Below are 43,892 nucleotides of genomic sequence, written 5' to 3'. Positions count from 1 at the left end.
GAGGCAATGCTGCGCGAGCTCGGCATCGTGCACCGTTACACTCGGCCTTACCGCCCCCAGACCAACGGCAAGATCGAGCGCTTCTGGCGGACCCTGGACGACGACGTGATCGACGGAGCCACCTTCGACAACCTCGACCACTTCGCCAACGAGTTGTTCGAATACATGGTCTATTACAACAACTTCAGGCCCCACCAGGCCCTCGGCGGCAAAACCCCGAAGGACTTCGCCGCCGACAAAAAAATCCGATCACCGAATTAGTGAACTCGCACAATTGCGAGCCGAAGGCGAAGCAATCCAAGACCCGATGCCAGGGCTCTGAATTGCTTCGTCGGCTCCGCTTCCGGTCATGACCGCCGACACAATTTTGTCCTGGCGGTTGTCATCTCCGCATCCCACTGACAACATATCCCCCAAACAGATCATAGCCCGGCGCAGTCGACGCCGGCCGCAGGGGGAAGACGCGTGGTGGGTGAGGGAATGAACGGCGCACAGTCGGTGGTGCGGACGCTGGTAAATTCCGGCGTCGAGGTGTGTTTCGCCAATCCAGGCACCTCGGAAATGCACTTCGTCGCGGCGCTGGATTCGGTCAGCGGAATGCGGCCGGTGCTGTGCCTGTTCGAGGGCGTGGTCACAGGCGCCGCCGACGGCTACGGCCGGATCGCCGCCAAGCCGGCGGTGAACCTGCTGCATCTCGGCCCCGGCCTCGCCAACGGTCTTGCCAATCTGCACAACGCCCGCCGCGCCGGGACGCCGATCGTCAACATCGTCGGCGACCACGCCGCCTATCATCTGCAATACGACGCGCCGCTGACGTCGGACATCGCCGGCTTTGCCCGGCCGGTGTCGAGCTGGATCCATGAATCCAAGAGCGCCGGCGCGGTGGCGAGCGATACGGCGCGCGCGGTGCAGGCGGCCTGCGCGGCGCCGGGCGGCATCGCCACGCTGATCATGCCGGCGGACGTCGCCTGGAATCAGGCCGCGCGCGCGGCGCACAAGCTGCCGGAAATCGGTCCGGCGCAGGTTGCGGCGGAGACGGTCGAGGCGATCGCCAAGCGGCTGTCGAACGGCAAGAAGTCGGCGCTGCTGCTGCGCGGCCAGGCACTGCTCGGCGATGCGCTGGAGGCGGCCGGGCGCGTCGCGGCGAAGACCGGCGTCCGGCTGCTGTGCGATACCTTCGCGCCGCAGACCGAACTCGGCGCCGGCCGCGTCCCGCTCGAGCGCATTCCGTATTTCTCGGAGCAGATCACCGCCTTCCTCAAAGATGTCGAGCAACTGATCCTGGTCGGATCCAAGCCGCCGGTGTCGTTCTTCGCCTATCCGGGCAAGCCGAGCTGGGGCGCGCCGGAAGGTTGCCTGATCGAGTATCTGGCACAGCCGCACGAGAACGGCGCCCAGGCGGTGAAGGATCTCGCCGCCGCGGTCGACGCGCCGGCCGAGCCCGCCGCACGGACTCAGCTCGTGTTGCCGGAGCTGCCGAAGGGCAAGCTCAATTCGCTCGGCGTCGCGCAGGCGATCGCGCATCTGACGCCCGATCACGCGATCTACGCCGAGGAGGCCAACACCTCCGGGTTGCCGTTCCAGATGATGCTGCCCAAGGCCCGGCCGCACACCCATCTGCCGCTGACCGGCGGCTCGATCGGGCAGGGGCTGCCGCTGGCGATCGGCGCGGCGATCGCGGCGCCGGATCGCAAAGTGGTGTGTCCGCACGGCGACGGCGGCGCCGCCTACACCATGCAGGCGCTGTGGACGATGGCGCGCGAGAAGCTCGACGTCACCGTGGTGATCTACGCCAACCGCTCCTACGCGATCCTCAACATCGAGCTGCAGCGGGTCGGCGCCTCCGGCGCCGGCGCCAATGCGCTGTCGATGCTCGATCTGCACAATCCGGAGATGAACTGGATGAAGATCGCCGAAGGTCTCGGCGTCGAAGCCAGCCGCGCCACCACCGCCGAAGAATTCTCCGCGCAATACGCTTCAGCGATGAGCCAGCGCGGGCCGCGGCTGATCGAAGCCTTGATCTGAGGGAACGGCCGATGACCCTGGATATCGTCGGCACACTCCGGACCATCGTCGGCGACGGCGGCGTGCTCGAGGCCGCCGAACTGTCGAAGCGCTCCGCCGGCGCCTATCGGTTCGATACATTGAAGGCCGCGGCGCTGGTGCGCCCGACTTCGACGCAGCAGGTCTCGGAGACCCTGCGCTGGTGCCATGCCAATGGCGTTCACGTCGTCACCCATGGCGGCCTGACCGGTCTCGTCCACGGTGCCGATGCCGAGCCGAGCGACGTGATCCTGTCGCTGGAGCGGATGCGCACGATCGAAGAGATCGATCCGAAGCAGCGCACCGCCGTGGTCCAAGCCGGCGTGCCGCTGCAGGCGCTGCAGGACGAGGTCGACAAGCACGATCTGGCGTTTCCGCTCGATCTCGGCTCGCGCGGCACCGCCACGCTCGGCGGCAATGCCGCCACCAACGCCGGCGGCAACCGCGTGATCCGCTACGGCATGACGCGCGAGATGATCCTCGGTCTTGAAGTCGTGCTCGCCGACGGCACCGTGCTGTCGTCGCTCAACCATCTGATCAAGAACAACGCCGGCTACGACCTCAAGCAGCTGTTCATCGGCTCGGAAGGCACGCTCGGCGTCATTACGCGGCTGGTGCTGCGGCTGCGCGAAAAGCCGCTCGCCACCAACATGGCGTTCGTCGGCCTCGACAGTTTCGACGCGGTGGCGAAGTTCCTGAAGCATTGCGACCGCGCGCTCGGCGGCACGCTGTCGGCTTATGAGGTGATGTGGCAGTCGTTCTACCGGCTGATCACCAGCCCGCCCGCGAAGGGCCGGCCGCCGATCGGTCAGGATCATGCTTACTACGTGCTGGTCGAGAGCCAGGGCTCGGACCTCGACCTCGACGGCCAGCGCTTCACCGCGGCGATGGAGACGGCGCTGGAATCCGGGCTGATCGCCGATGCGGCGATCGCGCAGTCGGAGGAGGATTGCCGCGCGTTCTGGGCGCTGCGCGACGATGTCGGCCAGGTGCTGCAGGGCGGCTTGCCGATCGTGTTCGACGTCTCGCTGCCGATCACCGCGATGGAAGGCTATGCCGAGACGTTGCGGGAGACGCTGGAAAGCGAAATCGGCGAGCACCGGCTGTGGATCTTCGGCCATCTCGGCGACGGCAATCTGCATGTCGTCGTGCAGGTCAAGCCGATGGAGTATCTGGCGCTGCGGCCCAAGGTCGAGGCGCTGGTGTACCGGCCGCTCGCCGCCTGCAACGGCTCGGTCTCGGCCGAGCACGGCATCGGCCTGGAGAAGAAGCCGTATCTCTACGTCAGCCGCAGCGCCAACGAGATCGCGTTGATGCGCACGCTGAAGCAGGCGCTCGACCCGAAGGGCATTCTCAATCCCGGCAAGATCTTCGACCCCGGCCCGGTGGTCGGGGGACGTTGATGTGAGGTCGTTGCGCCGCTGCGATCAGTAGCGCGCGTCCTTCGGCTTTGGGTCTTTCGGCCAGTCCTTCACCTTGCCGGGGAAGTCCGGCCGCTCCATGTGGCTGAAATAGGCGGCGACGTCGACCGCTTCCTGATCGGTCAGTTCGCCCTGGCCGAGCGGGAATTTGTTGTGGCTCGCGATCGGCATGTTGCGCTTGACGAAGGCGGCGGCGGTGTAGGTCCGGGCCATGCCGGCGCCGATGTTGAACGAGCGCGGCCCCCACAGTGGCGGATACACCACGCGGCCGGCCGCGTCCTTCAGACCTTCTCCGTCGTTGCCGTGACACACTGCGCAGCGCGCCGTGTAGATCTCCTTGCCGTTGTCGAGATTGGGCACCAGCGACTGATCGACCTTGCCGACGCCGCGGCCCGGCACCTTGTCTTGCGGCTTGGTCGAGCCCTGCATCCAGTCGAAATACGCCACCATTGCCTTCATGTCGGGGCCGTCGACCGGCAGCGGCTTGCCGTTCATCGAGCGCAGGAAGCAGCCGTTGATGCGGTCTTCCAGCGAGATGATACGGCCGGCACGCGGCGCGTAGCTCGGGAAGAACGCCGCGACGCCGACATAGGGGCTGCCATCGGCGACGGTGCCGGCGTTGAGATGGCACGAGGCACAATTCAGGTCGTTGCCGACATTGTCCGGCAGCAGGGTGTGAGTCTCGGCGTTCAGCCGCATGCCGCGGACCAGCTGCTCGGCGTTCGGCTGCGACAGAATCTCGGCGATCCGCGGCGTTTCGAACCGCGAGCTGTCGATCTTCGGATCGAGCGCGGCGCGCGCCGAGGCGATCTGCTCGGCCGTGACGGCGCCGGCGTTGCCACCCCAGTTGGCGCGGACGAAGCTCAGGATGTCGGCGATCTCGCGATCGTTCAGGCGGGCGAACGACGGCATCGTCCACACCCGCGGATGCGCGGTGGTCGCTGTCGTCTCCCAGCCGGTGAGGGTGATATGCACCAGCGTCGCCGGATCCTTGGCGGCGATCGTCGGATTGCCGGCGAGCGGCGGAAATACGCCCGGCACGCCGGCACCGTTGCCGCGATGGCAGTCGGCGCAGAATTGGGTGTAACCGAGGCCGCCGGGCGTCGAGTAGGTCGACGCCGGCACTTCGGCCACAGCGACCGTCGGCGCCGGCCGGTCGGTCGGCAGCGCCTTCAGATAGGTGGCGATCGCGGTGAGGTCCTGATCGGTCATGTGCTGGGTCGAATGCCGGATCACGTCGGTCATGCCGCCGGCCGCAGTGGCGAAACGGTTCTGCCCGGTCTTCAGCATCTGCACGGTGTCAGGCACGGTCCACAGCCCGCGCAGATTGAGCGCGTTCCAGTGCTCGACCTTGGCGCCGGCGAGATAATCGCGCCCGTTCGGCCCGGCGTCGCTCATCGCCTTCTCCTGGAAGGCGATGCCGCGCGGGGTGTGGCAGGCGCCGCAATGGCCGAGGCCCTGCACCAGATAGGCGCCGCGATTCCACACCGCGTCCCGGTTCGGCTCGGGCTTGAACGGCGAGGCATCGAGGAAGGCGACGTTCCAGAACGCCAGACCGATCCGCATGTTGAACGGGAAGCTCATCTCCGGCGCGCGATTGGCCTGCGCCACCGGCGCGAGGCCCTGGGTCAGGTACGCCCACAGTGCCACCATGTCGTCGCCGCTGATCCTGGCGTAGGACGGATACGGCATCGCCGGATACAGATTGTGGCCATCCGCCGCGACGCCATTGCGCATCGCGCGGTCGAACTCGCCGAACGACCAGTTTCCGATGCCGGTGTCGCGATCGGGCGTGATGTTGGTCGACCACAGGCTGCCGAACGGCGTGTCGAGCTTGAGGCCGCCTGCCATCGGCGTGCCGCCCGGCGCGGTGTGACAGGCGACGCAGTCGCCGGCCCGCGCAATGTACTCGCCGCGCTTGATCAGCTCGGGGTCGGCCTTAGCGTCGACAGCCTCGAGCCTGGCGTCGACGGCGGGCGGCTGGATGATCCACAACGCCGCGCCTCCGATCACAGCCAGCGCGGACGCGGCGAGGAGCGCGAGGGTCTTGGCGGAGCGGCCGCGGGAATGAGACATGGCAAACTCGACTCGAGGTTTGTTGCGGTGCGACGCTAGGCGCGACCCTGCGCCGCCTCAACTCGGGCCTAACACTTAGATCGTGAAGGTTTGTCACGCGAAGCGAATGATCGCTTTGCGCGCACCGGCAGCCTGAGCGTCTGCAGGTATGGTTAGCAGTGGCTCAAAAAGCAGACGAGAAACTAAAGCCGTTCTGCAATTTCCGGCGGCATCGAACGCGTCGCCTGGAGCGCTGCCGCAGCCCGCAGCTTCGGCAGAATATCCTCGACCTTCTCGGCTTTCAGAACTTCGACCGAGAGATTGGGGCGAATGAAGGCGGTGCTGCGCATGTGCGCCAGCAATTCGAGCAGCGGCTGCCAGAATCCGTCGATGTCCGCGATCAGGATCGGCTTGGTGTGGCGGCCGAGCTGCTGCCAGGTCATCTGCTCGACGAGTTCTTCCAGCGTACCGATGCCGCCCGGGAGCGCCACGAAGGCGTCGGAGCGCTCGAACATCAGCCGTTTGCGCTCGTGCATGTCCTCGGTGACGATCAGTTCGGTGACGCGTCCGAGCGCGATCTCCTTGGCGCTGAGAAAGCCGGGAATGATCCCGGTGACCACGCCGCCGTGGTCGAGCACTGCATTGGCCACCGCACCCATCAGCCCGATCGCGCCGCCGCCATACACCAGCCCGACGCGGTGGTCGGCAAGTTCCTTGCCGAAAGCGGTGGCGGCCTCGAGAAAACGCGGATTGCTGCCCGCCCCGGAGCCGCAATAGACGCAGACGGTCTTGATCTCGCTCATGGTGGCGGATGTGGCACCGCGGGATGACAGCGTCAAGACGGGCGCCGCCATGCCCCTGCAACAGCCTGTTATGTCGCAAAGATTCGCCGCCTCAGGGTGCACGGCGGAGGTGAAACACTATATGAAGGCGAACTCGGCGAACGACTCTGGTCGCGAGGCCGGAATCTGCAATCGGACTGTTTCAGGCACCTGTTGATGGCTCACCCTCACTCGCATTCGAGCAGCGGCCCTCCTGTCGCGATCCCGGAAGACGCGACGGCGCAGAAGGCGACGCTCGGTGCCACGCTGGTGCATCTGTGGCCTTACATCTGGCCCGGCGATCGCGCCGACCTGAAGATGCGGGTGGTGTGGTCGATCGTGCTGCTGATCGCCGCCAAGGCGGCGACTTTGATCGTGCCGTTCACCTTCAAATGGGCGACCGATGCACTGACCGGCGCCGACACCGCGCCGATCGAGCCGTCGAACTGGACGCTGTGGCTGATCGCGTCGCCGTTGGCGCTGACCGCGAGCTACGGCCTCGTCCGTGTGCTGATGGCGGTGCTGACGCAGTGGCGCGACGGCGTGTTCGCCAAGGTGGCGATGCACGCGGTTCGCAAGCTGGCCTATCGCACCTTCGTGCACATGCACGATCTGTCGCTGCGGTTTCACCTCGAACGCAAGACCGGCGGGCTGACGCGCGTGCTGGAGCGCGGCCGGCTCGGCATCGAAGTGATCGTCAGGATGGTGATCCTGCAACTGGTGCCGACCATCATCGAGCTGTCGCTGGTGATGGCGGTGCTGCTGTGGCAGTTCGACTGGCGCTATGTCGCCGCGGTGATGGTCACCGTCGTGTTCTACATGCTGTACACCTACAAGGCGACCGAATGGCGGATTGGCATCCGCCGCCGCATGAACGATTCCGACAGCGACGCCAATCAGAAGGCGATCGATTCGCTGCTCAACTACGAGACCGTGAAGTATTTCGGCGCCGAGGAGCGCGAGGCGCGCCGCTACGACAAGTCGATGCAGCGCTACGAGGAGGCGAGCGTCTCGACCTACACCTCGCTGGCGGTTCTCAACGCCGGGCAGGCGGTGATCTTCACCTTCGGCCTGACCGCGACGATGCTGATGTGCGCCTCGGGCGTCCGCAACGGCACCAATACGGTCGGCGACTTCGTGATGGTCAACGCGATGATGATTCAGCTGTACCAGCCGCTGAACTTCATGGGCATGGTATATCGCGAGATCAAGCAGGCGATCATCGATATCGAGAAGATGTTCGCAGTGCTGTCGCGCAAGCCGGAGGTCGAGGATCGCGCCGGCGCCCAGCCGCTGGCGGTCGAAGCCGGTACCGTGCGGTTCGAGGACGTGCGGTTCGCCTACGATCCGTCGCGGCCGATCCTGAAAGGACTGAGCTTCGAGGTGCCGGCCGGCAAGACGGTGGCGATCGTCGGCCCTTCGGGCGCCGGCAAATCGACGATTTCCCGGCTGTTGTTCCGGCTGTACGACGTTTCCAGCGGCCGGATCACGATTGACGGCCAGGATATCCGCCACGTCACCCAGACCTCGCTACGCTCGGCGATCGGCATGGTGCCGCAGGATACCGTGCTGTTCAACGACACCATCCGCTACAACATCCGCTACGGCCGCTGGGACGCCAGCGATGCCGAGGTGGAGGAGGCCGCCAGGACCGCGCAGATCGACGCCTTCATCAAGGCGTCGCCGAAGGGCTACGACACCGAGGTCGGCGAGCGCGGGCTGAAGCTATCGGGCGGCGAGAAGCAGCGCGTGGCAATTGCGCGAACGGTTCTCAAGGCGCCGCCGATTCTGGTGCTCGACGAAGCGACCTCGGCGCTCGACAGCCACACCGAGCACGAAATCCAGGGCGCGCTGGAGCGTGTGGCACAAAACCGCACCTCGCTGGTGATCGCGCATCGGCTTTCGACCATCGTCGGTGCCGACGAAATCATCGTGCTCGATCAGGGCCGGATCGCCGAACGCGGCACCCATGCGCAATTGCTTGCCGAGGGCGGACTGTACGCCAGTATGTGGAACAGGCAGCGCGAGGCCGAGGAGGCGCGCGAGCGGTTGGCGCTGATCGGCGATGAGTCGCCGATCCGTCAACAGGAGACGCCGGATCTTCCGCCGGAGTCGTCAGGTCGGCAGGCCAAGCCCGACGATGATCTGGCAACTTCGGCGGCGGCGGAGTAATCGTGTTGCAGCACTCGCCGACAGGCTTTCGAAGTTAGGGGACCTCCCATGTCCATCGTCAATTCCGTTCGCGCCCAGATCCCGCCGATTCACCGGGAGGGCTACCCGTTCGTCGGCGGTTTCGCGCTGGCGACGCTGATTTTGTTCTGGATCTGGTCGCCGCTCGGCTGGATCGGCACCGTCCTGACGATCTGGTGCGCCTACTTCTTCCGCAATCCGGCGCGCACGACCCCGGTCCGAGACGGGCTGGTGGTATCACCGGCCGACGGCCGGGTATCGATGGTGGTCGACATCATCCCGCCGCCGGAGCTCGGGCTCGGCGCCAAGCCGCTGCCGCGGGTTTCGATCTTCATGAGCGTGTTCAACTGCCACGTGAACCGCAGCCCGGTGGCCGGCCGGATCGAGCGGATCGTGTATTCGCCCGGCAAGTTCGTGAACGCGGAGCTCGACAAGGCCAGCGAAGACAACGAACGCAATTCGATGGTGCTGTCGACCGAGGACGGCCAGATCGGCGTGATCCAGATCGCCGGCCTGATCGCCCGGCGGATCGTGTCGTTCGTCCGTGAGGGGCAGCCGCTGGTAGCCGGCGAGCGGTTCGGCCTGATCCGGTTCGGTTCGCGGCTCGACGTCTATCTGCCGGAGGGCACCAAGCCGCTGGTCGCCGAGGGACAGACCGCGATTGCGGGCGAAACCGTGCTGGCCGACCTTAAGGGCAACGACACTGGACGGATCTACCGGACCGACTAACATCGGTGCCGCCGGCCCGAAGGTTGCCATGATGGCCGAGCAGGGTGGTGGTTCCGAGACGAGAGCGAGACCGATGCCTTTCGATCTGAATTCCCCTGAGACGCCGCGTCGCCGGTTCGGGCCGATCCCGGTGCGGCTGCTGGTGCCGAACGTCATCACTCTGCTGGCGATCTGCGCCGGCCTGACCGCAATCCGGCTGTCGACCGAGGGCCGGATGGAGCTGGCGGTCGCCGCGATCGTGTTCGCGGCGGTGCTCGACGGCATCGACGGCCGGGTCGCCCGGATGATCAAAGGGCAGTCGAAATTCGGCGCCGAGCTGGACAGCCTGGCCGATTTCGTCAATTTCGGCGTCGCCCCCGGCCTGATCCTGTATTTCTGGCAGCTCCACGACCTCAACAATGTCGGCTGGATCGCCGCCATGGTGTTCGCGATCAGCGGCGGCCTGCGGCTGGCGCGGTTCAACGCCACCATGGACGACCCCAACAAGCCGGCGTTCGCCGCCAATTTCTTTACCGGGGTGCCGGCGCCGGCCGGCGCGATCACGGTCCTGCTGCCGGTCTATATGGGCTTCCTCGGTGCGCCGACGCCGCCGGCGGTGCTGACCGCGCTGTACACGCTGCTGATCGCGTTCCTGATGGTGTCGCGGCTGCCGGTGTTCTCGGGCAAGGCGGTGCGGCTGCGGGTCGCACCGGAGATGGTGCTTCCGGTGTTCGTCTCGGTGGTGCTGTTCGTGGCGCTGCTGATCGGCTACCCGTGGCACATCCTGTCGGCGTGCTCGGTGCTGTATCTGCTCAGCCTGCCGGTCGGCTGGCGGTCGTATCGCGATCACCAGCGCAACGCGGCCGCGGCGCAGAAGACCAAGGGCGGCGGCGGGCCGAGCCAGAAGCCGACGCTGGTGGTCAACGACCCGACACCGCACGACGACGACCGCCCGGCGCGGCTGAACTGAGGCCTTCGCCGCGGGCGCGAGCCGCCGGGCCTTGCGGCCGTGGTGACAAGCAGGTCGCCGTCCGCGCAGGAGTGGCCATCAGCGCCACCGGCCTCGGAGAATAACCAGGGCGCCGCCGAAGAAGTGAATAGTTCGTTGCCGCGCCCCATGGTTACCGCGGCGGCAATCACGCCAGCTCCCGGTTAACTTTACGCGTCTTTAATGGCGGCTGCTTACGGTGGGCCCGCGCAGCGCAGAATGGGTTGCGCCGCCGTCAGCGCGGGCTGGCGCGTGGCTGTGCGTGTCGGAGTACAAGATGGATCTCGCCACACTCCTGGGCCTGGTCGCGGGCGCCGCGGTTGTGTCTTCGCTCATCCTGATGGGCGGCAATTTTGGGATGTTCTACGACATCCATGCGGTCATCGTCATCTTCGGTGGTTCGTTCGCCGCGACGCTGATCCGGTTTCCGCTATCGGCGATGTTGCACGGCCTTCCGCTCGGCGCGAAATTCGCTTTCACGATGAGCAATCTGTCGGCGCGTGACCTGGTCGACGAACTCGCCAACATCGCCGAAATCGCCCGCAAGTCCGGCCCGGTCGGTCTTGAAAAAGTCGAGGCCGATGATCCGTTCCTGGCCAAGGGCATCCGCTACGTCGCCGACGGCTACGACATCGAATTCATCCGCGACAATCTCGAGCGCGATCGCGACAACTTCCTGCTGCACCTCAACGAGGGGTCCAAGATCTATCGGGCGATCGGCGACTGCGCCCCGGCGTTCGGCATGATCGGCACGCTGCTCGGCATGGTGCAGATGTTCTCCAACATGTCCGACCCGTCCAAGCTCGGACCGTTCATGGCGGTCGCGCTGCTGGCGACGCTGTACGGCGCAGTGGTGGCGAATCTGATCTGTCTGCCGATCGCCGACAAGCTGCACGGCAAGTTGGTCGACGAGGAGACCAATCGGACGCTGATCATCGACGGCATTCTGATGATCCGCGATTCCAAGAGCCCGACGCTGGTCAGAGAGATGCTGCTCGCCTATCTCCCTGAAAAGCATCGCCACGAAGAGAACGAGAGCGTCCCTGCCTGATCGGCTAGGGACATCTTGGAAAGCGAGCGATGGCCAAGAAGAAACGCGAGGAGGCGCACGGCGGTCACGGTTGGTTCGTGACGTTCGCCGACCTGATGGCGCTGCTTCTCGCGTTCTTCGTGATGCTGGTCGCGTTCTCCACTCAGGACACCCAGAAGCTGAAGATCGTCGCCGGCTCGATGCGCGAGGCGTTCGGCATGCAGACCGACGCGCGCTACTCCGGGATCATCGAGAGCGACGGCCTGCCGACCCGCGGCAAAGTCAAGAACACCGAACACGTCAATCCCGAGCTGTCGACCGCCAAACCGTCGCCCGGCGATGTGACCCGCGACGAAGGCATCAACACCAAAGAGGATCGCGAGTTTGCGCTGGCCTCGGCGTCGCTGCGGCAGGCGTTGCAGAACATGCCGGAAATCGCCGAACTGTCGAAGAACATCATGTTCGAGGAGACCAAGCAGGGGCTCAACCTCGAGATCATGGATCAGGACGGCCGCGCGATGTTCGCCGACGGCTCCCGCGTTCCGTTCGAGCGCACCCGGCTGCTGCTGCAGCGTCTCGCCGTGCCGCTGCGGGCCACGCCGCTGCGGATCAGCATCGTCGGCCATACCTCGTCCGGCCTGCTGCCGCAGCGCAGCGACTATAACGGCTGGGACCTGTCCTCCGACCGGGCCAATTCGGTGCGCCAGATCCTGGAGCGGGAAGGGCTGCCGAACTCGCACATTTTTGCCGTGACCGGCAAGTCCGACAGCCAGCCGCTGTTTCCCGAAGACCCGTCGATCGCCGCCAATCGCCGGGTGACGATCACGCTGATGCGTGAGAGCCCGGCGCTGCCGCCGGGGCTGAAGCCGTAACGCGGGAGTTCCATCGCCACGTGCCGACCACGACGGCGGGAGGCCGACGATGACGCTCGGGCCGCCATCTGGCGCGGTCGAGCCGCAGCAGGCGGACCGGCTTCGACCAAAGCGGCGGTGATTTTCCACGCGGGTTCGCTTATCCAGCAGAGATGGCCACAAACCCGCTGCAGAGCTTGATTTTCCTCGCGCTAGGCGCAACGCTGGCGCTGCAATTGCCGAGCATGGTTCTCGTCGTTGCGCTCATCGATCCGGGCCGTGCAATCGCGGGAGAATTGAGAGTGGTAGGTCAGGTTGAAGATTTGACGGCGGAGGAAGTGGTCCAGGGCATCACAGACGGGCGCTATCTGCTGGTCGATGTCCGGGAGCCGAACGAGGTGGCGATGGAGGCCTACCCGGACGCCGTGGTTGTTCCGCTCTCGACCTTCGATCCCAAGGCGATCCCCGATCCGAACGGCAAGCAGGTCGTGTTCGCCTGCCGCTCCGGCAAGCGCTCGGTGACGGCGTCGCTGGCCGCGCAGGCCGCCGGGCTCGCCTACACCCGGCACCTCGCCGGCGGCATTCTCGGCTGGAAGGCGGCCGGTCTGCCGATCAAGCCGGGCCGCTGATCCGCACGATGATCGCCATCCGATGAGCAACAAGGTCTTCGCCGATCTGCCGGTCACCGTGTTCGAGGCGATGTCGCAACTCGCGCGCGACAACGATGCGATCAATCTCGGGCAGGGGTTTCCCGACGATCCCGGGCCGGAAGACATCCGCCGCACCGCGGCGGACGCGGTGTTGAACGGCTACAACCAATACCCGTCGATGATGGGATTGCCGGAGCTGCGGCAGGCGATCTCGACCCACTACGCGCATTGGCACGGCGTCCAGCTCGATCCGCTGGCCGAGGTGATGGTGACCTCCGGCGCGACCGAGGCGTTGGCGAGCGCAATCCTGTCGGTGGTGGAACCCGGCGACGAAGTGATCGTGTTTCAGCCGGTGTACGACTCCTACCTGCCGATCGTCCGGCAGGCCGGCGGCATTCCGCGGCTGGTCCGGCTCGAACCGCCGCACTGGCGCATCACCGAAGAGGCGCTGCGGCGGGTGTTCAACGCCAAGACCAAGGCGATCGTCTTCAACAACCCGCTGAACCCGGCGGCGGTGGTGTATCCGCGCGAGGACCTCGAATTGCTGGCGCGGTTCTGCCAGGAGTTCGACGCGGTGGCGATCTGCGACGAGGTGTGGGAGCACGTCACCTTCGACGGCCTCAGCCATATCCCGCTGATCGCGATCCCGGGGATGCGCGATCGCACCATCAAGATCGGCTCGGCCGGCAAGATCTTCTCGCTGACCGGCTGGAAGGTCGGCTTCGTCTGCGCCGCGCCGAAGCTGCTGCGCGTCGCCGCCAAGGTGCACCAGTTCCTCGCCTTCACCACCGCGCCTAACCTGCAGGTCGCGGTCGCCTACGGACTCGGCAAAAGCGACGATTACTTCCTGCAGATGCGCAAGGAGCTCGCCCGCAGCCGCGACCGGCTGGCGAAGGGGCTGTCCGACATCGGCTTTCCGGTGATCCGCTCGCAGGGCACCTACTTCCTCACCGTAGATCTGTCGCCGCTTGGCCTCAACGAAACCGACGAGGCGTTCTGCAAGCGGATCGTCACCGACTACAAGGTCGCGGCGATTCCGGTTTCGGCGTTCTACGAGGAGGAGCCGGTCACCTCGGTGGTACGCTTCTGTTTCGCCAAGAACGATCGGACGCTCGACACCGCCCTCGAGCGTCTGTCGGATGCGGTTCACGGGCGCTAGGGATTCGATGATGCGGGACACGATGCGACGGCGACTGCTGATCTTGGGCGCGGGGATCGCTCTGTCGGCGTCGCTCGCGCTGCCGGTTCGGGCGCAGGATCGCACCGTCAATTTCTACAACTGGTCGAACTACGTCGCGCCGGGCGTGCTGGAGGACTTCACCCGCGAGACCGGCATCAAGGTGGTGTACGACACCTTCGACGCCAACGAGACGCTGGAGAGCAAGCTGCTCGCCGGCAAGTCCGGCTACGACGTCGTGGTGCCGACCGCCTACTTCCTGCAGCGCCAGATCGCTGCCGGCGTGTTCCAGAAGCTCGACAAATCGAAGCTGCCCAACCTGAAGAACGCCTGGGATTTCGTCACCGGCAAGCTGGCGCTGTACGACCCCGGCAATCAGTTCGCCGCCAACTACATGTGGGGCACCACCGGGATCGGCTACAACGTCGCCGCGGTGAAGCGGATTCTCGGCGAGGGTGCCGTGATCGACAGTTGGGAGACTATCTTCAAGCCGGAGAGCCTGGCGAAGTTCAAGGAGTGCGGCGTTCACATGCTGGATTCCGCCGAGGACATTCTGCCGGCGGCGCTGACCTATCTCGGCCGCGACCCGAATTCGACCAATAAGGACGACCTGGAGAAGGCGGCGGAGGTGGTCGGCAAGGTGCAGCCCTCGGTCCGCAAATTCCATTCTTCGGAATATCTGAACGCGCTCGCGACCGGCGAGATCTGCCTCGTGGTGGCGTGGTCCGGCGACATCAAACAGGCCCAGTCGCGCGCCGCGGAAGCCAACAACGGCGTCGAGATCGGCTACGCGATTCCGAAGGAGGGCGCACAGATGTTCTTCGACAATCTGGCGATCCCGGCCGATGCCAAGAACGTCGCCGAGGCGCACGAACTGATCAACTTCCTGTACCGTCCGGAGATCGCCGCGCGCAATTCCGACTTCCTGTCCTACGCCAACGGCAACGCGGCCAGCCGGGAGTTCATCAATCCGCGGGTGCTGAACGACAAGGCGGTGTACCCCGACGATGCGACGCTGGCGCGGCTGTTCGTGATCACCGCGCGGGACCCGGCAACCCAGCGCACCATCACGCGGCTGTGGACCAGGGTGAAGACGGGGCGCTGACGGCGCCCCCTTCGATCAACGGCCGGCCGCCACCTTCCGCACCGGCGCTTCGATTTCGCCGACGGGTTGGCGCGTCCTGAGATCGATCGTACCCGGCAGCGCGTGATCCGAACGCTTGTCGCCGACGCCGCGCATCGGGATCGGGCTGACCGGGGCGCGGTCGTGCCGCTCGATGTCGCTGCGGAGCAGCCGCCACGCCCATCCGGCGGTTCGCCGATAGGTGTGGGCCAGTCCGATCATGCCGTAGATTTGCGCGCCGGCGTCGACGATGTGGGCGCGGAATCGCAGCCACGCCCGCCGCCGCATCCGCTTGGCGGGCGAGAAATGCGCGACCTCGTGGGCGGGGCGGGTTTCGGCGCTGGAAAACACGTCGGCCGATTTCGAGAACACCAGCGCACTCAGGAAACGGACCGGGTTGAAGAAGTAGGTGTAGGCGAGCAGCAGATTGAGCTGCTTCATCCACGGCCGGGCGTGCTTCGACGCGACAACGTAGTTGCCGTCCATGATGTGCGGTTCGACCTTGATGTCGCCGGCGCGGCTGAACGCCATGCCGGATTCGAACACGTTTTCGTACCACTTCGACCCGGGGGCGGGGGTCAACATCATCACCTGGGTGGTGATCGAGCCGGCCTTGCGCAGCAGCCTGATCTGATTGATCAGGCCGTAGTTCGATCCCCACGTCACCAGCGGCTGGCTGTCGTGGTGCATCATCATCGGCATCGGCAGGATGTTGTTCTCGCGCAGCAGGCGGAAAGCGAGCTGGGTCTTGTCCTTGTCCTGTGCTTTCTTCACCAGTGTCGCGGTCATGTCCTCGACACCGAGCCATACTGCGGCGAACCCCGCGTCGCGGATCAGCGGTAGGTGATCGCGCATTCCGACGGTGTCGTGCACGGTGACCTCCGTGCCGAGCCGCACTTTGCAGAACGGCCGCTCCGACCGCTTGCGGGCGAGCGTGCCGGCGATGTCGAGTGTGCGCTTGGTGTCGTTGAAGAAGTTATCGTCGGCACCGAAGAAGTGATAGATCCCGAAGGTGCTGGCGATCTGTCCGATTTCCTCGGCGATGCGCTCGCCGCTCTTGGCGCGGAACTGCGACTGGTTGTAGGCTGGGATCGGACAGTACGAGCACCTGAACTTGCAGCCGGCGGTCATCACGATGCCGGCGATCGGGCTGTAGCGTTTCACCCGATTGGCCGGCAGCGCCTGGCTTGCGAGCGTGGCGCTGTTGCTCGGCGCCTCCAGCAGCTTGTAGCCGTGCACCGGGTCCGGAAGCTCATCGAGATCGCCGAGCAGCCGTTGAACCCCGGTGTCGACCAGTTCCTCGATCGGCCCGTTTCGGGAGGCGCGGCGCGGATAGACCAGCCCCGACACCTCGTCGAGCGCGCCGCTGTCCTGCGCGCGTTGGAACACCGAACGCATCGATTCGCCGGCGCTGCGCATCGACAGCAGAACGTCGAGCAGTTCGAGGAAGACGTATTCCTCGCCGGTGACCGCGACGTCGGCGGCCCAGGCTGCGTCACGTCCGCCGCCGAACACGTGCCACGGCTCGTAGCGAATGCGGGGCCCGCCGACCATGATCAGCGGCCGCTTGTCGGGGTCGATCAGGCACGCTTCCCGGATCAGCCGGTCGCATTCGGCCGAATGCAGATGCATGCTGGAGACCAGGAACAGATCCGGGATCCGGCCGTCGAGTCGCATCTGCAGCGGACTGAAGTTCCGGTTCCACTGCTGCAGTACGATCCGGGTTTTGTCGAAGCCGACGTCCGCGAGTGCCGATCCGATCGCTCGGACTCCGCCCGGAGCCATCCGGGTGTCCGCGAGCACGAACGGCAGAACGCGGGTGCGATGATCGAAAGCGCTGACGATGACGGTCGTCAGCTCATGCTGCCCGGAAAGCCGGCGCAGCCGCGCACGCAGCGCCGCCATCTTGCCGGGAGCCAGCAGTTCATCACCGCGGGCACGCCTTGGAAGTTCCATATATTGCCTCGATCCAGGTGGACGGCCGCAAAGTGATTTGCGTGTGCCACTGTGAGGTTAATACCCGGACGGGTCAAGCTGACCACCGGCCGCAGCCGGCGCGGGTTCCGCGTGCGCCGGCGCGCTTCAGCGCGTGAGCAGATGAGCTCAGCGAAGTGAGGCTTGGTTCGTCGTGTACCGAGACCAACCCGCGAAGAGTTCGGACAATGAGCGAACTAAGCGGATTTCGGGCGGTCGGAGAGCAGCGAAGGTCCTAAGCGCCGACTATGCGATTGCTACCGCCATCGTCGGTGCAGCCAGAGCCACTGTTCCGGCGTTTCGCGGATCCAGCCTTCAACCACCGAGGTGCACGCCTGCATGGTGCCCTGAACGTCGATCCGGCCGGCGGCGTCGCGCACCGGCTCGATCTCTTCGGTGAGTTCGGCACGGAACCGGCCATTGGGGAGGCGAATGACCCGGGCGCCGTGCAGCGGACACTCGATCTGCCGGAGCAGCTTGGCCAGCAGCGGATTGGCCTTGGCGGTGCGGCCGAAGAAGGTGACGTCGACGCCCTTGGTGAAGTGCTGATCGATCAGCATGCCGACGTGCTTGCCGTCTTGCAGCGCCTTGGCCAGCTTAAACGGCGCGCTCGATCCGGCGGCGACGAGTTGGCCCATCTTGACCGAGCGGATCTCCTCGACGATGCGGTCGGCCGCCTCGATGTTCGGGCGGCGATACAGCACGGCAGTATCGAGATCGTGCGCGACCGCGGCGACCGCAGCCAGCTCCCAATTGCCAAGATGGCTGGCGAAGATCAGCGCCGGCTTGCCGTCGTCGCGGAGCTTCTCGAACAGCTCCAGCGACCGCGGCGTCACTTCGATCCGGCTGCGCTCGGGATGCTCGACGTCGTAGTCCCACACCGAATCGAGATGCGCGAATTCGGCGGCGGCGCGGCCGAGATTGTCCCAGACGCCGGTGAGGATGGCTTCGATCTCTTCCGGCGACTTCTCCGGAAACGCCGCAGTCAGATTGTCGCGGCCGATGCGCTGCTCAGGCAGGCGAGGGCCGAACTTGCGGGCGATCGCGCCGAACAGCCTGGCGCTCTTTTCGGGATCGAACTTCCGCGCCAGATGCAGCGCGCCGATCGCGATCGGGCCGACGATCTTGCCGACCACGCCCTTGGCCGCGCGTTGGGCGCGCAGCTTGGCGCGATACAGGGCGACCTTCATCAGAACCGGACGATGATCTTGCCGAACACCTGCCGGCTTTCCATCCGCTTCAGCGCGGCGCCGACGTCGTCGAGCGGCACTTCGGTGTCGATCACCGGCCGCATGCCGGCCGCCATCTTGTCGAGGCTTTCGGCGATGTTCTTCATGGTCGCGCCGAACGAGCCGAAGATCTTGTACTGCTGCTGGAACAGCTGCATCAGGTTGATGGTGGTGGTCGGGCCCGAGGTCGAGCCGCAGGTCACCAGCCGGCCGCCGCGCTTCAGGCTGAGCAGCGAGCCGTTGAAGGTATCGGCACCGACGTGCTCGAACACGACGTCGACGCCCTTCTTCTTGGTGATCTTGCGGCACTCGTGCTCGAAGCGATCCTGGCGATAGTTGATCACATGATCGGCACCGAGCTTCTTGACGCCTTCGATCTTGCTGTCGTCGCCGACGGTGGTGATCACCGTGCAGCCGATTGCCTTCGCCATCATGATCGCGACGGTGCCGATGCCCGAACCGCCGGCTTGCACCAGCACGGTTTCGCCGGGGTGCAGCTTGGCGTTGTCGAACAGCATGTGCTGCACGGTCGAGAACGCGATAGGCGCGCAGGCGGCATCGCGCAGGTCGACGGCGTCCGGCACCGGGATCACCAGACGGTCGGCGATGTTCATCAGCTCGCGCGCGAAGCCGTCGACATGGAATCCGATCAGGCCGCCGACGTTTTCGCAGAGATTGTCGCGGCCTTCCTGGCAGGCTTTGCAGTGCCCGCAGGTCAGCGCGCCGTACATCACGACCTTCTGCCCCGGTTTGAAGGCCGTGACGCCGTCACCGACCGCCTCGATCGTGCCGGAGGCTTCGGCGCCGACCACGATCGGCAGCTTGCGCTTGACGAATGCCATGCCGCGATAGCCCCACACGTCGATGTGGTTGAGCGCCACCGCGGCGATGCGGACCTGCACTTCGCCGGCCGCCGGGGGCGGGGGAGACGGCAGGTCGGCGACCACGAGATTGCGGTCGGCAACGAGGGTGAGCGCGCGCATGGGTATCGTCCGAACGGTTGGAGGCTTGCGCCCTGCGTATCGCCGCTGGCGGCCGCGGCGTCAACCGCGGCGGCCGGAACTGCGACTCACAGGCGACTAGGCCGGTTCGCGGGTCAGGATCAGCGAGGCGTTCTGGCCGCCGAACCCGAACGAGTTCGACATCACTGCGGTGACGCGGGCATCGCGAGCCTGGTTCGGCACGACGTCGAGCGGGATCGCCGGATCCGGCACGTCGTAGTTGATGGTCGGCGGAATCCGCTGATGCTCCAGCGTCAGCAGCGAGAAGATCGCTTCGACCGCGCCGGCGGCCGACAGGGTGTGGCCGACCATCGATTTGTTCGAGGATACCGGGATCGATCCGGCGCGGTCGCCGAACACGCTGGAGATGCCGTGATACTCCATCTTGTCGTTCTCGGGCGTGCCGGTGCCGTGCGCATTGATGTAGTCGATCTGATCGACACTCATCCCGGCATCGGCCAGCGTCTTGTTGATGCAGCCGATGATCGGCTTGCCGTCCGGGCTCGAGCGGGTGCGGTGGAAATTGTCGGCGAGTTCGCCACAGCCTGCGATCACGCCGAGGATCGGGGCGCCGCGCGCCACCGCCGACTCGTAGCTCTCCAGCACCAGCGCGCCGGCGCCTTCGGCCATCACGAAGCCGTCGCGGTTCTTGGCGAACGGCTTGGATGCGGCCTGCGGCGGATCATTCTGGGTCGACAGCGCCGATAGCAGCGAGAACCGGATCAGCGCTTCGGCATTGACCGAGCCGTCGGTCGCGACGCACAGCGCGGCATCCGCTTCACCGCGCCGGATCGCTTCGACGCCGAGCTGGATCGCGCTCGCGCCGGACGCGCAGGCGGTCGACAGCGAGATCGGCGAGCCCTTGGTGCCGAAAGTGTCGGCGAGATGATCGGCCACCGAGCCGAACAGAAAGCGCCGGTGATATTGCGTGAACGCGCCGCCGCCGCTGACGCGGAGCAGGGCGTCGTAATCGATCGCGGTGTTGGTGCCGGTGGCACGCGCCAGATCCTGGCGCGGCAGCCATTCCAGCTCGACCGGCGCGACCGCGAGAAACAGCGGGCCGGGGAAGTCGCCTTTGCGGCCGATGCCGGACTGCGCGATCGCCTCTTCGGTGGCCAGATCCGCGAGCTTCTCGCCGAGCACGACCGAGGAAAACGGCTCGACCGGGACGAAGTCCACGGTGCCGGCCATCGTGCTTTTCAGCCCGTCGATCGGGAAGCGGGTGATGGTGCGGATGCCGGATTCGCCGGCGGTGAGCTTGGCCCAATTGTCGGTCTTGCCGGCGCCGAGCGAGGTCACCACGCCCATGCCGGTGACGACCACGATCGGCCTGCCGAATTTGTCCCGCGTCACGGTCATTGCGTCCCCCTTACCGAACGGCTTCGACCAGCGCCATGCCTTCGCCGCGCCAGTGGCCCGCCCCGATCACGACAATCTGGTCGGGGGTGTTGCTCATTTCAACTTCGAGCCCGGTCGGGTCGTTCGGCGGATACAGCGCGCCGCGCGACAGCGACAGCGCCGCCAGCGCGATGCCGAGCGGGAATTGCGCTTCCATCACGTGGCCGAACGCCGTCGCGGTGCCGCGCACCGGCGCATCGGCGTGATGGCGCAGGAACGCAGTTTCCTCGGCGGTCACCGGCTCGGCGCCGGTCGCGCCGGTGATGATCGCGGTGGCGCCGTCGCGCGGGCCGAGCTGAGCCCACAGCTTTTCCAGCGACGCGGTGACGTCACCGGCATTGCGGCGGCGCGACAGGTCGGCGACGACGTTCTTCAGCCGCGCATACGGCTTGGCGCCGCGCGCTTCGGCATGCGCCTTCGACTCGATCACCAGGAACGCGGCGCCGGAGCCGAGCGCGAAGCCGCCCTTGGGGCCGCGCGCGAACACCGGCGCGTAGTTGTTCTTGAGATTGAAATCGCCGAACTCGTACAGCATCAGCAGGTCTTTGCGCTCGCCGTTCTGGGCGGCGCCGATCAGCGCGATGTCGCTCTGGCCGGCCGCGATCCGCGCCAGCGCAATTCGCGCAGCATCGACGCCGGCTTCCTCTTCGCCCATGAAGGTGCGCGACGACCCGGTGACGCCGTGCACGATCGCGATGTTGCCGGCAAGCAGGTTGGAGAGCTGCGCCAGAAACAGGGTGGGGCGCAGGTCGTTCATCAGCCGCTCGTTGAGCGCGCCGGGCGGCACGGTGCCGTAGCCCTCGGCGTTGAGCACGGCGGAATCGACCGCAAGATCACGCTCGCCGCCGCCGGCAGCCACGATCATGTCCATCCGCGACAGGATATCGGTGTTGCCCTTGATGCCGGCGGAGTCGAGCGCGAGACCGGCCGCGTAGGTGCCGATCCGCTGCCAGGCTTCCATCTGGCGCTGATCGCCCTTCTTCGGGATCTGCTTGTCGAAGCTGAGCGGCGCCAGCGGATGCACTACGTAGGGCGCGAAGCCCGTGGTATCGACGTTGACCCTGCGCTCGGTCAGCGCATCCCAATGCGCGTCGAGCCCTTCGGCCAGCGACGTGGCGAGCCCGATGCCGGTGATCCAGGCTTCGATCGGTGCGGCGCGGGACGTGTCGGTGTCAGCCATGGATCATCTGCTCCGGAAATCCGATTTGCTTGGCCATCGCTTCCATATGCCCGCGCAGGTCGGGATGCGGAAACGGCACGTGGCGGAAGGTCAGCGTCGCATCGCACGCCAGCTTGCCGCCGCTCTTGATCTTGGCTTCGGTCATGGTGAAGCCGGAGCCTTCGTGCACCACCGAGACGTCGATCGACAGCGTCTCGCCAGGGGTGACGAAGTTGCGCATCTTGGCTTCCTTGACCGCGGCCAGGAACGGCATGCGCTGAAACTGCATCAGCGCGATCAAGAGCCAGCCCGAGCTCTGGGCCATGGTCTCGATCAGCAGCACGCCAGGCATCAGCGGATAGCCGGGGAAATGGCCTTCGAAGATCGCGCTGGTCTCGGGCACCCGCGCCTCGACCGTGATGCTGCGGTCGGCGAGGCGAAGCTCGGCGATGCGGTCGATCAGGTGGAAATATTCAAGGTTCATGGCGCGGGCGGCTTCCGAACCGCACCATTACGCGCCCTTGGCGGCAACCAGCTCGTCGATGCGGGCGGCAAGATTCTTGAGAACGAAATACTGCTCGGTGGTCGCCTTGCCGTCGTTGACCTCCTGGGTCCACTTCTCGAGCGGCAGCTTGATACCGAACGCTTTGTCGATCGCGAAGGCGATATCGAGGAAATCGAGGCTGTCGATCCCCAGGTCGTCGATCGCATGGCTCTCCGGGGTGATCGTCTCACGCGGAATGTCGCAGGTTTCCGCGATGATGGTGGCCACCCGATCGAATGTGGAAGTCATTTTAAGCCTTTGATATTTTGTCGGAAATGGCCGATTTACGGCGGCTTCAGCCGTCATCATGGTGACAGTCGATTGCCCGTATAACGGAGCGCTGCCCCGAGTTCAATGGCGGGCCAAACCGGGCATTGCGTGGGTTTTAGGCAATCCGTGGGGGGACGATTGAGCGAATCGCCTAGCGCGGCGCGGCGATGGTGGCGCAGTCGTTCCGCCCCATCAGCACGCAGTCCTGGGTCCGCCGCATCTCCGCAATACTGGTGGCGAGCCAGATTCCGACAAGCGCCAGCCCAACCGTGAGAACGAGCGCGGCGACATTGGTGAGCATGCGATGGCGAAAGTCGCCTTGCGCTTCGTCGCGGCTCGACTCCTCGGGATCGTGCGCGAGCTGCGGCGCCTCCCGGCGGAACGGCAGAATAGTTGCGGAAGGACGCGCGCCGTCCTCTGCGGACGGCAAATGCGCTACGTCGCGCGGCCGGAAGGGCAGCACGCGATGGTCGTCATCGGGGAGGGTGATGCGTTGATTCTTCATCGCTGCCAGTCCCAGCCGTCGCCCGGAACGGGTTCGACCCGATCATCCTAGTGATGATACGACGCCCGGAAAACTCCGCAATAGACCGGATGGAGCATGCCGGCCGGCACGGCCCCTCCTGGCTGGTGGTTCGCTGCGTTGCGAGCCTCCGGGCCCGTGCCATACTCGGTCGGAAACCGGCAGGGAGGCCGAGCGATGACCAATCCGCGCGAACCGGTGCTGCATACGATTCCGATCCTGTCACTGCGGCCGACTCAAATGACGGTCGGGATGCGTGAGGTGAAGGAGAAGCGGCTGCGCTGGCGCCAGCACAAGGCGAAGAAGCAGGCCGAACTGCTCGGCAATCACATGATTCCGGTGGTGCTCGGCCCCGGCAAGACGCACTACGTGATCGATCATCACCATCTGGCCCGGGCGCTGCACGACGAGGGCGTCGAGGAGGTGCTGGTGACCGTGATCGCCGATCTCACGATGGTCGATCGCGACGCCTTCTGGGTGGTGCTCGACAGCCGGCGCTGGGTGTATCCGTATGACGCCAAAGGCGAGCGGCATCACTACAGCGAAATCCCCAAGACCGTCGTCGGCCTGAAGGACGATCCGTTCCGCAGCCTTGCCGGCGAACTCCGCCGCGTCGGAGGTTATGCCAAGGACACCACGCCTTTCAGCGAGTTCCTGTGGGCCGACTTCCTGCGCCGGCGGCTGTCGCGCAAGAGCGTCACCGCCGATTTCCAGGTTGCCGCCGAAAAGGCGCTGGCGCTCGCCAAGAGCAATGACGCGATCTATCTGCCCGGCTGGTGCGGCCCGGCCGCCGACGACTGACAAACGTCTCAGTCCTCGGGCGCGGCGCCGTCTCCGCGCTCGTCCTCTCGACCGCCAAACAGGCGATGCAACACGCGTTCGGCCGGATGTCCGCCGATCAGCACGGCGAAGGTGATCACCAGCGCCACTGCGACGATCAGCCATTGCCCGGCGCCGCAGACGATGCCGATGCCCGCCGCCAGCCAGGTGCAGGCCGCCGTGGTGAGGCCGTGGATCTCGAGCCGGTTGCCGGTGCGCACGATCACGCCGGCCCCGAGAAAGCCGATCCCGGTGAGGATGCCCTGGATGACGCGGCTGGTGGGATCGGTGAGCTGGTCACTCGATGCCGAATGATCGGCGTGTGCCACGAGCAACGCCGAGGCCAGCGCCACCAGCGCCAGCGTCCGCATCCCGATCGGCTTGTTCTTGAGGTCGCGATTGAGCCCGATCAGCCCACCGGCGACCGCCGCAACGCCGAGACGTAGCAGGATCTCCCACCAAGGCAGCAAAGCGAGGTCCCTCCCGTCCCGACATGGAGCGGCGCGCTACGGCTTCGGCAGCCGTCCCATTAGATAGAATTCATCGTTCGGCCGCATCGCGGTGACGTTGGCCATCCGGTTCGACAGCGCGAAGAACGCGGCGATCGCGGCGATGTCCCAGACATCGTCGTCGCTGAAGCCGTGGCGTTTCAGCACGTCGAAATCGGCGTCGCCGACGGTTTCGGCGGAGCGGCTGACTTTCATGGCGAAATCCAGCATCGCCTTCTGCCGCTCGGTGATGTCGGACTTGCGGTAGTTGACTGCGATCTGGTCGGCGATCTGCGGATTTTTGGCGCGGATACGCAGGATCGCGCCGTGCGCGATCACGCAATACTGGCACTGATTGGCCGCCGAGGTCGCGACCACGATCATCTCCCGCTCGGCCTTGCTGAGCCCGCCGTCCTTCTCCATCAGCGCGTCGTGATACGCGAAAAAGGCGCGGAACTCGTCGGGGCGCGCGGCCAGCGCCAGAAATACGTTCGGTACGAAGCCGGACTTCTCCTGCACGCCGACGATGCGGGTGCGGATATCCTCGGGCATCTGATCGAGCGACGGAACGGGGAAGCGGGAGACGGCAGGAGAGGTGGTCATTGAAGGTTCCGCAAGGCGCGGCATGCGCCGGGCGAAACTCTAGGCGAACGGCGCGCGCACCGCAAAGCGCAGGCGATGCTGCACTGCCGTCACAATACGAATGGCGGTCGTTATTCCGTGGCCTGAAATCGCATCGTTTCAGCGGAGCGGCTTCTTCAGCAGGGAAAACCGATCCGGATCGAGCCCGAGGGAAGGCTGCAGCATCGGCGCGTCCAGCGTCCGGGCGATCGGGCGTTCGACGATGCCGGGATCGTTCGGGACATCGCGATGCGAGGTCGCGCCGCGCCAGCGCTCCAGCACCGCGCTGACGAAGTGCATGTCGTTGCCGGCCGCGCCCGACGGCACGGTGGAAATCGCGGCCTCGCTGCGCGGCAGCTGATGCGCCGGGACTTCCTTGAAGCGCAGCCGTGTCGGCAGCGCGACGCCTTCGCCGAACGCCAGCACTTCGCGTGTCCCGAGCGAAGGGACGAACGACAGCAGATTGGCCGCGGCGTCCGACACCGCCGAGCGCAGCAGCGACTGGTCGCGGTCGTTGGCAAGCCGCATCGCGAACAGCGTGTTGCACTGCGACAGAATGGTGGCGTCGAGCTCCGCCGGTCGCTGGGTGACGAGGCCGAGATACACGCCGTATTTGCGGCCTTCCTTGGCGATCCGCGACACCGCCTTGCGGGTCGGGCCGAAGCCGATGTTGCGATCGGCCGCGGCGTAGCGGTGCGCTTCCTCGCACACGAACAGCAGCGGCGACACGCCGTCGCTCCACAGTCCGAAATCGAACGCCATCCGGCACAGTACCGACACCACCGAGTCGACGACTTCGGCCGGGAAGCCGGCGAGCTGCATGATGGTCATCGGCTTGCCGTTGGCCGGCAGGCGAAACAGATGGCTGATCACTTCGGCCATGGTGTCGCCGCCGACATTGGCGTTGTCGAACATGAAGGCGTAGCGCGGATCGTTGCGGACGGTTTCGATCCGCGAAATCAGCTTGTGATAGATGATGCGTGAGGAACGGTTTTCCAGCTTGCCCATGCGCTCGTCGATCTGCGAGATCAGGTCGACGAGGCGATACGGCACCGGCGTGTCGGCGGTGTAGCCGATCGACTTCGGATCGACGCGCTTCAGCCCGAGCCGGTCGGTGCTGGTGTATTGAACGTACAGGCCTTTGGCGATCGGGATCACCTCGGCGAGGATGTCGAGCTCTTCGGGCACGCCGGGGCGGCCGGCGAACAGCACGTCGACGATCTCCTCGAAGTTGAACAGCCAGAACGGCAGCTTCAGATTGCGCGGGTTCAGCACCAGCGCGCGATCGCCGAAGCATCGGCCGTATTCGTTGTGGACGTCGAGCAGGAAGATGCGCAGCGACGGCCGCGACTTCAGGATCTCGTTGAGCAACAGCGACACACCGGTCGATTTGCCGACACCGGTGGAGCCGAGTACGGCGAAGTGCTTCGACAGCATCTCCTCGACGTCGACATAGGCGATCACCGATGTGTCCTGCTGCAGCGTGCCGACATTGATCTGGTCGGAGCCGCTGGGCTCGTAGACGATGCGGAGATCTTCGCTGGAGATCAGTTCGACCGTATCGCCGATCGTCGGATAATTGGTGACGCCGCGCTGGAACCTGGCACGCACCGGGCCCGGAAGAATCTCACCGAGCAGGTCGACCGAGGCGATCGCGATGTGCTCGACGCCCTCGGCGAGGTTCTCGCTCGAGACCTCCGTGATCATTGCAATGATGGTGGAACTTGCGGTGCGAATGCTGACGAAGCGCCCGACCGTGGCGCGTATCGCGGACGGCGTCAGCCGGCTCGACGGCAACAGCCCGACGCGGGCGCCGGAGCCGCGCACCGAAATCGCTTTGCCGAACGGCGCCTGGGCAACAGCTTCTGCCATGTCTTGCAACTCACGGATGAGGGATTGTCGCCCGCGACTATGAGCAGGGTTGCTGGACAAACTGTTAAGTGCGCGCCGTCGCACCTTCCGGCAATCGATCGAGTTCCATGCGCGCACCGCCACGTCGGTTCGGTTTGGAGGTAATCGCCAACGGCGACGTACATCATTTGAACGATGTTCGCGCGATCCGGATTAACTCGTTGTTGACGATGACAGGATGTCGCGACGACCAGATGCGCTGGTCCAGGCGAGACGACGTGATGCCGCATTGGAGGATCGGTCAATGGTGGAATCGCTGCCACAGACCGAGACCGTCTGACGCCGCGGCCGGTTGCGTGGCGCGTAGGTCGGATAGGGGCCGAGTTCGTGAGCAGCGTCGACAGCTTTCTGAAGGTCATGCGCGAGCATGACACCGCTACTGCGGCGCTGATCGCGTGGTGCCGATGCCACTATCCTGATGAGGCCGAGGCGGTCACGATCACACTGCTCACGGATCAGGACGTGCCGGCGGACGGCTACGACGGTCCGTTACGGCCGAAGGCGGGCGAGACGCTGCGCCGCCGCCGCGTCTGGCTGCGCTGGGGCGATCGTGTGCTGTCGGAAGCCGAGAACTGGTACGTTCCGGAGCGGCTGCCGCCAGCGATGCGCGAGGCGGTTGCGGATGGAACTCAGCCTTATGGCGCGGTGGTCGCAGGCCTGCGCCCGCAGCGGATCACGATCACTGCGCTGCGTTCGGATCAGGTCAGGGCAGACCGATTTGGCACCGAAGCTGTTCTGGCGCAGCTTGCCCGGACCGAGGGGTTCTCGCGGCACGACGCTTTCGTGCTGCACATCCACGCGGTGATGATGGCGGCCGGAATCGTGCTCGCCGAATTGCGCGAGCACTACCGCCGCGAGCTGTTGCCGTAGACGGCCGAAGAAGGGGAGGAAGTCAGTCGCCGACGAATTCGTCCCGCCGATAGCCCTGCGCGTACAGCAGCGCGGTGAGGTCGCCATAGTCGATCCGGCCGTGCGCGGCGGCGGCGACCGCCGGCTTGGCATGGTAGGCGATGCCGAGCCCGGCCGCCTGGATCATGCCGAGATCGTTGGCGCCGTCGCCGACCACCAGGGTGTCGATCGCATCGAGATCGTCGGCTTCGCGCAACTCCAATAGGGTCGCCAGCTTGGCGTCGCGCCCCAGGATCGGCTCGGCGACGGTTCCGGTCAGCTTGCCGTCCTGGCTCAGCAGCTCGTTGGCGCGGTGTTCGGCGAAGCCGAGCCGCTCGGCGACCACATGGGTGAACTGGGTGAAGCCACCGGAGACGAGGCAGGTATAGGCGCCATGCTTGCGCATCGTCTGCACCACCGCACGGCCGCCGGGCGTCAGCGTGATCCTCGTGTCGAGGACCTGATCGATCACCTTGAGCGGCAGTCCCTTGAGCAGTGCGACACGCTCGCGCAGCGCCGGCTCGAACTCGATCTCGCCGCGCATTGCCCGCTCGGTGATGGCGGCGACGTGCGCCTTCAGCCCGGCGAAGTCGGCCAACTCGTCGATGCACTCCTGGCCGATCATGGTCGAATCCATGTCGGCGAGAAAAAGCTTCTTGCGCCGCGTCGCGGCAGGCTGCACCACGACGTCGACCGGCAGGTCGCCGCGGGCGGCGCGCAGCCGGTCGGCGAGCACCAGGGGATCTTCGGTGCTGGCAAAGAAGATGTCGGCGGCGATCTCGTCGTGCAGCCAGACCGCCTGGTTGGGCTGGGGCAGCACCGCACGCGCCCCCTCGATCACGGTCGAATCCAGCGCGGGATTGTTCGGATTGCAGATGAGCGTGGCGACGAGCGACATGACAGCGGAGGGTCCGGAACGGCGCGGCCGGCGGCCGGCGGCCGTGCTTATCGCAGGGCCGACCGCCAGCGGCAAGTCGGCCTTGGCGTTGAAGCTGGCTCAGGCGAGCGGCGGCACCGTCATCAATACCGATTCGATGCAAGTGTATCGCGACCTCCGCATCATCACCGCCCGGCCGACTCCGGATGAAGAAGCCCAGGCGCCGCATCGTCTCTATGGCACGGTCGATGCGGCGGTGAATTTCTCCGCCGGTGCGTATGTCGAGGCGGCGGCAGAGGCACTGGCGGAAACTCGTGAGGCAGGGCGGTTGCCGATTCTGATCGGCGGCACCGGGCTTTACTTCAAGGCGCTGACGCGCGGGCTGTCGGCGGTGCCGAAGATCGCGGATGCGGTGCGCGACGAGGTCCGCAGCAGGCTCGACCGGGACGGGGTGCTGGCGCTTCACGCCGAACTCGCCCGCCACGATCCCGAAGCCGCGGCGCGGCTGGCGCCGGCCGATCGAACCCGGATTGCCCGGGCGCTGGAAGTGGTGCTCGGGACCGGTCGGCCGTTGGCCCACTGGCACAACCACGCTTCGCCGCCACTGCTGCCGCCGGACGACGTGGTGGCGGTCTTCCTGGCTCCGGAACGCGAGGCGCTGTACGGGCGGATCGACGCGCGATTCGCGGCGATGCTGCGAGCTGGCGCCCTGGACGAGGTCGCTGCCCTGGCCGACCGTGGTCTCGATCCGCTGCTGCCGGCGATGAAGGCGCACGGCGTCCCCGCGCTGATCCGGCATCTGCGCGGCGAGATTACCCTGGACAAAGCCGCCGCGCTCGGCGCCGCCGACACCCGGCACTATGCCAAGCGGCAGTTCACGTGGTTCCGGCATCAGTTGCCGGAATTCAGGTGGGTAAGGCCGGAGGAGGCGGGGGCGTTGCTGAACGCTGTCATTCCGGGACGGGCGTAGCGCGAGCCTCTCAGCGGCTGATTGCTGCATGCCGCCTGCCTGTTATTACCGCTCGCGAACGGTCCGGAATCCGGCTAAGGTTTGATCCTTACGGAGCTTCCCCGCCTTGACATTCAGGGTTTGAGGGGTATGGTCCGCGCGCAACCTTTGGGAAGCCGAGCCGGCCACATGCGACACAAAATTACCGACCTGCTTCTCGTCATCGTACCCAGGCGCACCGCCGGGGGTGGATAGACTCCACCCCGCGAACGGACGGTGCGCTGAGGGCCTTCGACGGGCCCTTTTTTATTGCCTGAACACGGTTCTCCTGAATCGAGCTTGTCCGAACCACCTGAACGTCAGCGCCCGAGGCGCATCCGGAGCCTAAACATGAGCGACAGCAACAGCCACGATCCGAACCAGATGACCGGTGCGGCGATGATCGTCCGCGCGATGAAGGATCACGGTGTCGAGCACATCTTCGGCTATCCGGGTGGCGCAGTCCTTCCGATCTACGACGAGATCTTCCAGCAGTCCGACGTCCAGCACATCCTGGTCCGGCACGAGCAGGGCGCCGGCCACGCGGCCGAGGGCTATGCGCGCTCGACCGGCAAGCCGGGCGTGGTGCTGGTGACCTCGGGCCCGGGCGCTACCAACATGGTGACGCCGCTGGCCGATGCGCTGATGGATTCGATCCCGCTGGTGTGCATCACCGGCCAGGTGCCGACCCATCTGATCGGTAACGACGCTTTCCAGGAATGCGACACCGTCGGCATCACCCGGCCGTGCACCAAGCACAACTGGCTAGTGCGCCGGATCGAGGATCTGCCGAAGGTGCTGCACGAGGCGTTCTACGTCGCGACCAGCGGGCGTCCGGGCCCGGTGGTGGTCGACGTGCCGAAGGACGTGCAGTTCGCCACCGGCACCTATCATCCGCCGCGCAAGGCCGATGTTCACGTCTCCTACGTGCCGAGCAAGAAGGGCGATCCCGCTCAGATCCGCAAAGCGGTCGCGCTGCTGGCGAACGCCAAGCGGCCGGTGATCTATTCCGGCGGCGGCGTGGTCAATTCCGGTCCCGAGGCGTCGCGGCTGCTGCGTGAGCTGGTGGAGATCACCGACTTCCCGATCACCTCGACGCTGATGGGGCTCGGCGCCTATCCGGCTTCGGGCAAGAACTGGCTCGGCATGCTCGGCATGCACGGCACCTACGAAGCCAACATGACGATGCACGATTGCGACGTCATGCTGTGCATCGGCGCGCGGTTCGACGACCGCATCACCGGCCGCACCGACGCATTCGCGCCGCACGCCAAGAAGATCCACATCGACATCGATCCCTCGTCGATCAACAAGAACATCCGCGTCGATGTGCCGATCATCGGTGACGTCGCCACCGTTCTCGCCGACCTGCTGGGCGTGTTCAAGGCCGAGGCCAAGAAGCCCGATATCAAGTCGTGGTGGCAGCAGGTCGCGACCTGGCGCGCGCGCAATTCGCTCGCCTACAAGAAGAACAACGACGTCATCATGCCGCAATACGCGATCCAGCGGCTGTACGAGGCGACCCGCGGCCGTGACACCTACATCACCACCGAAGTCGGTCAGCATCAGATGTGGGCGGCGCAGTTCTACGGCTTCGAACAGCCGAAGCGCTGGATGACCTCGGGCGGTCTCGGCACCATGGGCTACGGCCTGCCGGCGGCGCTGGGCGTGCAGGTGGCGCATCCGGACAGCCTCGTCATCGATATCGCCGGCGATGCCTCGGTGCAGATGACCATCCAGGAGATGGCGACGGCGGTGCAGTACGAACTGCCGATCAAGATCTTCATCCTCAACAACCAGTACATGGGCATGGTGCGGCAGTGGCAGCAACTGCTGCACGGCAACCGTCTGTCGCACTCCTACACCGAAGCGATGCCGGACTTCGTCAAGCTGGCTGAAGCCTACGGTGCGGTCGGCATGCAGGTGATCAAGCCGTCCGATCTCGACGGCGCGATCCAGGACATGATCAAGGTGAACAAGCCGGTGCTGTTCGACTGCCGCGTCGCCGCGTTGGAGAACTGCTTCCCGATGATCCCGTCGGGCAAGGCGCACAATGAAATGCTGCTGCCGGCCGAAGCCACCGACGAAGCCACCGCAGCCGCCTTTGCCGGCGGCAAGGCGCTGGTGTGAGGATAACGGCCTGAGGTGATTGTTACCAACGGCGGTGCCCCTTGCGCCGCCGTCATCGCCCGGCTTGACCGGGCGACCCAGTATCGCAGAGCGCGTTTTGTTTAAGCAAAGCTCTGGAATATTGGATCCCCGCTTCCGCGGGGATGACGGCAGAGGGTGGGGCGGCGCCGCGTGCAACCAGAATTGTCCGATGCGATCGGACCCGAGTTTGACAGGGAATTGAGATGACCCAGCCCGCATCCGCTTACTTCATGGAAGAGCGCCACGATCCGAACGAGACTCACACGCTGTCGGTGATCGTGCAGAACGAGCCCGGCGTTCTGGCCCGGGTGATCGGGCTGTTCTCCGGTCGCGGCTACAACATCGAGAGCCTCACGGTGTCGGAGACCGAGGCGCAGAAGCACCTGTCCCGCATCACCATCGTCACCACCGGCACGCCGATGGTGATCCAGCAGATCAAGAACCAGCTCGACCGCATGGTTCCGGTGTATCGCGTCGTCGACATGACGCTGACCGGGCGCTCGATCGAGCGGGAGCTTGCGATGGTCAAGCTGCGGGGCGTCGGCGAGCATCGCGTCGAATCGCTACGGCTCGCCGAGGCGTTCCGTGCCCGGGTGATCGACGCCTCGACCGAGAGCTTCGTGTTCGAGATCACCGGGAATTCGTCGAAGATCAATCAGTTCATCGAACTGATGCGCCCGCTCGGGCTGGTCGAAGTCGTCCGCACCGGCGTCGCCGCGATCGGCCGCGGCGCGGAGGGGATGTAGCGGCGCTGGCATTCTCGCCGGCTCGGATATACATTGGATATCCGAGCCGAAGGAGGCCGCCGTGAAGGTCAAGGTCGCAAAGTGGGGCAACAGCCTGGGCGTGAGGCTGCCGAGGGCAGCCGCGCAGAGCGTCGGCGTGACCGACGGAAGCGAACTGGATTTGACGCTCGAAGCCGACGGGTTTCGATTGCGAAAGCCGGTCAAGACGTCGGCGCGGCGTCTGGCGGAAATGCTGGACGAAACCAAACGTCGCGGACTGAAGCCTCCCGATCTGGTGGATTGGGGGCGCGACCGAGGCTCCGAAATCATCGACGATGATTATTCCCGTGGCCTCATCGGGCCCGGCCCGGATGGGACGCCGATGAGGATCGTCTCGCCTGAGAAGCGCGATGCCCGTTCACGACGCCGGTGACATCGTGTGGGCGGATCTCGACCCGGTTCTCGGCACGGAGCAAGGCGAACGCCGGCCGGTTCTTGTGATCACCGCGCACGATTACAATGATCTCTCAGGACGGGCGGTGATTTGCCCGATTTCGTCGAGTGCTGGTGAGTGGCCTTTCAATGTGCCGTTGCCTGAAGGTCTGAAAACCCGCGGTATGGTGCTCGTCAACCAAATACGCGCGGTTCACGGACCGTCGCGCCTGTTTCGCAAAATCGAACGAGCACCGTCGCCATTGATGCAAGACGTGCGTGCGATGCTGGCCGTCATCCTCGGCATCGAAGCAGCCACTTTGAGCGGCTACCGCGGCGGTCAATAGCCACGGCTGCGCTTGCGCCACAGGCGGCCGCTACGCGGCGATCGCCTCGGCGATCTGATCGAGCGGGTGGTTGGTGAGGTCCTTCGCCAGCGAGCGGATCAGCGAGGCTTCGACCGTCTTGTGTAGGATCGGGCGGATCTGCCCGAGCGTCTGCGGGTCGGCGACCAGCACGAGCTGATCGAACTCGCCGTCGAGCTTCATTTTGTTCAGCGTGTTGGTGAGCTGCTTGGCGAAGGTGGCTTCGTCGGTCTGGCTGGCGGTCTGATCCTCGGGGCGTGAGCCCGACGGGCCGTCGTCTTCGAGATTGGTCGGCTCCAGCTTGCGCTCCTGACGCAGCGTCACCTTGGCCGGCTTTCCGACGTTGCGCAGCAGCATGGCGCCGCGCCCGTCGGCGACCACGATCAGGGTGTTGTGCGGAATCAAAGCCATTCTTCGACACTCTCCGATAGGGCTGCGGCCCCCTGCGGACCGCCGCCATATCGCCCAACCGCCGAACGCGCCGCTGGTTCCGTGGCCTACCGCTCGGTGGGGCGAGGGATACTCGCAAGGGCACCGGCCCGGCTCCAATTCACCGACCGCACCACGCTGAACGAGCCGTCCGTCTCCAGCACCACGGCGTCGACGTCGGCGAGCGAGTCCAGGCCGCTGCTGCGCACGACCGCCTCGATTTCGTCCGCGGTCACCCGCTGGGCGCGCATCGCCGACTCGATGTGAGCGCCGCGATACAGCAGCAGCGTCGGCTCGCTCTTGATCAGATCGCGAAACCAAGACGAACGCACCGATCCCCAGGTCATCGCATATTGCAGAGCGATCAACATCGCCAGCGCGAGCACGCCCTGTGCGAGCGACACGCCGCTGTCGAGCGCGGTGGTGGCGAGCACCGAGCCGAGGGCCACGGTGACGACGAGGTCGAACGCGTTCAGCTTGGTCAGCGTGCGCTTACCGGAGATGCGTACGAACAGCACCAGAGCGGCGTACGCGATCGGTGTCACCAGCAGGACGTGAACGAGGCCGGACTGCATCTCGTGTTCCTCCGGCGGGACAGAGGCCGTCAGGCCTCGGTCCCGACCATTGGCGAAGCGTTACTTGCTGCTGCTGGACGACGTGCTCTTACCGGAGGACGAAGAGCCGCTGCCCGTGGTCTGCTGATCGCCGGCGTTCATCGCCTGGATGATCGTCATGGTGTGCGGACCGATCATCATCATGACCGGATCGCCGTCGCGATCCTTGGCGGACACCGCAAAGGTCTGCGGCACGACGGTGATGTCGGTGAAGCCGCTGTTCTGCAGCTTGCTGCGAATCTGCTGCGGAAGGTTCTGCGCCGACTGGGAATTCTGGGCGGAGCCGGTGGTCTGCTGGGCCGAGCTGCCGGTGCCGCCGGCGTTCTTGGTGCTGTCCATCCCCCCTGGACCGGCGGCGAAGGCGGTGGTGCCGAGCGCGACTGACAGGAGCGCGGCAACGAAAGTCTGCTTGATCATGGATCTTCCTCTCTGGTGTGGGTGTCGCCCCTGCGCCGCCAACCGGGGCTATTCCGCATCGTTCCTGTGCGCCGCCGCACCCGTTCGCGCGGCAGGATGTCGCCCCCGAACACGGGACGCCGGACGCGGCGAAATGCAGCTCCGCGCCAGAAGCGGGTGCCGGATCTGCGCCAGATCGGCTAGGACCGCTGCAAAGGCACGATGGTGCCCGACGAGACGGGGACGGAAACGACGATGAAGCCCGCCGACACGGCGCTTGCGGTTCTGGTTGCGGTGATCTGGGGATTGGGCTTCGTGTTCACGCGCTACGCGCTGAGTGAAATGTCGCCGACCGTGCTCAACCTGCTGCGTTTCGCCATCACCGCGCTGCCGTGCCTGGTGCTGCCGCGGCCGAAGCTGGCGTGGACGGTGTGGGTCGGGATCAGCCTGCTGCTGGTGTGGCAATATCTGACGCAGAGCTGGGGGATCTCGCAGGGCGTGCCGGCGGGGCTGACCGCGGTGATCGTGCAGAGCCAGGCCTTGTTCACGATCGCCTTCGCGGCGGTGCTGCTCGGCGAGCGGCCGACCCGCGCGCAACTGGCAGGGATCGGCGTCGCAGCCTGCGGCCTGCTGATGATCTGCTTCACCGTCGGCTATGATTTCACGCTGGTCGCCTTCGCCGTCACAATGACGGCGCCGATCGCCTTCGCCTTTACCAATCTGCTGCTGCGCCGGGCCCGCGACGTGCCGATGCTCGATCTGTTCGCCTGGATCAGTCTGGCGTCGCTGCCGCCACTCGCCTTGGCGGGGCTGGTCGCCGACGGCGGTCCAGCGATCGTCGAGTCGCTGACGCATCTGTCGCCCGGCGTAATGAGCGCGATGCTGGCGCTGTCGGTCGGCTCGACCACCATCGGCTATTGGATCTGGGGACGGCTGCTGCACGCCTATAGCGCTGCCCAGGTTGTGCCTTTTGCACTGCTGGTGCCGTTCATCGGGGCGGGGGCGTCGAGCCTGGTGTTCGGGGAGACGTTTGGACCGCTGCGGCTCGCCGGGATGCTGATCGTGGTCGCCGGCCTCGCCATCATGCTGCTGTTTGGCCGCGCCCGGCCGCCGCTGCCGGAGGTCGGCTGAGGGGCGCCAAAAGTCGTAAGCGGCGGGTTTTCCGCATCGCGGCAGCCATGCTGTCCTAACCGCCACAAATCGCCGCCGCGGGCTTGTGTCCGGGCACCCGGACCCCTAAAAACCAGCGGCAATTCAACGGTCGGCCGGCTTGGCCCGATCATACCAGCACGGGCGGGACGGGCCGCCGAGAAAGAGGAACGAGGATGCGAGTTTACTACGATCGCGACGCCGATCTGAACTTGATCAAGGGCAAGAAGGTCGCCGTCATCGGCTATGGCAGCCAGGGCCATGCCCACGCGCTGAACCTGAAGGATTCGGGCGTCAAGGACGTCGCGATCGCGCTGCGCAAGGGTTCGGCCTCGGCCAAGAAGGCCGAGAATGCCGGCTTCAAGGTGATGGACGTCGCCGAAGCCGCCAAGTGGGCCGACGTGATGATGATGCTGACGCCGGACGAACTGCAGGCCGACATCTATCGCGAGCATCTGCACGACAACATGAAGCAGGGCGCGGCGCTGCTGTTCGCCCACGGCCTCAACGTTCACTTCAACCTGATCGAGCCGCGCGCCGACCTCGACGTGCTGATGGTCGCGCCGAAGGGCCCGGGCCACACCGTGCGCTCCGAGTATCAGCGCGGCGGCGGCGTGCCGTGCCTGATCGCGATCCACAAGGACGCCTCCGGCAACGCTCACGACCTCGGCCTCTCCTACGCCTCGGCGATCGGCGGCGGCCGCGCCGGCATCATCGAGACCTCGTTCCGCGAGGAGTGCGAGACCGACCTGTTCGGCGAGCAGGTGGTGCTGTGCGGCGGTCTGGTCGAGCTGATCAAGGCGGGCTTCGAGACCTTGGTGGAAGCCGGCTACGCGCCGGAAATGGCCTATTTCGAGTGCCTGCACGAAGTGAAGCTGATCGTCGACCTGATCTATGAAGGCGGCATCGCCAACATGAACTACTCGATCTCCAACACCGCGGAATACGGCGAGTACGTCACCGGTCCGCGCATCATCACCGCCGAGACCAAGGCGGAGATGAAGCGGGTGCTGGAAGACATCCAGAACGGCATCTTCACCCGCAACTGGATGCTCGAGAACAAGGTCAACCAGACCTCGTTCAAGGCGACCCGCGCCAAGCTGGCGCAGCACCCGATCGAGGAAGTCGGCGCGAAACTCCGCGACATGATGCCCTGGATCAAGAAGGGCGCACTGGTCGACAAGTCGAAGAACTAAGCAGCGTGGCGACCTCTCCCCGCGTGCGGGGAGAGGTCGGATTGCGCAGCAATCCGGGTGAGGGGGCGTCTCATCGCGGCCGAGACTCCGTGCTCGCGTCGCCCCTCACCCAACCCTCTGCCCGCAACAGCGGGGCGAGGGAGATCGCTGTGCTCGGCGCTGGGCTTCGAGCTATACCTAATGCGAACGGGATCGCTGCAACGCGGTCCCGTTTTCGTTTGCGCAGGAATGGTGCCGATGCAATCCGCCGCAGGCCACTCTGCTTGATCTGGTCAGACCAGATTGGTAGGGTCAGATATGGCGATCCCGCTCAGTTCCGAGACCTCGCATACGGTCCGCAAAACGCTGGAATTCGTGCAGCATCACCGGCTGGCGAGGGGCGACCGGCTGCCGTCGGAGCGGGAGTTGTCGGAGCGGTTCGGGGTGGCGCGCAGTTCGGTGCGCGAGGCGCTGGCGGTGCTGGATGCGATGCGCATCACCGAGCGCCGGCCGAAATCGGGCATCTATTTGCGCAATGCCGTCGAGGACGGCGGCCTCGACGCGCTGGTGCTGCAGGCCGATCTCGGGCTGACCTTCGATCCGCAAATCACCCGCGATGTCACCGAGGCGCGGATCATCTGCGAGGAGCAGGCGCTGCGGCTGGCCTGCCAGCGGCGCACCGACGCCGATCTCTCCAAGCTTCATCAAACACTGCAGGCCTACGCGGCGACGATCCAGGCCGGCGGCGATATGGCCGAAGCCGACGTCGACTTCCATCTCGCTTTGGTCGCCGCCAGCCAGAACCGCATCCTGGTGCGCACGCTGACGCCGTTGATGCTGATGAGCCGACGTTGGCGGCAGCGCTATTTCGAATCCGAGGCGATCCGCCGCCGCTCGCTGGACGATCACCACGCTTTCGTCGCCGCAGTCGAAGCGCGCGACGAGGCGGCCGCCGCCGCGCTGGTGCGGTGCCACGTCGAGACAGCCGCCGCCGATGTGCGGGCGCTGGCGGAGCAGGGCGGCACGACCTCTACGAATTCGACCTGAACAACAACGCGCGTTCCGACGCGCCGCAAACAACCCCGACCAACGGGAGAGCTTCGCGCGGCACCAGCCGCATCGAGGAAACGCAAGAAGAAGGATCAAAAATGCGTAAGACGACGACTTCCGTGGCTGCCTTCGCGGCCGCGATCGCCATTTTGGCCGCGCCTCCCGCGCTGGCGCAGAAGAAACACGGCCCCGGCGTCACCGATACCGAAATCAAGCTCGGCAACACCGTGCCGTACAGCGGCCCGGCCTCGGCCTACGGCATCCTCGGTAAGACCTACGCGGCGTACTTCAAGAAGATCAACGAGGAAGGCGGCATCAACGGCCGCAAGATCAATCTGATCTCCTACGATGATGCGTACTCGCCGCCGAAGACGGTCGAGCAGACCCGCAAGCTGGTCGAGAGCGACGAGGTGATGGCGATCGTCGGCAACGTGGGCACCGCGTCGAACGTGGCGATCCAGAAGTACCTCAACGCCCGAAAGGTGCCGCAACTGTTCCTCGCCACCGGCGCCACGCGCTGGAACGATCCGAAGCAGTTCCCGTGGACCATGGGCTGGCTGCCGAGCTACCATGCCGAAGCCACCGCCTACGCCAAGTATCTTCTGAAGGAGAAGCCGAACGCCAAGATCGGCGTGCTCTATCAGAACGACGATTTCGGCAAGGACTACATCCGCGGCATGAAGGAAGGGCTGGGCGACAAGGCCGCGTCGATGCTCATCGCCGAGGCCAGCTACGAAGTCGCGGAGCCGACCATCGACTCGCAGATCGTCAAGCTGAAGGCGTCCGGCGCCGACACGCTGTTCTCGTTCGCCACCGGCAAGTTCGCCGCCCAGTCGATCAAGAAGGTCGCCGAACTCGGCTGGAAGCCGCTGCACATCGTGCCGAACGCTTCGTCATCGCTCGGCACCGTGCTCAAGCCCGCCGGCCTCGAGAACGCGCAGGATCTGGTGTCCGCGACCTTCGCTAAGGATCCGACCGATCCGCAGTGGAACGACGATCCCGGCATGAAGAAATTCTACGCCTTCGTCGACAAATACATCCCCGAAGGCAAAGCGATGGAAAGCACGGTGCTGTCCGGCTACAGCATCGCCCAGACCATGGAGCAGGCGCTTCGGATGTGCGGCGACGAGCTGACCCGCGAAAATCTGATGAAGCAGGCCGCCAACATGAAGGGCGTGCAGCTCGACGGTTTGCTGCCGGGCGTCACCGTCAACACCTCGCCGACCGACTTCGCGCCGATCGATCAGTTCCAGATGATGACCTTCAAGGGCGAACGCTGGCAGCGCTTCGGCGACGTCATCAAGGGCGAATTGGCCGCAGCGGGGCGGTAACAACGTTTCGTCGCGCCGCGCGGTTCGGCCGCGCGGCAGGCCGGCCGACTTTCAGCAACGGGATCGCGGTGACGCGGTCCCGTTTTGCTGTGATAGGATGCTCACCTTCGAACGGAGTGAGCCATGAAGTCTGTCGTCGTCACCGGCGTCTCCACCGGGATCGGCCATGCCATTGCGAAAGTGTTGCTGGACAAGGGGTTTCGCGTGTTCGGCAGCGTGCGCAAGCACAGCGATGCCGAGCGGCTGATCGTCGAGTTCGGGCCTGGTTTCACGCCGCTGGTCCTGGACGTGACCGACGAGGTGGCGATCCGAGCCGCGGCCGACCAGGTCCGGACGGCGCTCGACGGCGAAACCCTGGCCGGTCTGGTCAACAACGCCGGTATCGCGGTGGCGGGGGCGGTGCTGGATCTGCCCGCCGATGAATTCCGCCGCCAGTTCGAGGTCAACGTGATCGGGCCGATCGTCGCCACCCAGGCGTTCGCGCCGCTGCTCGGCGCCGACCGGTCGCTGCGCGGTGCGCCAGGGCGGATCGTGATGATGTCGTCGATCGCCGCCAAGTTCGGCAATCCGCTGATGGCCGCATACTCCGCCTCCAAGTACGCGCTGAACGGCCTTTCGGACGGGCTGCGGCGCGAGCTGATGCTGTTCGGCATCGACGTGGTGGTGATCATGCCGGGCGCGGTGAAGACGCCGATCTGGGCCAAGGCCGAGCGGGAGGACGTGTCGCGGTTTGCGAACTCGCCGTTCTATCCGGCGCTGCAGAAGCTGCGCGCGCTGCTGCCTGAGATGGACAAAAGCGGTCTGCCGCCGGAGACGATCGCGCAGCACGTCTATGACGCGCTGACCGCGCCGTCACCCAAGGCACACGACGTGATCACCCCGGGACCGATGCAATTCTGGCTCTCGACCAAGCTGCCGCCGCGCTGGATCGACAAGGTCGTGGCGAAACGGCTTGGGTTGAAGCCGAAGACGTAGTCCGTCATTTCGCCGAGCCGATCAGTGCCGCTTCACGCGGTCCCACAACGCGCGCGCCGCCCCGTCCGGTGTGCTGCTTGATCCCGCCTGCAGGTTTGCGGCGCGCATCGCCTCGATGTCGATACGGCCGAGCAGGGGCTGCAGGGCTGCACGCAGCTTGCTGTCGTTCGCGCGCTTTGGCGCGAGCAGCAGGACCGCGTCGTAGGGCGGGATCGCCTGTTTCGGATCGTCGAGCACGACGAGGTCGTATTTGGCGATCAGCCCGTCCGAGGTGTAGCCGGCGATCAGGTCGACTTCGCCGGAAGCGACGGCGGCGTACATAAAATCCGGCTGCATCTGCCGCTCGGTCTTGAATGCCAGGCCATAGGCGCTACGCAGGTTCGCCCATTCCGGCCGCGAGAAGAACTCGTAGTCGCCGGCAATCGTCATCGAGGGCGCTTGGGCGGCAAGGTCGGCGATCGAGCGGATGTTCAGCGCCTCGGCCTTGGCGCGCGGCATCACCAGCGCATAGGCATTGGCGAAGCCGAGCTCGCCGAGCAGGGTGACGCCGTCCTTGGCAAGGTCGGTCTTGAGGTCCGCAAGCACTTCGTCCCGTGCGGCGATGCCGGGGTGCTTGAACTGATTGGCCCAGAGCGTGCCGGAGTAATCGACATAGGCGTCGATGTCGCCGCTTTTGAGCGCGTCGTAGATCACGCTGGAGCCGAGGCCGGCGCGCGTGGTCGTTGGCAGACCACTGGCGTCGAGTCGTTGCTGCAGCAATGCGGCGAGCACGTATTGCTCGGTGAAGGTCTTGGCGCCGATCACATAGGTCGCCTGTGTTGCACCGCCCGGCATCAACGTCGCGATCATGATCGCGGCGCCACCTGCCGCGCCGAGCACGATACGCAGACGGCTGCCGCGACGCAGACCGGCTTCGACCAGCGCCAGCAATTGATCGACCACCAGCGCCAACGCCGCGGCGGCGGCACAGCCGAACAGAACCAGCACCCAATTCTGGGTCTGCAGCCCGGCGAAGATGTAGTTGCCGAGGCTGGTCTGGCCGATCGGCGTCGACAGCGTCGCCGTGCCGATCACCCACACCGCGGCGGTGCGGATGCCGGCCATGATCATCGGCAGCGCCAGCGGCAGCTCGACCATCGTCAGCACCTGACGCTCGATCATGCCGACGCCCTGGGCCGCTTCGATCAGCGCCGGATCGACACTATCGAGCCCGGTGATGGTGTTGCGCAGCACCGGCAGCATCGAATACAGCGCCAACGCCAGCACCGCGGGCAGGAAACCGAAGGCGGAGAAACTGACGCCGAACGTGCTCGCCGACAGCGCCGCAAGTGCCAGCAGCAGCGGATAGAACAACGCCAGCAGGGCGAGGCCGGGGATGGTCTGCACCACGCCGGCGAAGCCGAGCAGGGCGCCGCGGAGCAAAGGGCGATGGCGGGCGACGATCGCCAGCGGCAGGCTGACGATCAGCCCGAGCGCAAGCGCCGCCAGGCTGACGCGAACATGCGCGCCGAGATAGTCGGGCAGATTGCCGAGCGCGTCGTGCCAGCGCGGATCGGCGAACTGGCTCATGCCGCGCCGTCCCGCGGCAGCAACGCGCCGAGCCGCTGCGCCTGCCGGCGCGGCGTCCGCAGCAGCTCGGCGACGTAGGCGCTTCGGCTGCCCGCAAGTTCGGTCGCGGTGCCGAGCGCCAGCAATCGTCCGCGGTGCATCACCGCGATCCGATCTGCCAGCAGCAGCGCCTCGGTGATGTCGTGGGTGATCAGCACGGTGGTGAGCTGTAGCCGGTCGTGCAGGGCGCGAAAGTCTCCGCCGAGCACATCGCGGGTCAGCGGATCGAGCGCGCCGAACGGCTCGTCCATCAGCACGATCTCCGGCCTTGCGGCGAGCGCGCGGGCGACGCCGACGCGCTGGCGCTGGCCGCCGGAGAGTTGGTGCGGCAGCCGGTTCCGGTGCTGAGCCGGATCGAGCCGCACCAGATGGAGCAGTTCATCGACCCTGGCAGCGATCTCGGTCTTCGGCCAGTTCAGCAGCTTTGGCGTGATGCCGATATTGCCGGCCACGCTGAGGTGCGGGAACAGCCCGCCGTTCTGGAACACCATGCCGATGCCGCGCCTAAGCGCAATCGGATCGACGGAGCGGACATCGCGGCCGTCGATCGCAATTGCGCCCGCATCGGCGTCGATCAGGCGATTCGTCAGCCGCAGCAGCGTGGTCTTGCCGGAGCCTGAGCCGCCGACGATGGCGAGCAGTTCGCCGCGCTGCACTGTGAGCGAGACGCCGTCGATCGCCTTGATCCGGCCGCCGCCGAAACTCTTGGCGACATTGTCGTAGCCGATCATCGGCGAAGCTGCGTTCGTCATGATCGCAGCATGGCTGCCGGAGGCGGCAGGGCGCAAGCCGGACTTGCATGTCGGCGCGCGGCGTTGAATGGTCGCTGCAAGCAGGCAAGCGGGGAGAGGGCGTGATTCAGACGGACAGTGCGGCGGTGGCGCTGCAGGACGCCACGGTGGCGTTCCGGCTCGCCGATGCGCGGACCTATACGGCGGTGGAGAACGCGACGCTGACGGTGGCCGATGGTGAGTTCGTCGCCATCGTCGGGCCGACCGGTTGCGGCAAGTCGACCTTGCTCAACGTCGCGGCCGGGCTGCTGCGCCCCGCCGCCGGCACGGTGCGGATCTTTGGAGCATCGCTGGAAGGCCTCAATCCGCAGGCCGGATATCTGTTTCAAGCCGATGCGCTGTTTCCGTGGAAGACTGCGATCGACAATGTCGCGATCGGCCTCGAGATCGCCGGCACGCCGCGGAGCGAAGCGCTGGCGCGCGCGCAGGGCTGGCTGGAGACGGTCGGGCTCGGTGCGTTTGCGCAGCGCTATCCGCACATGCTGTCCGGCGGCCAGCGCAAGCGGGTCGGGCTCGCGCAGGTGCTGATCCGCGATCCCAAGATCCTGCTGATGGACGAGCCGTTCGGCCCGCTCGATGCGCAGACCCGGCAGATCATGGGCAATCTGCTGCTCGAGCTGTGGAGCGCGCACAAGAAGGCGGTGCTGTTCGTCACCCACGATCTCGAAGAGGCGATCGCGCTCGCCGACCGGGTGGTGATCATGTCGGCGGGGCCGTCTTCGCGCATCGTCGGCGATTGGCGGATCAAGCTGCCGCGTCCGCGCGACATCTTCGAAATCCGCCTGACCCACGACTTCCACGCACTGCATCGTGAGATCTGGGCGGTGCTGCGCGAGCAGGTGATGAAGGCGTATGGGCAAGTGGCGTGATGGGGATGATATTGAAGGCCACTGAATTTCCCCTTGCACGGCGAACTCCCTCCCCCCTTGCGGGGGAGGGTTGGGGTGGGGGGTG

The 43,892-nt window shown here is 65.9% G+C and carries 41 protein-coding genes and 3 pseudogenes; 25 read left to right on the top strand and 19 right to left on the bottom strand.

Features of this window, described 5'->3' with window-relative positions:
• The 4 genes and pseudogenes from DWA33_RS25700 to DWA33_RS11790 form a co-directional block, all read left to right on the top strand.
• Window positions 1–103: pseudogene (locus tag DWA33_RS25700) on the top strand (integrase core domain-containing protein); the annotation flags it as partial.
• Window positions 82–261, top strand: a pseudogene (locus tag DWA33_RS11800) (integrase core domain-containing protein); the annotation flags it as partial. The pseudogenes DWA33_RS25700 and DWA33_RS11800, both read left to right, overlap by 22 nt.
• 219 nt (window positions 262–480) lie before the next feature.
• Window positions 481–2,025 carry an acetolactate synthase large subunit gene (locus tag DWA33_RS11795; protein ID WP_114358280.1) on the top strand — a complete coding sequence of 515 codons (1,545 nt, stop codon included), beginning with the start codon at window positions 481–483 and terminating at the stop codon, window positions 2,023–2,025.
• Window positions 2,026–2,036: 11 nt separating this feature from the next.
• Complete coding sequence (locus DWA33_RS11790) at window positions 2,037–3,446, top strand: FAD-binding oxidoreductase (RefSeq protein WP_114358279.1); 1,410 nt, start codon at window positions 2,037–2,039, stop codon at window positions 3,444–3,446.
• A gap of 24 nt (window positions 3,447–3,470) precedes the next feature.
• On the opposite strand, the gene DWA33_RS11785 is transcribed toward DWA33_RS11790, so the two are convergent.
• Entirely contained in the window at window positions 3,471–5,540 is a 2,070-nt protein-coding gene (locus tag DWA33_RS11785; RefSeq protein ID WP_114358278.1) for a c-type cytochrome, read from the bottom strand.
• Window positions 5,541–5,722: 182 nt separating this feature from the next.
• Complete coding sequence (locus tag DWA33_RS11780; RefSeq protein ID WP_114358277.1) at window positions 5,723–6,322, bottom strand: LOG family protein; 600 nt, start codon at window positions 6,320–6,322, stop codon at window positions 5,723–5,725.
• 195 nt (window positions 6,323–6,517) lie between these two features.
• Here DWA33_RS11780 and DWA33_RS11775 point away from each other — a divergent pair, with 195 nt between their 5' ends.
• The 8 genes and pseudogenes from DWA33_RS11775 (at window position 6,518) to DWA33_RS11740 (ending at window position 15,039) form a co-directional block, all read left to right on the top strand.
• Window positions 6,518–8,512 (top strand): ABCB family ABC transporter ATP-binding protein/permease, encoded by a 1,995-nt coding sequence (locus tag DWA33_RS11775; protein ID WP_167443188.1) that lies wholly within the window; start codon window positions 6,518–6,520, stop codon window positions 8,510–8,512.
• A 42-nt stretch (window positions 8,513–8,554) separates the two neighbouring features.
• A pseudogene (locus DWA33_RS11770) lies at window positions 8,555–9,259 on the top strand (phosphatidylserine decarboxylase); the annotation flags it as partial.
• Window positions 9,260–9,332: 73 nt separating this feature from the next.
• Window positions 9,333–10,208: a CDP-diacylglycerol--serine O-phosphatidyltransferase gene (pssA, locus tag DWA33_RS11765; protein ID WP_114358275.1), complete on the top strand. Its 876-nt coding sequence runs from the start codon at window positions 9,333–9,335 to the stop codon at window positions 10,206–10,208.
• A gap of 295 nt (window positions 10,209–10,503) precedes the next feature.
• On the top strand, window positions 10,504–11,277 hold the full coding sequence (locus tag DWA33_RS11760) for a motility protein A (protein WP_114358274.1): 774 nt from the start codon (window positions 10,504–10,506) through the stop codon (window positions 11,275–11,277).
• A gap of 29 nt (window positions 11,278–11,306) precedes the next feature.
• A complete protein-coding gene (locus DWA33_RS11755) occupies window positions 11,307–12,128 on the top strand; it encodes an OmpA/MotB family protein (RefSeq protein ID WP_114358273.1) in 822 nt (273 codons plus the stop codon).
• Between the two features lie 281 nt (window positions 12,129–12,409).
• Window positions 12,410–12,736, top strand: coding sequence for a rhodanese-like domain-containing protein (locus DWA33_RS11750; protein ID WP_167443191.1), 327 nt, complete (start codon window positions 12,410–12,412; stop codon window positions 12,734–12,736).
• A 22-nt stretch (window positions 12,737–12,758) separates the two neighbouring features.
• Entirely contained in the window at window positions 12,759–13,916 is a 1,158-nt protein-coding gene (locus DWA33_RS11745) for an aminotransferase (protein WP_114358272.1), read from the top strand.
• A 7-nt stretch (window positions 13,917–13,923) separates the two neighbouring features.
• A complete protein-coding gene (locus DWA33_RS11740; RefSeq protein ID WP_114358295.1) occupies window positions 13,924–15,039 on the top strand; it encodes a polyamine ABC transporter substrate-binding protein in 1,116 nt (371 codons plus the stop codon).
• Window positions 15,040–15,054: 15 nt separating this feature from the next.
• Here DWA33_RS11740 and DWA33_RS11735 read toward each other — a convergent pair whose 3' ends face one another.
• From DWA33_RS11735 to DWA33_RS11700, 8 genes are all read right to left on the bottom strand, one after another.
• Entirely contained in the window at window positions 15,055–17,013 is a 1,959-nt protein-coding gene (locus tag DWA33_RS11735) for a B12-binding domain-containing radical SAM protein (protein ID WP_114358271.1), read from the bottom strand.
• Window positions 17,014–17,288: 275 nt separating this feature from the next.
• Window positions 17,289–18,221, bottom strand: coding sequence for a lipid A biosynthesis lauroyl acyltransferase (locus DWA33_RS11730; RefSeq protein WP_114358270.1), 933 nt, complete (start codon window positions 18,219–18,221; stop codon window positions 17,289–17,291).
• Entirely contained in the window at window positions 18,221–19,243 is a 1,023-nt protein-coding gene (locus DWA33_RS11725; protein WP_114358269.1) for a zinc-binding dehydrogenase, read from the bottom strand. The genes DWA33_RS11730 and DWA33_RS11725 overlap by 1 nt, the downstream gene beginning before the upstream one ends.
• 96 nt (window positions 19,244–19,339) lie before the next feature.
• Window positions 19,340–20,620 carry a beta-ketoacyl-ACP synthase gene (locus DWA33_RS11720; protein WP_114358268.1) on the bottom strand — a complete coding sequence of 427 codons (1,281 nt, stop codon included), beginning with the start codon at window positions 20,618–20,620 and terminating at the stop codon, window positions 19,340–19,342.
• 10 nt (window positions 20,621–20,630) lie between these two features.
• A complete protein-coding gene (locus tag DWA33_RS11715; protein WP_114358267.1) occupies window positions 20,631–21,839 on the bottom strand; it encodes a beta-ketoacyl-ACP synthase in 1,209 nt (402 codons plus the stop codon).
• Window positions 21,832–22,302 (bottom strand): 3-hydroxyacyl-ACP dehydratase FabZ family protein, encoded by a 471-nt coding sequence (locus DWA33_RS11710; protein ID WP_114358266.1) that lies wholly within the window; start codon window positions 22,300–22,302, stop codon window positions 21,832–21,834. The genes DWA33_RS11715 and DWA33_RS11710 overlap by 8 nt, the downstream gene beginning before the upstream one ends.
• Window positions 22,303–22,329: 27 nt before the next feature.
• The gene (locus DWA33_RS11705; protein ID WP_011157577.1) at window positions 22,330–22,611 is read right to left on the bottom strand and encodes an acyl carrier protein; all 282 of its coding nucleotides are present in this window, start codon (window positions 22,609–22,611) and stop codon (window positions 22,330–22,332) included.
• A gap of 172 nt (window positions 22,612–22,783) precedes the next feature.
• Window positions 22,784–23,137, bottom strand: coding sequence for a hypothetical protein (locus DWA33_RS11700; protein WP_114358265.1), 354 nt, complete (start codon window positions 23,135–23,137; stop codon window positions 22,784–22,786).
• A 195-nt stretch (window positions 23,138–23,332) separates the two neighbouring features.
• On the opposite strand from DWA33_RS11700, the gene DWA33_RS11695 reads away from it, so the two are divergent.
• Entirely contained in the window at window positions 23,333–23,956 is a 624-nt protein-coding gene (locus tag DWA33_RS11695; RefSeq protein WP_114358264.1) for a ParB-like protein, read from the top strand.
• Between the two features lie 8 nt (window positions 23,957–23,964).
• Here DWA33_RS11695 and DWA33_RS11690 read toward each other — a convergent pair whose 3' ends face one another.
• From DWA33_RS11690 to DWA33_RS11680, 3 genes are all read right to left on the bottom strand, one after another.
• A complete protein-coding gene (locus DWA33_RS11690; RefSeq protein ID WP_114358263.1) occupies window positions 23,965–24,444 on the bottom strand; it encodes an MgtC/SapB family protein in 480 nt (159 codons plus the stop codon).
• A gap of 36 nt (window positions 24,445–24,480) precedes the next feature.
• On the bottom strand, window positions 24,481–25,065 hold the full coding sequence (locus DWA33_RS11685) for a peroxidase-related enzyme (protein WP_114358262.1): 585 nt from the start codon (window positions 25,063–25,065) through the stop codon (window positions 24,481–24,483).
• A gap of 138 nt (window positions 25,066–25,203) precedes the next feature.
• A complete protein-coding gene (locus DWA33_RS11680; RefSeq protein ID WP_114358261.1) occupies window positions 25,204–26,955 on the bottom strand; it encodes an ATP-binding protein in 1,752 nt (583 codons plus the stop codon).
• Window positions 26,956–27,321: 366 nt separating this feature from the next.
• On the opposite strand from DWA33_RS11680, the gene DWA33_RS11675 reads away from it, so the two are divergent.
• On the top strand, window positions 27,322–27,864 hold the full coding sequence (locus tag DWA33_RS11675; protein ID WP_181902402.1) for a hypothetical protein: 543 nt from the start codon (window positions 27,322–27,324) through the stop codon (window positions 27,862–27,864).
• 22 nt (window positions 27,865–27,886) lie between these two features.
• Here DWA33_RS11675 and serB read toward each other — a convergent pair whose 3' ends face one another.
• The gene (serB, locus tag DWA33_RS11670) at window positions 27,887–28,780 is read right to left on the bottom strand and encodes a phosphoserine phosphatase SerB (RefSeq protein WP_114358259.1); all 894 of its coding nucleotides are present in this window, start codon (window positions 28,778–28,780) and stop codon (window positions 27,887–27,889) included.
• Here serB and miaA point away from each other — a divergent pair.
• The 5 genes from miaA (at window position 28,779) to DWA33_RS11645 (ending at window position 33,402) form a co-directional block, all read left to right on the top strand.
• Window positions 28,779–29,729, top strand: coding sequence for a tRNA (adenosine(37)-N6)-dimethylallyltransferase MiaA (gene miaA / locus DWA33_RS11665; RefSeq protein WP_244601263.1), 951 nt, complete (start codon window positions 28,779–28,781; stop codon window positions 29,727–29,729). The two genes, serB and miaA, sit on opposite strands and share 2 nt — an antisense overlap.
• A gap of 369 nt (window positions 29,730–30,098) precedes the next feature.
• Window positions 30,099–31,877 (top strand): acetolactate synthase 3 large subunit, encoded by a 1,779-nt coding sequence (locus DWA33_RS11660; RefSeq protein WP_114358257.1) that lies wholly within the window; start codon window positions 30,099–30,101, stop codon window positions 31,875–31,877.
• Between the two features lie 224 nt (window positions 31,878–32,101).
• Window positions 32,102–32,644 (top strand): acetolactate synthase small subunit, encoded by a 543-nt coding sequence (gene ilvN, locus DWA33_RS11655; protein WP_114358256.1) that lies wholly within the window; start codon window positions 32,102–32,104, stop codon window positions 32,642–32,644.
• A gap of 61 nt (window positions 32,645–32,705) precedes the next feature.
• A complete protein-coding gene (locus DWA33_RS11650) occupies window positions 32,706–33,056 on the top strand; it encodes an AbrB/MazE/SpoVT family DNA-binding domain-containing protein (protein ID WP_114358255.1) in 351 nt (116 codons plus the stop codon).
• Window positions 33,034–33,402 (top strand): type II toxin-antitoxin system PemK/MazF family toxin, encoded by a 369-nt coding sequence (locus DWA33_RS11645; RefSeq protein WP_114358254.1) that lies wholly within the window; start codon window positions 33,034–33,036, stop codon window positions 33,400–33,402. Before DWA33_RS11650 ends, DWA33_RS11645 begins: the two co-directional genes overlap by 23 nt.
• Window positions 33,403–33,432: 30 nt before the next feature.
• Here DWA33_RS11645 and DWA33_RS11640 read toward each other — a convergent pair whose 3' ends face one another.
• The 3 genes from DWA33_RS11640 to DWA33_RS11630 form a co-directional block, all read right to left on the bottom strand.
• On the bottom strand, window positions 33,433–33,831 hold the full coding sequence (locus tag DWA33_RS11640; protein ID WP_114358253.1) for a host attachment family protein: 399 nt from the start codon (window positions 33,829–33,831) through the stop codon (window positions 33,433–33,435).
• Window positions 33,832–33,917: 86 nt separating this feature from the next.
• Window positions 33,918–34,424, bottom strand: coding sequence for a DUF421 domain-containing protein (locus DWA33_RS11635; RefSeq protein ID WP_114358252.1), 507 nt, complete (start codon window positions 34,422–34,424; stop codon window positions 33,918–33,920).
• A 60-nt stretch (window positions 34,425–34,484) separates the two neighbouring features.
• A complete protein-coding gene (locus DWA33_RS11630) occupies window positions 34,485–34,880 on the bottom strand; it encodes a hypothetical protein (protein ID WP_114358251.1) in 396 nt (131 codons plus the stop codon).
• 234 nt (window positions 34,881–35,114) lie between these two features.
• Between DWA33_RS11630 and DWA33_RS11625 the strand changes: the two genes are divergently transcribed.
• From DWA33_RS11625 to DWA33_RS11605, 5 genes are all read left to right on the top strand, one after another.
• A complete protein-coding gene (locus tag DWA33_RS11625) occupies window positions 35,115–35,990 on the top strand; it encodes an EamA family transporter (protein ID WP_114358294.1) in 876 nt (291 codons plus the stop codon).
• Between the two features lie 194 nt (window positions 35,991–36,184).
• Window positions 36,185–37,204, top strand: a complete 1,020-nt coding sequence (gene ilvC, locus DWA33_RS11620) for a ketol-acid reductoisomerase (RefSeq protein ID WP_114358250.1) — start codon at window positions 36,185–36,187, stop codon at window positions 37,202–37,204.
• 297 nt (window positions 37,205–37,501) lie between these two features.
• Window positions 37,502–38,230 (top strand): FadR/GntR family transcriptional regulator, encoded by a 729-nt coding sequence (locus DWA33_RS11615; protein WP_114358249.1) that lies wholly within the window; start codon window positions 37,502–37,504, stop codon window positions 38,228–38,230.
• 101 nt (window positions 38,231–38,331) lie between these two features.
• Window positions 38,332–39,564: an ABC transporter substrate-binding protein gene (locus DWA33_RS11610; RefSeq protein ID WP_114358248.1), complete on the top strand. Its 1,233-nt coding sequence runs from the start codon at window positions 38,332–38,334 to the stop codon at window positions 39,562–39,564.
• A gap of 123 nt (window positions 39,565–39,687) precedes the next feature.
• Window positions 39,688–40,539: an SDR family oxidoreductase gene (locus DWA33_RS11605; protein ID WP_114358247.1), complete on the top strand. Its 852-nt coding sequence runs from the start codon at window positions 39,688–39,690 to the stop codon at window positions 40,537–40,539.
• A gap of 21 nt (window positions 40,540–40,560) precedes the next feature.
• Here the strand turns inward: DWA33_RS11605 and DWA33_RS11600 are convergent, their stop codons facing one another.
• Both DWA33_RS11600 and DWA33_RS11595 read right to left on the bottom strand, forming a co-directional pair.
• Entirely contained in the window at window positions 40,561–42,108 is a 1,548-nt protein-coding gene (locus DWA33_RS11600; protein WP_114358246.1) for an ABC transporter permease/substrate-binding protein, read from the bottom strand.
• The gene (locus DWA33_RS11595) at window positions 42,105–42,899 is read right to left on the bottom strand and encodes an ATP-binding cassette domain-containing protein (RefSeq protein WP_430707890.1); all 795 of its coding nucleotides are present in this window, start codon (window positions 42,897–42,899) and stop codon (window positions 42,105–42,107) included. Before DWA33_RS11595 ends, DWA33_RS11600 begins: the two co-directional genes overlap by 4 nt.
• Window positions 42,900–42,946: 47 nt before the next feature.
• Here DWA33_RS11595 and DWA33_RS11590 point away from each other — a divergent pair, with 47 nt between their 5' ends.
• A complete protein-coding gene (locus tag DWA33_RS11590) occupies window positions 42,947–43,807 on the top strand; it encodes an ABC transporter ATP-binding protein (RefSeq protein ID WP_167443187.1) in 861 nt (286 codons plus the stop codon).
• Window positions 43,808–43,892 lie beyond the last annotated feature (85 nt).

The sequence above is a fragment of the Rhodopseudomonas pentothenatexigens genome (genome assembly GCF_900218015.1).
Taxonomy (GTDB): Bacteria; Pseudomonadota; Alphaproteobacteria; order Rhizobiales; family Xanthobacteraceae; genus Rhodopseudomonas; species Rhodopseudomonas pentothenatexigens.
Note: the sequence above shows the minus strand (reverse complement) of the source record. Positions and strands in the feature narration are given on the sequence as shown.

Coding starts and splice junctions, on each gene's coding strand:
- DWA33_RS11600 (WP_114358246.1), bottom strand. CDS start 42,108: ATGAGCCAGTTCGCCGATCCGCGCTGGCACGACGCGCTCGGCAATCTG.
- DWA33_RS11790 (WP_114358279.1), top strand. CDS start 2,037: ATGACCCTGGATATCGTCGGCACACTCCGGACCATCGTCGGCGACGGC.
- DWA33_RS11745 (WP_114358272.1), top strand. CDS start 12,759: ATGAGCAACAAGGTCTTCGCCGATCTGCCGGTCACCGTGTTCGAGGCG.
- DWA33_RS11615 (WP_114358249.1), top strand. CDS start 37,502: ATGGCGATCCCGCTCAGTTCCGAGACCTCGCATACGGTCCGCAAAACG.
- DWA33_RS11595 (WP_430707890.1), bottom strand. CDS start 42,899: ATGACGAACGCAGCTTCGCCGATGATCGGCTACGACAATGTCGCCAAG.
- DWA33_RS11660 (WP_114358257.1), top strand. CDS start 30,099: ATGAGCGACAGCAACAGCCACGATCCGAACCAGATGACCGGTGCGGCG.
- DWA33_RS11775 (WP_167443188.1), top strand. CDS start 6,518: ATGGCTCACCCTCACTCGCATTCGAGCAGCGGCCCTCCTGTCGCGATC.
- DWA33_RS11645 (WP_114358254.1), top strand. CDS start 33,034: ATGCCCGTTCACGACGCCGGTGACATCGTGTGGGCGGATCTCGACCCG.
- ilvN (WP_114358256.1), top strand. CDS start 32,102: ATGACCCAGCCCGCATCCGCTTACTTCATGGAAGAGCGCCACGATCCG.
- DWA33_RS11685 (WP_114358262.1), bottom strand. CDS start 25,065: ATGACCACCTCTCCTGCCGTCTCCCGCTTCCCCGTTCCGTCGCTCGAT.
- DWA33_RS11695 (WP_114358264.1), top strand. CDS start 23,333: ATGACCAATCCGCGCGAACCGGTGCTGCATACGATTCCGATCCTGTCA.
- DWA33_RS11590 (WP_167443187.1), top strand. CDS start 42,947: ATGTCGGCGCGCGGCGTTGAATGGTCGCTGCAAGCAGGCAAGCGGGGA.
- DWA33_RS11605 (WP_114358247.1), top strand. CDS start 39,688: ATGAAGTCTGTCGTCGTCACCGGCGTCTCCACCGGGATCGGCCATGCC.
- DWA33_RS11610 (WP_114358248.1), top strand. CDS start 38,332: ATGCGTAAGACGACGACTTCCGTGGCTGCCTTCGCGGCCGCGATCGCC.
- DWA33_RS11740 (WP_114358295.1), top strand. CDS start 13,924: ATGATGCGGGACACGATGCGACGGCGACTGCTGATCTTGGGCGCGGGG.
- DWA33_RS11625 (WP_114358294.1), top strand. CDS start 35,115: ATGAAGCCCGCCGACACGGCGCTTGCGGTTCTGGTTGCGGTGATCTGG.
- DWA33_RS11710 (WP_114358266.1), bottom strand. CDS start 22,302: ATGAACCTTGAATATTTCCACCTGATCGACCGCATCGCCGAGCTTCGC.
- DWA33_RS11755 (WP_114358273.1), top strand. CDS start 11,307: ATGGCCAAGAAGAAACGCGAGGAGGCGCACGGCGGTCACGGTTGGTTC.
- DWA33_RS11735 (WP_114358271.1), bottom strand. CDS start 17,013: ATGGAACTTCCAAGGCGTGCCCGCGGTGATGAACTGCTGGCTCCCGGC.
- DWA33_RS11780 (WP_114358277.1), bottom strand. CDS start 6,322: ATGAGCGAGATCAAGACCGTCTGCGTCTATTGCGGCTCCGGGGCGGGC.
- DWA33_RS11705 (WP_011157577.1), bottom strand. CDS start 22,611: ATGACTTCCACATTCGATCGGGTGGCCACCATCATCGCGGAAACCTGC.
- DWA33_RS11700 (WP_114358265.1), bottom strand. CDS start 23,137: ATGAAGAATCAACGCATCACCCTCCCCGATGACGACCATCGCGTGCTG.
- ilvC (WP_114358250.1), top strand. CDS start 36,185: ATGCGAGTTTACTACGATCGCGACGCCGATCTGAACTTGATCAAGGGC.
- DWA33_RS11715 (WP_114358267.1), bottom strand. CDS start 21,839: ATGGCTGACACCGACACGTCCCGCGCCGCACCGATCGAAGCCTGGATC.
- DWA33_RS11760 (WP_114358274.1), top strand. CDS start 10,504: ATGGATCTCGCCACACTCCTGGGCCTGGTCGCGGGCGCCGCGGTTGTG.
- miaA (WP_244601263.1), top strand. CDS start 28,779: ATGACAGCGGAGGGTCCGGAACGGCGCGGCCGGCGGCCGGCGGCCGTG.
- pssA (WP_114358275.1), top strand. CDS start 9,333: ATGCCTTTCGATCTGAATTCCCCTGAGACGCCGCGTCGCCGGTTCGGG.
- DWA33_RS11635 (WP_114358252.1), bottom strand. CDS start 34,424: ATGCAGTCCGGCCTCGTTCACGTCCTGCTGGTGACACCGATCGCGTAC.
- DWA33_RS11720 (WP_114358268.1), bottom strand. CDS start 20,620: ATGACCGTGACGCGGGACAAATTCGGCAGGCCGATCGTGGTCGTCACC.
- serB (WP_114358259.1), bottom strand. CDS start 28,780: ATGTCGCTCGTCGCCACGCTCATCTGCAATCCGAACAATCCCGCGCTG.
- DWA33_RS11795 (WP_114358280.1), top strand. CDS start 481: ATGAACGGCGCACAGTCGGTGGTGCGGACGCTGGTAAATTCCGGCGTC.
- DWA33_RS11785 (WP_114358278.1), bottom strand. CDS start 5,540: ATGTCTCATTCCCGCGGCCGCTCCGCCAAGACCCTCGCGCTCCTCGCC.
- DWA33_RS11640 (WP_114358253.1), bottom strand. CDS start 33,831: ATGGCTTTGATTCCGCACAACACCCTGATCGTGGTCGCCGACGGGCGC.
- DWA33_RS11630 (WP_114358251.1), bottom strand. CDS start 34,880: ATGATCAAGCAGACTTTCGTTGCCGCGCTCCTGTCAGTCGCGCTCGGC.
- DWA33_RS11730 (WP_114358270.1), bottom strand. CDS start 18,221: ATGAAGGTCGCCCTGTATCGCGCCAAGCTGCGCGCCCAACGCGCGGCC.
- DWA33_RS11680 (WP_114358261.1), bottom strand. CDS start 26,955: ATGGCAGAAGCTGTTGCCCAGGCGCCGTTCGGCAAAGCGATTTCGGTG.
- DWA33_RS11725 (WP_114358269.1), bottom strand. CDS start 19,243: ATGCGCGCGCTCACCCTCGTTGCCGACCGCAATCTCGTGGTCGCCGAC.